Origin of the sequence: Streptomyces sp. NPDC007875 (assembly GCF_042868035.1) — a bacterium.
Lineage (GTDB): Bacteria > Actinomycetota > Actinomycetes > Streptomycetales > Streptomycetaceae > Streptomyces > Streptomyces antimycoticus.
Window position 1 is genome coordinate 1 of record NZ_JBIADZ010000038.1, and the last position, 57,671, is coordinate 57,671.

5 protein-coding genes and 1 pseudogene (1 of these 6 running past the window's edge) are annotated in these 57,671 nt (G+C 73.9%); all 6 read left to right on the plus strand.

The window, feature by feature from the left end; translation table 11 throughout:
- Window positions 1-25: 25 nt before the first annotated feature.
- A pseudogene (locus ACFYOY_RS43520) lies at window positions 26-3,259 on the plus strand (type I polyketide synthase); the annotation flags it as partial.
- Between the two features lie 156 nt (window positions 3,260-3,415).
- Complete coding sequence (locus ACFYOY_RS43525) at window positions 3,416-14,665, plus strand: type I polyketide synthase (RefSeq protein WP_388593364.1); 11,250 nt, start codon at window positions 3,416-3,418, stop codon at window positions 14,663-14,665.
- A 47-nt stretch (window positions 14,666-14,712) separates the two neighbouring features.
- A complete protein-coding gene (locus tag ACFYOY_RS43530) occupies window positions 14,713-24,975 on the plus strand; it encodes a type I polyketide synthase (RefSeq protein ID WP_388593354.1) in 10,263 nt (3,420 codons plus the stop codon).
- 25 nt (window positions 24,976-25,000) lie between these two features.
- Window positions 25,001-50,437 (plus strand): type I polyketide synthase, encoded by a 25,437-nt coding sequence (locus ACFYOY_RS43535; RefSeq protein ID WP_388593356.1) that lies wholly within the window; start codon window positions 25,001-25,003, stop codon window positions 50,435-50,437.
- A 65-nt stretch (window positions 50,438-50,502) separates the two neighbouring features.
- Window positions 50,503-55,479 (plus strand): type I polyketide synthase, encoded by a 4,977-nt coding sequence (locus tag ACFYOY_RS43540; protein ID WP_388593358.1) that lies wholly within the window; start codon window positions 50,503-50,505, stop codon window positions 55,477-55,479.
- Between the two features lie 297 nt (window positions 55,480-55,776).
- A protein-coding gene (locus tag ACFYOY_RS43545; RefSeq protein ID WP_388593367.1) for a type I polyketide synthase crosses the window boundary here: on the plus strand, window positions 55,777-57,671 show its beginning. Its footprint extends 13,669 nt past the window's final position; 1,895 of the gene's 15,564 nt are visible here — the first part of the coding sequence; its start codon is at window positions 55,777-55,779; the stop codon falls past the right edge of the window.

Here is a 57,671-nt window from a genome sequence, read left to right on the forward strand (position 1 = left end):
GATTTCGCCGCGTGAGGCGCTGGCGATGGATCCGCAGCAGCGGTTGCTGCTGGAGACCTCCTGGGAGGCGTTCGAGCGCGCGGGCATCGACCCGGGTGCGCTGCGTGGCCAGCAGATCGGTGTCTTCGCCGGGACCAACGGCCAGGACTATCTGTCGCTGCTGATGCAGGCGCCCGATGGCCTGGAGGGCCATCTGGGCACCGGCAACGCGGCGAGCGTGGTGTCGGGGCGGGTGGCGTACACCTTCGGTCTGGAGGGCCCGGCCGTCACGGTCGACACGGCCTGCTCGTCGTCGCTGGTGGCGCTGCATCTGGCGGTGCAGGCGCTGCGGCAGGGCGAGTGCACGATGGCGCTCGCGGGCGGCGTCACGGTGATGTCCACCCCCGAGAACTTCATCGACTTCAGCCGTCAGCGTGGCCTGGCCGCCGATGGCCGGATCAAGGCGTTCGCGGCCGGGGCCGATGGCACCGGCTGGGGCGAGGGCGCGGGCATGCTGCTCGTGGAGCGGCTGTCGGACGCGCGGCGCCACGGGCACCCGGTGCTGGCGGTGGTCCGGGGCTCGGCCATCAACCAGGACGGTGCGTCGAACGGTCTGACGGCACCCAACGGCCCGTCGCAGCAGCGTGTCATCCGGCAGGCGCTGACCAGCGCCGGGCTGACGACCGGCGATGTGGACGTCGTCGAGGCGCACGGCACGGGTACGACCCTGGGTGACCCGATCGAGGCGCAGGCGCTGCTCGCCACGTACGGCCAGGAGCGGGATGGGGAGCGGCCGTTGTGGCTCGGCTCCATCAAGTCCAACATCGGTCACACGCAGGCGGCGGCGGGTGTCGCGGGCATCATCAAGATGGTGCTGGCGATGCGGCACGGTGTGCTGCCGCAGACGCTGCACGTGGACGCGCCGTCGCCGCATGTGGACTGGTCGGCGGGGGCCGTCTCGCTGCTGACCGAGCAGGTGGAATGGCCGGAGACCGGCCGTCCGCGCCGCGCGGGTATCTCCTCGTTCGGCATCAGTGGCACCAACGCGCACACCATCATCGAGCAGGCCCCGGCTCTTCCGGCCGCCCCGGCCGAGACGCCCGAGCGGAACGGCCTCGACGGCCTCCTGCCGTTCGTCCTGTCGGCCAAGAACGCCGAAGCCCTGCGGGAGCAGGCCGCGCGGCTGCACGCCCACCTCGCGTCGCGGCCGGAGTCTGCGCCGCTCGACGTCGCCCACGCCCTGGCCGTCGGCCGCGCCGCCCTGGAGCGGCGTGCGGTGCTGACCGTCGGCGACCGGGACGAACTGCTGCGGTCGCTCGACGCGGTGGCCCGGGGCGAGTCCGCCCCGTCCGTGGTCGAGGGGACGGTCGCTGAGGGCAAGGTGGCGTTCCTGTTCACGGGGCAGGGGAGTCAGCGGCTGGGGATGGGGCGTGAGCTGTATGACGCCTATCCGGTGTTCGCGGATGCGTTGGATGCGGTGTGTGCGCATCTGGATCTGTATCTGGAGCGGCCGCTGCGGGATGTGCTGTTCGGGGATGACGCCGAGGCGTTGGACCGGACCGGATTCACCCAGCCGGCGTTGTTCGCGGTCGAGGTGGCGTTGTTCCGGCTGGTGGAGGCGTGGGGTCTGGAGGCGGACTTCCTCTCCGGGCATTCGATCGGTGAGTTGGCTGCCGCGCATGTGGCGGGTGTGTTCTCGCTGGCGGACGCGGCGAAGCTGGTGGCGGCGCGTGGTCGTTTGATGCAGGAGCTTCCGGCCGGTGGCGCGATGTTCGCGGTGCAGGCGTCGGAGGACGAGGTGCTCCCGCTGCTGACCGAGCGCGTCAGCATTGCCGCGCTCAACGGGCCCACCTCTGTGGTCATCGCGGGTGACGAGGACGCGGCGCTGGAGATCGCCGCGGCCTTCGAGGCGCGGGGCCGCAAGACCAAGCGGCTCACGGTCAGCCACGCGTTCCACTCGCCGCGCATGGACGGGATGCTGGAGGCGTTCCGTGAGGTCGCGGAGGGGCTGACCTACGAGGCGCCGCGGATCCCGATCGTCTCCAACCTCACCGGGACCGTCGTCTCCGCCGAGGAGATCACGACGGCCGACTTCTGGGTGCGCCATGTCCGCGAGGCGGTCCGCTTCCTCGACGGCATCCGCACCTTGGAAGCGGAGGGTGTGACGACCTTCGTCGAGCTCGGCCCCGACGGCGTTCTCTCCGCGATGGCGCAGGAGTGCGTGACCGGCGACGACGTCGCGTTCGCCGCCGCGCTGCGCAAGGACCGCCCGGAGGCCGAGGCGCTGCTGTCGGCTGTCGCGCGGGCGCATGTCCGTGGTGTGACGCCGGACTGGGCGGCCGTCTTCGCCGGTGCGGGCGCGGTCTCCATGGACCCGGCCGAGCTGCCCACCTACGCCTTCCAGCGCCGGCGCTACTGGCCCAGCGCCGCCGCCCTCGCGGCGGGCGACCCCGAGTCGATCGGGCTGGGCGACATCGACCATCCGCTCCTCGGCGCCGCCGTCGCGCTCGCCGACGCCGATGGGCTCCTGCTCACGGGTGTGCTCTCCACCCGGACCCACCCCTGGCTGGCCGACCACGCGGTCATGGACACCGTGCTGCTGCCCGGTACGGCCTTCGTCGAGCTGGCCGGCGCCGCAGGCGCCCAGGTCGGCTGCGAGAGGCTGGACGAACTGACCCTGGAAGCCCCGCTCGTGCTGCCCGAGCACACCGGGGTGCGGGTGCAGCTCGTCGTGGACGGGCCGGACGAGTCCGGCCGCCGTTCCTTCAGCCTGCATTCGCGTCGGCAGGACGCGCTCGGGACCGAGCCGTGGACGCGCCACGCCACCGGTGTGCTCGCACCCGGCGCCCGGATCTCCGAGTCCGGCGAGCCCGATGAGCTCGCCGTATGGCCGCCGCAGGGCGCGACGCCCATCGCGGTCGAGGGGCTGTACGAGGAACTGGCCGGGGCGGGCCTCGGCTACGGGCCGGTGTTCCAGGGGCTCAAGGGCGCCTGGCGGCTCGGCGAGAATCTCTACGCCGAGGTGGGCTTCCCCGAGGACGCGCCGCTGACGTCGGGCGCCGAGGCCGAGCGGTTCGGGCTGCACCCGGCCCTGCTGGATGCCGCGCTGCACGTCATCGGCCTCGACGGCGCCGACCGCGAGGCGGCGCTGGCCGAGGGCGCGCTGCTGCCGTTCGCGTGGAACGGCGTGCAGCTGCACGCGGCCGGGGCCGGTGCGCTCCGGGTGCGGCTGTCCGAGCGGTCCTCGAACGCGGTCTCGCTGCTGGTCGCCGACGGTACGGGGCGTCCGGTGGCCACGGTCGAGTCCGTGGCGCTGCGGGCCGCCTCCGCCGACCAGGTCCGCGCGGCGCGCGGCGGGCTGCATGAGTCGCTGTTCCGGCTGGACTGGACGGCGGTTCCGGCGCCCGCGAGCGGCGCGGCAACGGGCGACTGGGCGGTGCTCGGCGCGGACGCCGGTCAACTGGCCGCACTGGAGGGTGCGTTCGGGTCCGGGGTCCGGCTCGCCGCGTATCGCGATCTGTCGGTGCTGCGGACGGCCGTGGAGGCCGGGGCGCCCGCGCCCGACACCGTCCTGCTGGCGGGTGCCGGTGCCGGTGTCGCCCTCGGTGACGGCGCGGCGGCCGTGTACGAGGCCACGCAGACCACCCTCGCCCTGCTCCAGGAGTGGCTGGCCGATGAGCGGTTCGCCGCCTCGCGGCTGGTCCTGCTGACCCGGGGCGCGGTGGAGACCGAGCCGGGAGCGGGCGTGGCGGACCTGCCGTACGCCGCCGTGCGCGGTCTGTTCCGCTCCGCCCAGTCGGAGAACCCAGGCCGTCTGGTGCTGCTGGACGTGGACGGCGAGGAGGGCTCGTACCGTACGGTGCCCAGCGCGCTCGGCGTGGACGAGGCGGAACTGGCGCTGCGCGCGGGCGTGGCGCTCGCGCCCCGGCTGGCCCGGGTGCCGGTTGGCGAGAGCACCGACGGCGACGCTCACGAGGCATCCGGCGCCCCGTCGTACGACCCCAACGGCACCGCACTGATCACCGGTGCCACCGGAACCCTCGGCGGCCTCTTCGCCCGCCACCTCGTCTCCGCCCACGGCGTACGGCGGCTTCTGCTGGTCAGCCGCCGTGGCGCCGACGCCGACGGCGCCGAGGAGCTGGCCGCCGATCTCACGGCGGCCGGTGCCACCGTGACCTGGGCGGCCTGCGATGTGGCCGACCGCGACGCGCTCGCCGCGACCCTGGCCGCCATTCCGGCCGAGCATCCGCTGACCGCCGTGGTGCACACGGCGGGTGTCCTGGACGACGGCATCCTCGGCTCGCTGACGCCCGAGCGGGTGGCGCGGGTGCTGCGTCCCAAGGTGGACGCGGCGCTCAACCTGCACGAGCTGACCCGCGGCCACGAGCTGTCCGCGTTCGTGCTGTTCTCCGGTGCCGCCGCCGTGTTCGGCGCGCCCGGACAGGCGAGCTACGCCGCCGCCAACTCCTTCCTGGAGGCGCTCGCCCAGCACCGCCTCGCCCAGGGGCTCCCGGCCACCGCGCTGGCCTGGGGCCTGTGGGGCGGTGCGGGCATGGGCAGCGGTCTCGACGAGGTCGACCTGCGGCGCATCGCGCGCGGCGGGGTCGCCCCGATCGCCGCCGACGAGGGGCTCGCGCTCTTCGACGCGGCCCGTGCCGACGGCGCCGCCGTGCTGTTCCCGATGCGGCTCGACTACGCCGGGCTGCGCACCGAGGCCACGGCGACCGGCACCGTCCCGGCGCTGTTCCGCGGCCTGGTGCGGACCCCGGTCCGGCGGGCCGCCGCCGCGGCCGTCACCGCCGACGGCTCCTCGCTCGCCCAGCGGCTGGCCGGGCTCGCCCGGCCCGAACAGGACCGTGAGCTGCTGGAGTTGGTGTGCGGCCGGGTCGCCGCGGTGCTCGGTTACGCGGGCCCGGAAGCGGTCGAGGCCGGGCGGGCGTTCAAGGAGCTGGGCTTCGACTCGCTCACCGCCGTCGAACTCCGCAACGACCTCAAGACCGTCACCGGGCTGCGGCTCCCGGCCACGCTCGTCTTCGACTACCCGACCCCCACCGCCCTGGCCGGTCATCTGCGCGAGGAGTTGGTGGGCGCCGAGGAGACCACGGCGCCGCTCGTCCCCGTACGGACGGGCGCGGCCCCGGCGGTCGACGACGACCCGATCGTCATCGTCGGCATGAGCTGCCGCTACCCCGGCGGGGTGCGCACCCCGGAGGAGCTGTGGGAGCTCGTCGCCACCGGCGGCGACGGCATCTCCGGCTTCCCCGTGGACCGTGGCTGGGACCTCGACGGTCTGTACCACCCGGACCCCGATCACGCGGGCACCTCGTACACCCGCGAGGGCGGCTTCCTGCACGATGCCGCCGACTTCGACCCGGACTTCTTCGGCATCTCGCCGCGCGAGGCCCTCGCGATGGACCCGCAGCAGCGGTTGCTGCTGGAGACGTCGTGGGAGGCGTTCGAGCGCGCGGGCATCGACCCGGTCACGCTGCGCGGCAGCAAGACCGGCGTGTTCGCGGGCGTCATGTACCACGACTACGTGACCGGGCTCGACGGTATCCCCGACGGTGTCGAGGGCTACATCGGCACCGGCAACGCGGGCTCCATCGCATCCGGCCGGGTGGCCTACACCTTCGGCCTGGAGGGCCCGGCGGTCACCGTCGACACGGCGTGCTCGTCGTCGCTGGTGGCGCTGCACTGGGCGATCCAGGCGCTGCGCGCGGGCGAGTGCACCATGGCGCTGGCCGGTGGTGTGGCGGTCATGGCCACCCCCGAGACGTTCATCGACTTCAGCCGTCAGCGCGGCCTGGCCACGGACGGCCGGTGCAAGTCGTTCGCGGCGTCGGCGGACGGCACCGGCTGGGCCGAGGGCGCGGGCATGCTGCTCGTGGAGCGGCTCTCGGACGCCCGGCGCAACGGGCACCCGGTGCTGGCGGTCGTGCGCGGCAGCGCGATCAACCAGGACGGTGCGTCGAACGGTCTGACGGCACCCAACGGCCCGTCCCAGCAGCGCGTCATCCGGCAGGCGCTGGCCGCCGCCGGGCTGTCGGCGGGCGATGTGGACGTGGTCGAGGCGCACGGCACGGGCACGACGCTGGGCGACCCGATCGAGGCGCAGGCCCTGCTCGCCACCTACGGGCAGCAGCGGGACGCGGAGCGGCCGTTGTGGCTGGGCTCCATCAAGTCCAACATCGGTCACACGCAGGCCGCGGCCGGTGTCGCGGGCATCATCAAGATGGTGCTGGCGATGCGCCACGGTGTGCTGCCGCAGACACTGCACGTGGACGCGCCCTCGACCAACGTCGACTGGGAGGACGGCGCGGTCTCGCTGCTCACCGAGCGGATGGAGTGGCCGGAGACCGGCCGTCCGCGCCGTGCCGGTGTGTCGTCGTTCGGCATCAGCGGCACCAACGCGCACACCATCATCGAGCAGCCGCCGGCCGCCGAGGACCACGAGGACGGGGCGGCGCGGCCCACCGCCGTACCGCCGGTGCTGCCGTGGCCGCTGTCGGCCGTGAGCCGGGACGCGCTGCGCGACCAGGCCCGCCACCTGCGCGACCGGCTGCGCGCCGACTCCGCTGACGAGGACGTGGACCTGGCCGCCATCGGCTACACCCTGGCCGCCGGGCGCACCACCTTCGAGGACCGTGCGGTGCTGGTCGCTGACGGTCGCGAGGGCTTCCTGCGCGCCCTGGAGGCGCTGGCCTCCGGCGAACCGGCCACGGGTCTGGTGCAGGGCTCGCCGGTGGCCGGGAAGCTGGCCTTCCTGTTCACGGGGCAGGGCAGCCAGCGGCTCGGTATGGGCCGCGAGTTGTACGACGCCTCTCCGGTGTTCGCCGAGGCGCTGGACGAGGTGTGTGCTCACCTGGACGCGCATCTGGAGCGGCCGCTGCGGGATGTGCTGTTCGGGGACGACGCCACGACTCTGGACCGGACCGGATTCACCCAGCCCACGCTGTTCGCGGTCGAGGTGGCGCTGTTCCGGCTGGTCGAGGCATGGGGACTGCGGCCCGACTTCCTCTCCGGGCACTCGATTGGCGAGCTGGCCGCCGCGCATGTGGCGGGTGTGCTCTCGCTGGCGGACGCGGCGAAGCTGGTGGCCGCGCGTGGCCGTCTGATGCAGGAGCTTCCGTCCGGTGGCGCGATGATCGCCGTCCAGGCGTCCGAGGACGAGGTCACACCGCTGCTGACCGAGCGCGTCTCGATCGCCGCGCTCAACGGGCCCACCTCCGTGGTCATCGCGGGTGACGAGGACGCGGCGCTGGAGATCGCCGCGTCGTTCGAGGCCCAGGGCCGCAAGACCAAGCGCCTCACCGTCAGCCACGCCTTCCACTCGCCGCGTATGGACGGGATGTTGGACGCGTTCCGCGAGGTCGCGGAGGGGCTGACCTACGAAGCTCCGCGCATCCCGATCGTCTCGAACCTCACCGGTTCCGTCGTCTCCACCGAGGAGATCACCAGCGCCGACTTCTGGGTGCGCCATGTCCGCGAAGCCGTCCGCTTCCTCGACGGCATCCGCACCCTCGAAGCCCAGGGCGTCACCACGTACCTCGAACTCGGCCCCGACGGTGTGCTGTCCGCGATGGGCCAGGACTGCCTCGCCGAGGGTGACGCGGCGGCGGCCTTCGTCGCCGCCCTGCGCGGCGGCCGCCCCGAGGCAGAGACCGTCACCTCCGCCCTCGCCGCGCTGCAGGTCCGGGGCGTGGTCCCGGACTGGGAGGCGTTCTACGCCGGAACCGGGGCGCGGCGCGTCGAGTTGCCGACGTACGCCTTCCAGCGGCGGCGCTACTGGCTGGACGTGCGGACCGCCACCGCCACCCCCGACGCCACGGCTCAGGACGCGGTCGACGCCCGCTTCTGGGAGGCCGTCGAGCGCGCGGACCTGGCCTCGCTCGCCGAGACCCTGAACCTCGGCACCGAGGACAACGGGGCGCTGGAGGCCCTGCTGCCCTCTCTGTCGTCGTGGCGGCGGCAGCAGTCGGAGCGTTCGACGGTGGACGGCTGGCGCTACCGGGTGTCGTGGAAGCCGGTCACCGACCGTTCCACCGCGTCCCTGAGCGGCCGTTGGCTCGTGGTGGTACCGGCCGAGGCGGCCGAGGACGCCTGGGTCGCGGGTGCCGTACGGATGCTGAACGACCGCGGGGCCGACGTACACCGCGTCGAGCTGACCGCCGACGACGACCGTGCCACGATGGCCGAGCGGCTGGCCGGGGCCGTCGGCGACGAGGCCGTGACCGGTGGCGTGCTGTCCCTGCTGGGCCTCGCGGGCGGTCTGGCCCCCGCGAACGGTCCGGCACACGCAGACGGTCTGCCTTCCGCGGACGGCGACGCGCTGCTGCGGACGGCCGAGCTGACGCAGGCCCTGGGCGACACGGGCATCGGCGCGCCGCTGTGGGTGGCCACGCGGGGCGCGGTGGCCGTGGGCCGTTCGGACGGTGCGGTCAGCCCGGAGAGGGCGCGGCTGTGGGGTCTGGGCCGGGTGGCGGCGCTGGAGCTGCCCGAGCGCTGGGGCGGTCTGGTCGACCTCCCGGAGACGGCCGATGAGCGTGCGCTGGGGCGGCTGGCGGAGGTGCTGGCCGGTGCCGGTGGCGAGGATCAGGTCGCGGTGCGGGCGTCGGGCGTGTTCGGACGTCGGCTCGTACGGGCCACCGCGTCCTCCGGCGACACATGGACGCCCGGCGCCGGTACGACGCTGGTCACCGGCGGTACGGGCGCGCTGGGCGCGCAGGTGGCCCGCTGGCTGGTCGCGGGCGGCGCCGAGCATGTGGTGCTCACCAGCCGCCGTGGCATCGACGCCCCCGGCGCCGTCGAGCTGCGCGGCGAACTCGCCGCCGCCGGTGCCCGGGTGACCGTCGCCGCATGCGACGTGTCCGACCGGGACGCGCTCGCGCGGCTCCTCGCCGATCTTCCCGCCGAGCTGCCGCTGACCGCCGTGGTGCACACCGCGGGCGTCCTGGACGACGGCGTACTGGACTCGCTCACCCCCGAGCGCTTCACATCCGTACTGCGCGCCAAGGCCGCCGCCGCGGCCCATCTCGACGAGCTGACGCGCGACCGGAAGCTGTCGGCCTTCGTGCTGTTCTCCTCGATCAGCGGCACGTTCGGCGCCGCGGGGCAGGGCAACTACGCCGCCGCCAACGCCTATCTGGACGCGCTGGCCGAGCGGCGGCGCGCCCAGGGCTTGCCCGCCACCTCGATCGCCTGGGGCCCGTGGGCCGAGGGCGGCATGGCCACGGACGGTGCGCTGGAGCAGCGTCTTCGCCGGAGCGGACTGCCGCCGATGGACGCCGAGTTGGCGATCGGCGCGCTCCAGCGGGCGCTCGACCTCGATGACACCGTGGTCACCGTCGCGGACATCGACTGGGACCGGTTCGCACCGGACTTCACCGCCGCACGGCCCAGCCGTCTGCTCGCGGAGCTCCCGGAGATCCGCGCGGCGGCGGAGGACACTGCCACCGAGACCGCGGCCGACGGCTCCTCGCTCGCCGCCCGGCTGGCCGGGCTGGGCGAGGCGGAACGTGACCGGCTGCTGCTGGACCTGGTCCGTACGCAGGTGGCCGCGGTGCTCGGACACGACGGCTCGGAGTCCATCGCCGCCGACCGGGCCTTCGGTGAGCTGGGCTTCGACTCGCTGACCGCCGTCGAGCTGCGCAACCGGCTCGGCGCCGCCAGCGGTGTCCAACTGCCCGCGACCCTGGTCTTCGACTATCCGACGGCTTCTGCCCTCGCGGGCTATCTGCGCGGCGAGCTCATCGGGGCGGACACCACCGCCGCGGCTTTGCAGCCTGCGGTCGTGACGGCGGCGGCCGATGACGACCCGATCGCGATCGTCGCGATGAGCTGCCGCTTCCCGGGCGGGGTGCGGACGCCCGAGGAGCTGTGGCAGCTGCTCACCGCGGGCGGGGACGCGATCGCCGAGTTCCCGGCCGACCGCGGCTGGGACCTGGACGCGCTGTACGACCCGGATCCCGACCGGCGGGGCACGTTCTACGCACGCGAGGGCGGTTTCCTCTACGACGCGGGCCACTTCGACGCCCCGTTCTTCGGGATCTCGCCCCGTGAGGCGCTCGCCATGGACCCGCAGCAGCGGCTGCTGCTGGAGACCTCCTGGGAGGCGTTCGAGCGCGCGGGCATCGACCCGGCGACGCTGCGCGGCACCTCCGCCGGTGTCTTCGTCGGCTCCAACGGACAGGACTACGACGCCTCGCTGCACACCGTCCCCGAGGAGGTCGAGGGCTACCTGGGCACGGGCAACGCGGCCAGCGTGGTCTCCGGCCGGCTCGCGTACACCTTCGGCCTGGAGGGTCCGGCGGTCACCGTCGACACGGCGTGTTCGTCGTCGCTGGTGGCGCTGCACTGGGCGATCCAGGCGCTGCGCCAGGGCGAGTGCTCGCTCGCGCTCGCGGGCGGTGTGACGGTCATGTCCAGCCCCGGCGCGTACATCGAGTTCAGCCGCCAGCGCGGGCTGGCTCCGGACGGCCGCTGCAAGGCGTTCGCGGCAGGTGCGGACGGCACCGGCTGGGGCGAGGGCGTCGGCATGCTGCTCGTGGAGCGGCTGTCGGACGCCCGGCGCAACGGGCACCCGGTGCTGGCGATCGTCCGTGGCTCGGCCATCAACCAGGACGGCGCCTCCAACGGTCTGACCGCGCCCAACGGCCCCGCCCAGCAGCGCGTCATCCGCCAGGCGCTGGCCGGTGCGGGCCTGTCGGCCGCCGAGGTGGACGCGGTCGAGGCCCATGGCACCGGCACCCGGCTCGGCGACCCGATCGAGGCCCAGGCGCTGCTGGCCACCTACGGCCAGGAGCGGGACGCGGACCGGCCGCTGTGGCTGGGCGCCATCAAGTCCAACATCGGCCACACCCAGGCGGCGGCCGGTGTCGCGGGCATCATCAAGATGGTGCTGGCCATGCGCCACGGTGTGCTGCCGCGCACCCTGCACGTGGACGATCCGTCGCCGCATGTGGACTGGTCGGCGGGCGCGGTGTCGCTGCTCACCGAGCAGGTGGAGTGGCCGGAGACCGGCCGTCCGCGCCGCGCGGGCGTCTCCTCGTTCGGCTTCAGCGGCACCAATGCCCATACGGTTCTGGAGCAGGCCCCGGTCCACGACGAGCCGGTCGAGAGCACACCGCGGCGCCCCCTCGTACGGCCCGATGTGGTGGCCTGGCCGCTGTCGGCCAAGGGCGAGGACGCGCTGCGGTCCCAGGCCGAGCGGCTGCGCGCCCACCTCGAGGCCGACACCGGGCTCGGCGCGGTGGACGTGGCGTACTCCCTGGCCACCACCAGGTCCGCCCTGGAGCACCGCGCGGTGGTCCTCGGCCCGGACCGGGACCGGCTGCTCACGGGCCTCACCGCCCTCGCGCGCGGCGAGTCCGCCGCGCAGCTGATCCGGGGCGTGCCCGCCGAGGGCCGCACCGCCGTGCTCTTCACCGGGCAGGGCAGCCAGCGGCTCGGCATGGGCCGTGAGCTGTACGAGGCCAGCCCGGTCTTCGCGGAGGCGCTGGACGCGGTCTGCGCCGAGCTGGACCGGCACCTCGAACAACCGCTGTACGACGTGCTGTTCGGGGACGACAAGGAGGCGCTGGACCGGACCGGTTTCACCCAGCCCGCGCTGTTCGCGGTCGAGGTGGCGCTGTTCCGGCTGGCCGAGGCCGCCGGGCTGCGGCCGGACGTCCTGGCCGGGCACTCCATCGGCGAGCTGGCCGCGGCGCAGGTGGCCGGGGTGCTGTCGCTGGAGGACGCCGCCACGCTGGTGGCCGCCCGCGGCCGGCTGATGCAGCAACTGCCCGCCCGTGGCGCGATGATCGCCGTCCAGGCGTCGGAGGACGAGGTCGAGCCACTGCTGACCGAGCGCGTCGGCATCGCCGCGCTCAACGGACCGGCCTCGGTGGTCATCGCGGGCGACGAGGACGCGGCGCTGGAGATCGCGGCGTCGTTCGAGGCGCGGGGCCGCAAGACCAAGCGGCTCACCGTGAGCCACGCCTTCCACTCCCCGCTGATGGACGGCATGCTCGCCGACTTCCGCAAGGTCGCCGAGAGGCTGACGTACCGCGCGCCGCGCATCCCGATCGTCTCCACGGTCACCGGGCAGCCGGTCGCCGACGAGCTGGGCATGGCCGCCGACTACTGGGTGCGCCACGTCCGCCACGCCGTCCGCTTCCTCGACGGTGTACGCGCCCTGGAGGCGCAGGGCGTCACCACCTACGTCGAACTCGGCCCGGACGGGGTGCTGTCCGCCATGGCGCAGGACTGCGTCACCGCCGGAGGCGAAGGCGCCGAAGAGGTGGCCTTCGTGCCCGTGCTGCGCGCCGGGCGCCCCGAGACGGAGACGCTGACCGGCGCCCTCGCCACGCTGCACGTCCGGGGCGCGGCCGTGGACTGGGAGGCGCTGTTCGCCGGGACCGGCGCCCACCGCGTCGAGCTGCCCACCTACGCCTTCCAGCGGCGGCGCTACTGGCTCGACGGCACCCCCCGCCACACGTCCGGCGAGGCGGCCACGGCCGTCGACACGGCCGGCGCCCGGTTCTGGGAGGCCGTCGAGAGCGACGACCTCGCCTCGCTGTCGGACGCCGTGGGCATCGACGTGGACCAGCCGCTCAGCGCGCTGCTCCCGGCGCTGTCCGCGTGGCGGCGCCGCGAACGCGAGCAGTCCGCGCTCGACGGCTGGCGCTACCGCGTCACCTGGAAGCCGCTGGAGGAGCCGCAGCTCGCCGCCGCCCCCGGCGTCTGGCTGGTCGCCGAACCGGTCGCAGCCGCGGGCCAGGCCGACACCGTGCGGCGCGTGGTGGCCGCGCTGGCCGACCGGGGCGCCGACATCCGGCGCGTCAGCATCGCCCCGTCCGCAGACGGCGGGGATCTCGACCGGGACGCCCTGGCCGACCGGATCCGCCGGGCCGCGGCGGAGGAGCCCGTACACGGTGTGCTGTCGCTGCTCGCGCTGGACGAGCGCCCGCACCCCGACCACCCCGCCGTGCCCACCGGGCTGCTGCGCACCGGAGTGCTGGTGCAGGCGCTCGGGGACGCGGGCCTGGACGCTCCGCTGTGGTGCGCCACCACCGGCGCCGTCTCCACCGCCGCCTCGGAACCGGTCGGCAGCGCCGCACAGGCGCAGCTCTGGGGCCTGGGCCGGGTGGTCGCGCTGGAGCATCCGGAGCGCTGGGGCGGTCTGATCGACCTGCCCGCGACGCTCGACGAACGGGCCGCCGACCGCCTGGCCGGTGTGCTCGGCGGACACGGCGACGACCACGAGGACCAGCTGGCGATCCGTACGGCCGGAATCCTGGCCCGCCGCCTCGCCCGCGCCGAGTCCACCCCGGCCACCGGCGCGCCCTGGCGGCCGCGTGGCACGGTCCTGGTCACCGGCGGCACCGGCGCGCTGGGCGCCCATGTGGCCCGCTGGCTGGCGGAGAACGGTGCCGAGCATCTGGTGCTCACCAGCCGCCGGGGCCCCGACGCCCCCGGCGCCGACGTACTCGCGGCCGAACTGATCGCGAAGGGCGTCGAGGTGACCGTCGCCGCCTGCGACGTCACCGACCGGGACGCGGTCGCCGGGCTGCTGGCCCGGATCCGCGACGAACGCCCGGGACACCCGCTCACCGCCGTCGTGCACACGGCGGGCGCCGGGCAGTTCGCACCGCTCGCGGAGACCACCCCGGCCGAGGTCGCCGATGTGGTCGCCGCCAAGGTCGCGGGCGCGGCCCATCTGGACGCGCTGCTCGACGACGCCGAGCTGGACGCCTTCGTGCTCTTCTCCTCGATCGCCGCGGTGTGGGGCAGTGGCGGCCAGGGCGCCTACGCGGCCGCAAACGCCTTCCTCGACGCGCTGGCCGAACAGCGCCGGGCCCGCGGTCTCACCGCCACCTCCGTGGCCTGGGGCCCGTGGGCGGACGGCGGACTCGTCGCCGACGACGAGGCGGCCGAGCAACTGCGCCGCCGCGGCCTGCCGGTGATGGCCCCGCACTCCGCCATCGCCGCCCTCCAGCAGGCGCTGGACCGGAACGAGACCGTGGTGACCGTGGCCGACGTCGACTGGGGCCGCTTCGCCCCCACCTTCACGGCGGCCCGCCCCCGCCCGCTCATCGCCGATCTGCCCGAGGTCCGCGCCGCCCTGGCACCGGACCCGGCGGAGGGCGCGGACGGCGGCACGGCCGAGGCATCGGCGGAGTCCCTGCGGCAGCGGCTCGCCGGGCTCACCGGGTCCGAGGCCGACAAGGTCCTGCTCGACCTGGTCCGTACGGAGGTCGCCGCCGTCCTCGGACACGACGACACCACGGCCGTCCAGGCGGGCCGGGCCTTCAAGGAGCTGGGCTTCGACTCCCTCACCGCCGTCGAACTCCGCAACCGGCTGAACGCGGCCACCGGGCTCCAGCTCACCGCCACCCTGGTCTTCGACCACCCGACGCCCGGCGCGCTCGCCGATGTGCTGCGCGCCGACCTGCTCGGCGAGGACACCACACCCGAACTCCCGGCCCTCGCCGAAATCGACAAGCTGGAATTCACCCTTTCCCACGTCTCCGACGACGCGACGGAACGCGAACGGGTCACGGCCCGACTCGAAGCGCTGCTGCGGACATGGCACGAGACCGAGAGCGCGGCGGGCGCCGACGGCGTCGAAGACGATGAACTCGCCCTCGACGCCGCCTCCGCCGAAGACATCTTCGACATCATCAACAATGAATTCGGAAGGTCCTGACGTGATGACCGCCCACAATTCAACTGACCTCAGGAGGTGACGTTTCCGTGGCTAGCGCGAACGAAGAGAAGCTTCTCGACAATCTGAAGTGGATGACCACTGAGCTGCGCCGGGCCCGTCGCCGCCTGACCGAGGTGGAGGCGGACGCGCAGGAACCGATCGCGATCACCGCGATGAGCTGCCGTTTCCCCGGTGGCGTCGGTTCGCCCGAGGACCTGTGGCACTTGGTCGCGGAGGGCGGTGACGCCATTTCCGGATTCCCCGCCGACCGCGGCTGGGACATCGAGGGCCTGGCCGATCCGGACCCCGACCGCAAGGGCACCTTCTACAACAGCGGCGGCGGATTCCTCGACGGCGCCGCCGAATTCGACCCCGCGTTCTTCGGTATTTCGCCGCGCGAGGCCCTCGCCATGGACCCGCAGCAGCGGCTGCTGCTGGAAACCTCCTGGGAGGTTTTCGAGCGCGCGGGAATCGACCCGACCTCCGTCAAGGGCAGCCGCACCGGCGTTTATGTGGGCGCCTCGGCCATGGGTTACGGCTCGGATGTTTCGGGCGCGCCGGAGGAGCTGGAGGGCCTGCTGCTCACCGGCGGCGCCACCAGCGTGCTGTCCGGCCGTATCGCCTACACCTTCGGCCTGGAAGGCCCGGCCGCCACGATCGACACGGCGTGCTCGTCGTCGCTGGTCGCCCTGCACTGGGCGGCCCAGGCGCTGCGGCAGCGCGAATGCTCGCTCGCCCTCGTCGGCGGCGTCACCGTGATGCCCAACCCGGACGTCTTCGTGGAGTTCAGCCGCCAGCGCGGCCTCGCCCCCGACGGCCGCTGCAAGTCCTTCGCCGCTTCGGCGGACGGCACCGGCTGGTCCGAGGGCGTCGGCGTGCTGCTGGTCGAGCGGCTGTCGGACGCCCGCAAGAACGGCCACCCGGTGCTGGCCGTGGTGCGCGGCAGCGCGGTGAACCAGGACGGCGCGTCCAACGGTCTGACCGCGCCGAACGGCCCCTCGCAGCGGCGCGTCATCCGCCAGGCCCTGGAGAACGCCCGGCTGTCCGCCGCCGAGATCGACGTCGTCGAGGCGCATGGCACGGGGACCACACTGGGCGACCCCATCGAGGCGCAGGCGCTGCTGGCCACCTACGGCCAGGAGCGGCCCGAGGGCCGGCCGCTGTGGCTGGGCTCGCTCAAGTCCAACCTGGGCCACGCCCAGGCGGCGGCGGGTGTCGCGGGCGTCATCAAGATGGTCATGGCGATACGCCACGGCATCCTGCCCAAGACCCTCCATGTCGACCAGCCGTCCCCGACCGTCGACTGGTCGGCGGGCGAGGTGTCCCTGCTGACCGAGGCCCGTCCCTGGGACGAGACCGGCAGGCCGCGCCGGGCCGGTGTCTCGGCCTTCGGCGTGAGCGGCACCAACGCCCACACCATCCTGGAGCAGGCCCCCGAGCCGGAGGCGGAGGAGCCGTCGGCCACGGACGGGGACGCCACCCCGGCGGCGGTCGTCACCACCGCCGTGCTGCCGTGGCCCCTGTCCGCCGGGAACGCGGCGGCGCTGCGCGACAACGCCCGCCGCCTCGCCTCCCACCTCGAGCGCGAACCCGCCCTCGGCACCGCCGATGTGGCCTACTCGCTGGCCACCGGCCGGGCGGCGCTGGAGCGCCGCGCGGTGGTCGTGGGCGAGGACCGCGCCGGGCTGGCGGCGGGCCTGGAGGCGTTGGCGCGGGGGGAGTCCGCGCCGGGGCTGGTCGAGGGTGTGGTCGCCGAGGGTGAGCTGGCGTTCTTGTTCACGGGGCAGGGGAGTCAGCGGCTGGGGATGGGGCGTGAGCTCTACCAGGCGTATCCGGTGTTCGCGGAGGCGCTGGACGCGGTCTGCGCGGAGCTGGACCGGCATCTTGCGCGGCCTTTGCAGGACGTGCTGTTCGGGGACGATGCCGAGGCGCTGGACCAGACCGGTTTCACCCAGCCCGCGTTGTTCGCGGTCGAGGTGGCGCTGTTCCGGCTGGTGGAGGCGTGGGGTCTGAAGCCCGACTATCTGTCGGGGCATTCGATCGGTGAGCTGGCGGCCGCCCATGTGGCGGGTGTGTTGTCGCTCGCCGATGCGGCGAAGCTGGTGGCCGCGCGTGGTCGTTTGATGCAGGAGCTTCCGGCCGGTGGCGCGATGATCGCGGTGCAGGCGTCGGAGGACGAGGTCACGCCGCTGCTCACCGAGCGCGTCTCGATCGCCGCCCTCAACGGGCCCACTTCCATCGTCATCGCAGGCGATGAGGGCGCGACTCTGGAAATTGCGGCCGGTTTCGAGGCACAGGGTCGGAAGACCAAGCGCCTCACGGTCAGCCACGCGTTCCACTCGCCGCGCATGGACGGCATGTTGGACGCGTTCCGGCAGGTGGCGCAGGGGCTGTCGTACGAGGCTCCGAAGATCCCGGTCGTGTCGTATCTGACCGGTGGCGTGGTGTCCGCCGAGGAGATCACGACTCCCGACTTCTGGGTGCGCCACGTCCGCGAGGCCGTCCGCTTCCTCGACGGCGTCCGCACCCTTGAAGCCAAGGGTGTCACCACGTTCGTCGAGCTGGGCCCGGACGGTGTGCTCACCGCGATGGCGCAGGAGTGTGTGACCGACTCCGCGTCGGACGCCGCGTTCATCTCCGCGCTGCGCAAGGACCGTCCCGAGGCCGAGGCGCTGACCACCGCCGTCGCACGCGCGCATGTGCGCGGTGTGACGGTGGACTGGGCCGGGTTCTTCGCCGGTAGGGGCGCGGAGCAGGTGGACCTGCCGACGTATGCCTTCCAGCATGAGCGGTTCTGGCTGGAGCCGGGTGCCGGGTCCGTCGGTGATGTGGCCTCTGTGGGGCTGGAGTTGGCCGGACACCCGCTGCTGGGTGCGGCGGTGCCGCTGGCGGAGACCGATGGGCTGGTCTTCACCGGACGGCTGGGTGTGGATACCCATCCGTGGCTGGCCGACCATGTGGTGCGGGACACGGTGGTGCTGCCCGGCACGGCGTTCGTGGAGCTTGCCGTGCGCGCCGGTGACCAGGTCGGCTGCGACCTGCTCGATGAGCTGACCCTGCACGCGCCGCTGGTGCTGCCCGCACGTGGTGGCGTCCGGCTGCAGCTCACGGTGGGCGCGCCCGACGGCGCCGGACGGCGGTCCCTGACCGTGCTGTCCCGCGCGGAGGACGCCCCGGCCGAGGAGCCGTGGACGCGGCACGCCGACGGTGTGCTCGCCTCGGGCGCGCCCCGGCCGTCGTTCGCGCTGACCGCGTGGCCGCCGCAGGACGCCGAGGCAGCCCGTACCGAGGAGCTGTACGCGGCCCTCGCGGACGGCGGTCTGCGGTACGGCCCGGTGTTCCGGGGGCTCACGGCCGCCTGGCGGCGCGGGGACGAACTCTTCGCGGAGGTACGGCTGGACGAGTCCGCCGCCTCCGACGCGCAGGCGTACGGACTGCATCCGGCGCTGCTCGACTCGGCGCTGCACGCACTCGGCATGGACGGCCTGGGCGACGGCGAGAGCCAGGGCGGGCGGCTGCCGTTCGCCTGGAGCGGTGTGTCGCTGTACGCGAGCGGCGCCTCGGCGCTGCGGGTGCGGCTGGCGCTGCGGGGCGCGGACGGGGTCCGGCTGGAGATCGCGGACTCGGCCGGTGCGCCGGTGGCCGCCGTGGACTCGCTGGTCCTGCGCGCCGTGTCGGCGGAGCAGGTGCGGGCCGCACGGGCGGCGTACCACGAGTCGCTGTTCCGCGTGGAGTGGAGCGAACTCCCGGCCGGAGCGGGCGCCGGCGCGCCCGGCGGCAGCCGGTGGGCGGTGCTCGGCGCTGACGCCCTCGGGCTCGCGTCCGCCGGTGCCGGTACGTACGCGGACCTCACCGGGCTGGGCGAGGCCGTGGCGTCCGGGGCGGCCGTACCGGAGTACGTGTTCGTCACCCCGTCCACCGAGGGTGGCGACGAGGTGCCCGGCACGGTGCGTCAGGCCACGGCCGAGGCGCTGGGCCTGGCCCAGGCGTGGCTGGCCGATGAGCGGTTCGCCACCTCGCGGCTGGTGTTCCTGACCCTCGGCGAGGGCGAGCCGGTGCGCGATCCGGCGCAGTCCGCGGTGTGGGGTCTGCTGCGCACGGCGCAGGCCGAGAACCCGGACCGCTTCGTCCTGCTGGACATCGACGGGCAGGACGCGTCGCTCGCGGCGCTTCCGGCCGCGCTGGCGGCGGGCGAGGAGCAGCTCACCCTCCGTACGGGCGTTGTCCGTATCCCGCGGCTGGCCAGGGTGCCGGTCGCGGACGAGACGGTGGCCGCCGAGGGCACCTTCGACTCCCAGGGCACGGTGCTGGTGACCGGCGCCTCCGGTTCGCTGGGCGGTCTGGTGGCCCGGCATCTGGTGGCCGAGCATGGCGTACGGCAGCTCCTGCTGGTGAGCCGCCGTGGGCAGCAGGCGCCGGGCGCGGCCGAACTCGCCGCAGAAATAGCCGGGTTGGGCGCCCATGTGGCGTGGGCGGCGTGTGATGTGGCGGACCGGGACGCGCTGGCCGCGACCCTCGCCACCGTCCCCGCCGAGCATCCGCTGACCGCCATCGTGCACACGGCCGGTGTGCTGGACGACGGTGTGATCGGCTCGCTGACGCCCGAGCGCGTCGACCACGTCATGCGCCCGAAGGTGGACGCGGCGTGGAACCTCCACGAGCTCACTCGCGACCTGGACCTGACGGCCTTCGTACTGTTCTCCTCCGCCTCGGGCGTCTTCGGCACTCCGGGCCAGGGCAACTACGCGGCCGCCAACGCCTTCCTGGACGCCCTGGCCGCACACCGCCGGGCCGAGAGCCTTCCGGCCGTCTCGCTGGCCTGGGGCCCCTGGGCGGGTGCCGGGATGGCCGGTGGCCTGGACGAGGCCGACATCAGCCGGATGCGGCGCGCCGGACTGCCGCCGCTGTCCCCGGCCGAGGGCCTGGCGCTCCTGGACGCCGCGCTCACCACGGACGAGGCGGTACCGGTCCCGATGCGCGTGGACGCCGTGGCGCTGCGCGCCCAGGCCGCGGCGGGCGCGCTCGCGCCGCTGCTGCGCGGGCTGGTGCGGGTCCCGGTGCGCCGCGCGGTGGACACGGCCGCGGGCGGCGGTTCCGCGCTGGCGGAGCGGCTGACCGGGCTGAGCGCGGCCGAGCAGGACCGGCTGCTGCTGGACCTGGTCCGTACGCAGGTGGCGGCCGTCCTCGGCTATGCGGGCCCGCAGGCCGTCGAGGAGGGCCGGGCCTTCAAGGACCTGGGCTTCGACTCCCTGACCGCCGTCGAACTGCGCAATCTGCTGCGCGAGGCGACCGGGCTGCGGCTGCCGCCCACGCTCGTCTTCGACTACCCCACCTCGACCAGCCTGGCGGGCCATCTGCGCGAGGAGATCGTCGGGGACACGGCCGACGAAAACGTCCCCGACCGGGTGATCAGCGCGGTGGACCGCGACGACCCGATCGCGATCGTCGCGATGAGCTGCCGTTTCCCCGGCGGGGTGCGGTCGCCCGAGGAGCTGTGGCAGCTGCTGGTCGCCGGTGACGACGCCATCACCCCGTTCCCCGCCGACCGCGGCTGGGACCTCGCCACCCTCTACAGCGACGACCCCGACCTCGAGGGCACCAGCTACACCCGCGAGGGCGGCTTCCTGCACGACGTGGCCGACTTCGACGCCTCGTTCTTCGGCATCTCGCCGCGCGAGGCCCTCGCCATGGACCCGCAGCAGCGGCTGCTGCTGGAGACCACCTGGGAGGCGTTCGAGCGGGCCGGGGTCGACCCCGCGTCCCTGCGCGGCAGCCGGACCGGTGTCTACATCGGCTCCAACGACCAGGACTATCTGACGCTGTGGCTGAACGAGCCGCAGGGCCTCGAAGGACACCTCGGCACCGGCAACTCCTCCAGCGTGGCCTCCGGCCGGCTCTCCTACGCCTTCGGGCTCGAAGGCCCGGCGGTCACCATCGACACGGCCTGCTCGTCGTCGGTGGTGGCACTGCACCTGGCCGCGCAGGCGCTGCGCAACGGCGAATGCTCGCTCGCGCTGGCCGGAGCCGTCACGGTCATGTCGACCCCGGGCGCCTTCCTGGAGTTCAGCCGGCAGCGCGGACTGGCCGCCGACGGCCGGATCAAGGCGTTCTCCGGTGACGCGGACGGCACCAACTGGGCCGAGGGCGTGGGCCTCTTCCTGGTGGAGCGGCTCTCCGACGCCCGCAAGAACGGCCATCCGGTGCTCGCCGTCCTGCGCTCCACCGCCATCAACCAGGACGGTGCGTCGAACGGTCTGACCGCGCCCAACGGGCCGTCCCAGCAGCGCGTCATCCGCCAGGCCCTCGCCAACGCCGGGCTTTCGGCCACCGACATCGACGTCGTGGAGGCCCACGGCACCGGTACGACGCTGGGCGACCCGATCGAGGCGCAGGCGCTGCTCGCCACCTACGGCCAGGACCGGCCGGAGGAGCGGCCGCTGTGGCTGGGCTCGGTGAAGTCCAACATCGGCCACACCCAGGCCGTGGCGGGCGCCGCCGGCATCATGAAGATGGTCATGGCGATGCGGCACGGTGTGCTGCCGCGGACCCTGCACGTCAGCGAGCCGACCCCGCACGTCGACTGGTCGGCGGGCGACATCGAGCTGCTGACCGAGGCCCGGCCCTGGCCGGAGACCGGCCGTCCGCGCCGCGCGGGCGTGTCCTCGTTCGGCTTCAGCGGCACCAACTCGCACGCGATCATCGAGCAGGCCCCGGCCGTGGACACGGTTGCCGCGCCCGCTCCGGAGCGGCTCCTGCCCGTCCTCGCCTGGCCGGTCTCCGGCCGTACCGAGGACGCGCTACGGGCCCAGGCCGCACGGCTGCGGCCCGCCGTGGACGCCTCCGTGGACACCGGCGCCGACGGGCCGCGCCCGCTCGACCTCGCCTACTCCCTGGCCACCTCCCGCGCCGCCCTGGAACACCGGGCCGTGGCGCTCGGCCGGGACGGCGGCCTCCTCGGCGAGCAGCTCGCGGCACTGGCCGACGGGCGCGGGGCCACAGGGCTCGTCGAGGGCTCGGTGACAGGTGGCAAGCTGGCCTTCCTCTTCACCGGGCAGGGCAGCCAGCGGCTGGGGATGGGGCGTGAGCTGTACGACGCCTACCCGGCGTTCGCCGAAGCGCTGGACGCGGTCTGCGCGGAGCTGGACGCCCATCTGGAACGGCCTTTGAAGGACGTCCTGTTCGGGGACGACGCCGAGGCGCTGGACCGGACCGGTTTCACCCAGCCCGCGCTGTTCGCGGTCGAGGTGGCGCTGTTCCGGCTGGTGGAGGCGTGGGGTCTGAAGGCGGACTTCCTCTCCGGGCATTCGATCGGTGAGCTGGCCGCCGCGCATGTGGCGGGTGTGCTGTCGCTGGCGGACGCGGCGAAGCTGGTGGCGGCGCGTGGCCGTTTGATGCAGGAGCTGCCTGCCGGTGGCGCGATGATCGCCGTCGAGGCGTCGGAGGACGAGGTCACACCGCTGCTGACCGAGCGGGTCAGCATTGCCGCGCTCAACGGGCCCACCTCCGTGGTCATCGCGGGTGATGAGGAGGAGGCGCTGCAGATCGCGGCGGACTTCGAGGCGCGGGGTCGGAAGACCAAGCGGCTCACGGTCAGCCACGCGTTCCATTCCCCGCGTATGGATGGCATGGTGGAGGCGTTCCGCGAGGTCGCGGAGGGCCTGTCGTATGAGGCGCCGCGGATCCCGATCGTCTCCAACCTCACCGGTGCCGTCGTCTCCGCCGAGGAGATCACCAGCCCCGGCTTCTGGGTGCGCCACGTCCGCGAGGCGGTCCGCTTCCTCGACGGCGTACGGGCGTTGGTAGCCCACGGCGTGACCACCTTCGTGGAGCTGGGCCCCGACGGCGTCCTGACCGCCATGGCCCAGGAGTGCGTCACCGACGCCGAGGTGGCGGGCTTCGCCGCCGCGCTGCGCAAGGACCGCCCCGAGGCCGAGACCGCCACCACCGCGCTCGCCCAGGCGTATGTCCGGGGCGCCGAGGTGGACTGGGCCGGGTACTTCGCCGGGACCGGCGCACACCGCGTCGACCTGCCGACGTACGCGTTCCAGCGCCGCCGCTACTGGCCGGAGTTCGCCTTGGAGGCCCGGACCCCGGCCGAGGGCGCGGTGGACGCGGTGGACGCGCGGTTCTGGGAGGCCGTGGAGCGCGAGGACTGGGAGTCGCTCGCCACCGAGCTGCGGGTCGAGGGCGACCAGCCGCTCAGCGTGGTGCTGCCCGCCCTTTCGACGTGGCGCCGCGCCCAGCGCGAGCGGTCCGCCGCCGACGGCCACCTCTACAACGTGGTGTGGAAGCCGCGTCCGCAGGGCCCGTCGGGCTCCCCGGCCCCGGCCGGCACCTGGCTGACCGTCGTCCCCGCGCACCACGCCGACGACCAGCGGATCACCGCCGTGGCCGACGACCTGACGCGGCGCGGGGTGCGGGTCGTCCGTGTCGAACTGGACGCCGCGGACACCGACCCCGCGGCCGTGGCCGACCGCCTCGCCCAGGCGTCGGCCGACGGCCCGGTGGCCGGAGTGCTGTCCCTGCTGGCGCTGGACGAGCGGCCGCACCCGGCGCACCCGGCGGTGCCGGTCGGCCTCGCGCTGACCGGTGCGCTGGCCGAGGCGCTGGCGCTGCGAGGCGACGAGACCCCGGCGCGGCTGTGGTGCGCCACCCGGGGCGCGGTCGCGACTGGCGGCGCCGACCGGCTGGAGAGCGCCACCCAGGCCCAGGTCTGGGGCTACGGCCGGGTCGTCGCCCTCGAGCAGCCCGAGCGCTGGGGCGGTCTGATCGACCTGCCGGAGACCGTGGACGAGCGGGCGCTGGACCGGCTCGCGGCGGTGCTCGCCGGGGCCGACGACGAGGACCAGGTGGCGATCCGCGCCACCGGGGTCTTCGTACGCCGCCTCGTCCCGGCCCCCCGCGACGCGGCCACCGCCGCCGCCGAGCCCTGGACGCCGCGCGGCACCGTGCTGGTGACCGGCGGCACCGGCGCGCTGGGGCGGCATGTCGCCCGCTGGCTGGCCCGCAACGGCGCGGAGCGGCTGGTGCTGCTCAGCCGCCGTGGCCCCGACGCGCCGGGCGCGGCCGAGATCGTGGCCGAACTCTCCGGGACCGACACCGCCGTGACCGTCGAGGCATGCGATGTGGCCGACCGCGCCGCGCTCGCCGCGCTCGTGGAGAAGCTGGCGGCCAACGGCACCCCGGTACGTGCCGTGGTGCACTCGGCCGGGATCTCCCAGGAGCCCGGCACCGGCACCGAACTCCCCGAGTTCGCCCGGATCGTGGCGGCCAAGACGACCGGGGCGGTCCACCTCGACGCTCTCTTCGGCGAGGACGCCGAGCTGGACGCCTTTGTGCTCTTCTCCTCGATCGCCGGGGTGTGGGGCAGCGGTGGCCAGGGGGCGTACGCGGCCGGTAACGCCTTCCTCGACGCGCTGGCCGAACAGCGCCGGGCCCGCGGTCTCGCCGCCACCTCCGTGGCCTGGGGCCCGTGGGCGGAGGGCGGTATGGCCGCCGAGGGTGACGCGGAGGAGCAGCTGCGCCGTCGCGGGCTGCCGCCGATGGCACCGGAGCTGAACATGGTCGCCTTCCAGCGGGTGCTCTCCCGCCAGGAGACCGCCGTGACGGTGGCCGATGTCGACTGGGAGCGTTTCGCCCCGGCCTTCACCGCCGCCCGCCCCCGCCCGCTGATCGACGATCTGCCGCAGGTGGCCAAGGCCCTGCGGGACGGCGGCGAGGGCGAATCGGCGGACGCGGCGGCGGCCGACGGCGCCTCCGCGCTGCGCGAGCGGCTCGCCCAACTGGCCGTGGCCGACCGCAAGGACGCGGTGCTGGAGGTGGTCCGCACCCATGTGGCCAGCGCCCTCGGCCATGCCTCCGCCGACGAGGTCGAGGCCGGACGCGCCTTCAGCGAGCTGGGCTTCGACTCGCTCACCGCGGTCGAACTGCGTACCCGGCTCGGCGCGACCACCGGCCTCAAGCTGCCCGCGAGCCTGGTCTACGACTACCCGACACCGGCCGCGCTCGCCGAGCATCTGCTGACCGAGCTGATCCCGGACGGACCGGGCCACGGCCCCGGCCTTGCCCAGGCCCATGTGGACACCGATCCGCAGGACGCCGAGCTGCGCCGCACCCTGGCCACCATCCCGATGGGCCGGATCCGGGAGGCGGGGCTGCTGGACACGCTGCTCCGGCTGGCCGATCCACAAGCAGCCACTTCCGATCCCAGCCGCGTCGAGGACGAGGCGGAGTCCATCGACGAGATGGACGTCCAGCACCTCATCGACATGGCGCTCGACCTCGACAGCCTCGACGGCAACGATTCCTGACGCGGGCCCAAGCACGGAGTACACGATGACAACCCCCAACGAAAAGCTCGTTGACGCGCTGCGGGCCTCGCTGAAGGAAACCGAGCGGCTGCGGAAGCAGAACCAGCAGCTCACCGACGCGTCCCGGGAACCGATCGCGATCGTCGGCATGAGCTGCCGGTTCCCCGGCGGCGTCGGCAGCCCCGAGGAGCTGTGGCGGCTCGTCGTGGACGGCCAGGACGCCATCTCCGGCTTCCCCACCGACCGCGGCTGGGACATCGAGTCGCTGTACGACCCGGACCCGGAGCGCGAGGGCACGTTCTACGCCCGCGGGGGCGGCTTCCTGTACGACGCGAGCCGGTTCGACCCGGGCTTCTTCGGCATCTCGCCGCGTGAGGCGCTCGCCATGGACCCGCAGCAGCGGCTGCTGCTGGAGACCTCCTGGGAGGCGTTCGAGCGGGCCGGGATCGACCCCGACACGATGCGGGGCTCGCGCACCGGCGTGTTCGTCGGCGCGTCCACGCAGGCATACGGGGCGGGGGAGTACGACCTCCCGGAGGGTGTCGAGGGCCATCTGCTCACCGGCACCGCCTCCAGCGTCGCCTCCGGTCGGCTCTCCTACGCCTTCGGCCTCGAGGGCCCGGCGGCCACCATCGACACCGCCTGCTCGTCCTCCTCGGTCGCGCTGCACCTGGCGGTCCAGGCGCTGCGGCAGAGCGAGTGCTCGCTCGCGCTGGCGGCGGGCGCGACCGTGCTGTCCTCCCCGGATGTGTTCGTGGAGTTCAGCCGTCAGCGCGGACTCTCCGCCGACGGCCGCTGCAAGTCCTTCGCGGCCTCGGCGGACGGCACCGGCTGGTCCGAGGGCGTCGCGGTGCTGCTGGTCGAGCGGCTGTCGGACGCGCGGCGCAACGGTCACCCGGTGCTCGCGGTGGTGCGCGGCAGCGCGGTGAACCAGGACGGTGCGTCCAACGGTCTGACCGCGCCGAACGGCCCCTCGCAGCGGCGCGTCATCCGGCAGGCCCTGGAGAACGCCCGTCTCACCCCCGCCGACGTGGACGCGGTGGAGGCCCATGGCACGGGCACCACGCTGGGCGACCCCATCGAGGCACAGGCCCTCCTCTCCACCTACGGCAAGGAGCGGCCGGACGGGCGGCCGCTGTGGCTCGGCTCGCTGAAGTCGAACATCGGCCACACCCAGAACGTCGCCGGTATCGGCGGCGTCATCAAGATGGTCATGGCGATGCGGCACGGGGTCCTGCCGCGGACGCTGCACGTGGATGAGCCCACCCCGCATGTCGACTGGTCGGCGGGAGAGGTGTCCCTGCTGACCGAGGCGCGGCCGTGGCCCGAGACCGGCCGGCCGCGCCGGGCGGGCGTCTCGTCCTTCGGCGTGAGCGGGACCAACGTCCACACCATCATCGAGCAGGCGCCGGAAGCCGAAGCGGCGGAGGCTGCTTCGGCTCCTGTGGTGGCCCCGTCTGTGGTGCCGTGGGTGCTCTCGGGGCGGGGCGCGGCCGCGCTGCGGGACCAGGCCGAGCGGCTGGTGGCGCATGTGGAGGCGCGTGGCGAGCTGCGTCCGGTGGATGTGGGGTTCTCGCTGGCGACCGGGCGGTCCGCCTTTGAACACCGTGCGGTGGTGGTGGCCGAGGACCGGGATGGGCTGCTCGCTGGCCTGGGTGCGCTGGTTGAGGGTCGTGGTGCGCCGGGTGTGGTTGAGGGCTCGGTGGCCGGTGGCAAGGTGGCGTTCCTGTTCACGGGGCAGGGCAGCCAGCGGCTGGGGATGGGGCGTGAGCTCTACCAGGCGAATCCGGTGTTCGCTGAGGCGCTGGACGCGGTGTGTGCGGAGCTGGACGCGCATCTGGAGCGTCCGCTGCGGGATGTGTTGTTCGGGGATGACGCGGAGGCGCTGGATCGGACGGGGTTCACCCAGCCCGCGTTGTTCGCGGTCGAGGTGGCGCTGTTCCGGCTGGTTGCGGCGTGGGGTCTGAAGCCGGACTTCCTGTCGGGGCATTCGATCGGTGAACTGGCTGCCGCGCATGTGGCGGGTGTGTTGTCGCTGGCGGACGCGTGCCGGTTGGTGGCCGCGCGTGGCCGTTTGATGCAGGAGCTGCCCGCTGGTGGTGCGATGATCGCCGTCCAGGCGTCTGAGGGCGAGGTGGCGCCGCTGCTCAACGAGCGGGTGTCGATCGCCGCGCTCAACGGCCCGGCGTCGGTCGTCATCGCGGGTGATGAGGACGCGGCGCTGGAGATCGCGGCCTCGTTCGAGGCGCAGGGTCGGAAGACCAAGCGGCTCACGGTCAGCCACGCGTTCCATTCCCCGCGTATGGACGGCATGGTGGAGGCGTTCCGCGAGGTCGCGGAGGGACTGTCGTACGAGACCCCGCGGATCCCGATCGTCTCCAACCTCACCGGTGCCGTCGTCTCCGCCGAGGAGATCACCAGCCCCGGCTTCTGGGTGCGCCACGTCCGCGAGGCCGTCCGCTTCCTCGATGGCATACGGACGCTCGAGGCGCAGAACGTCTCCACCTTCGTCGAGCTGGGCCCCGACGGTGTCCTCACCGCCATGGCCCAGGACTGCGCGACCGGCGACGACGCCGCGTTCATCTCCGCGCTGCGCAAGGACCGCCCCGAGACCGAGACGCTGACCACGGCCATCGCGCGGGCCCACGTCCGTGGCGTGGCGCCGGACTGGGCCGCGTACTTCGCCGGGAGTGGCGCGGTTCGCGTCGACCTGCCGACGTACGCCTTCCAGCACGAGCGGTTCTGGCTGGAGCCGGGTGCGGCATCCGTGGGTGATGTGGCCTCCGTGGGGCTGGAGTTGGCCGGACACCCGCTGCTGGGTGCGGCGGTGCCGCTGGCGGAGACCGATGGGCTGGTCTTCACGGGACGACTTGGCCTTGACACCCATCCGTGGCTGGCCGATCACACGGTCCGGGATGCGGTGGTGGTCCCGGGCTCGGCGTTCGTGGAGCTTGCCGTCCGGGCCGGTGACCAGGTCGGTTGCGACCTGCTCGACGAGCTGACCCTGCACGCCCCGCTGGTGCTGCCGGCCCGCGGTGGCGTCCGGCTGCAGGTCACGGTCGGTGCGCCGGACGACGCCGGGCGTCGTTCGTTCACCGTCTCCTCCCGCCCCCAGGACGCCGCCGCCGACACGGCGTGGGTGCGGAATGCGAGCGGTGTGCTCGCCTCCGGCGCCCCCAGCCCGTCGTTCGACCTGGCCAAGTGGCCGCCGACCGCCGCCGAGGCGATCGAGCCCGACGCGCTCTACGCCCGGCTGGCCGAGGCCGGACTGCGGCACGGCCCGGGGTTCCAGGGGCTCACTGCCGCCTGGCGGCGCGGGGACGAACTCTTCGCCGAGGTCCGGCTGGACGACGACGTCAAGCCCGGCGCCGAAGAGTTCGCCGTGCACCCGGCGCTGCTGGACGCCGCCCTGCACGCCCTCCACGGCCGCGAGGGCGCCCAGCTGACCGATGTCTGGCAGGGCGTCCGGCTGTACGCGGAGGGCGCGTCCGCGCTGCGCGTACGGATCGCGCCCGCCGGAGCCGACACGGTGACCCTGGCGCTCGCCGACGCCACGGGCGAGCCGGTCGCCGCCGTTGACGCTCTGCGCTGCCGTCCGCTCCCCGATGACCTCACCGGTGACGCGGACGTGGCGCGGCAGAGCCTGTTCCGGCTCGACTGGGTGGCCCCGCAGACCACCTCCGCCGGTCCGGATGCCGCCAGCCGTCGTATCGTCCTGGGCGAGGACCCGTTCGGGCTGGTCCCGGCCGGAGTGGCCGCCGCCTCCGCCCCCGACCTGGCCGCGCTGGGCGCGTCCGTCGAGGTGGGCGACACCGCCGCCCCGGAACTGGTCCTCGCGTCCTTCGCGCCCGCACCCAGCGGCCCGGACGAGGACGTGGCCGAGGCCGCGCACCGGGAGGCACGGCGCGCGCTGGCCCTGGTGCAGGGCTGGCTGGCCGATGAGCGGTTCGCCGACGCGCGCCTGGTCGTCGTCACCCGGGGCGCGATGGCCACCGACGCCGAGGAGGGCGTCACCGACCTGGTGCACGCGCCCCTGTGGGGCCTGGTGCGGTCCGCCGAGACCGAGAACCCCGGCCGCTTCGTCCTCGTGGACTTGCAGGAGACCGCCGAGACCTCCGCCGACGCGCTCTTTGACGCCCTGGCCACCGGGGAGCCGGAGCTCGCCCTGCGCGCGGGCCGATCCCTCGCACCCCGGCTGGCCCGTGCCTCGGCGCCGGAGAACGACACCCAGGCCGCCCCGGCGTTCGACGCCGACGGCACCGTGCTCATCACCGGCGGCACCGGTGCCCTGGGCCGGCTGCTCGCCCGCCACCTGGTCGCCGAGCACGGCGTACGCCACCTCCTGCTGACCAGCCGCCGTGGCGCGGACGCCGACGGCGCCACCGAGCTGGCCGCCGAACTCCGTGAGCGCGGCGCCGAGGTCGCCCTCGCCGCCTGCGACGCCGCGGACCGCGACGCCCTCGCCGCGACCCTGGCCGCCATCCCGGCCGAGCATCCGCTGACGGCCGTCGTGCACACCGCCGGTGTGCTGGACGACGGCACGGCCGCCGCCCTGACGCCCGAGCAGCTGGAGCGGGTGCTGCGTCCGAAGGTGGACGCGGCGTGGAATCTGCACGAGCTGACCCGCGACCTCGACCTGTCCGCGTTCGTGCTGTTCTCCGCCATCGCGGGCACGCTGGGCGGTGCGGGCCAGGCCAACTACGCCGCGGCCAACGTCTTCCTCGACGCACTCGCCGCCCACCGCCACGCGGCGGGCCTGCCCGCCACCTCGCTGGTCTGGGGCCTGTGGGCCCAGTCCGGCGGTATCACCGGCGATCTGACCGAGACCGACCTGCTGCGGCTGGCCCGCAGCGGGATGGGCGCCCTCACCGACGACGAGGGCATGGCGCTCTTCGACGCCGCCCGCCACACCGGCCGGACCCTGCTGATCCCGGCCCGGCTCGACCTCGTGGCGCTGCGCTCCGCCGCCGGATCCGGCCCGGTCCCGGCGCTGCTGCGCGGGCTGATCCGCACGACCGGCCGGCGCACCGCCGCGGGCGCGCTCGCCGCCGGTTCGTCCCTGGCCCAGCGGCTGCGCGCGCTCTCCCCGAACGAGCGCCGCCGGACGCTGCTCGACCTCGTCCGCGGCCATGTGGCCACGGCCCTCGGCCACGCCTCCGCCGACGCCATCGAGGCCCGCCGCGCCTTCAAGGAGCTGGGCTTCGACTCGCTCACCGCCGTCGAACTGCGCAACCGGCTCTCCGCCGCCACCGGGCTCAAGCTGCCCTCCACGATCGTCTTCGACCACCCGAACCCCACCGTCCTCGCCGACCATCTGCGCGCCGAACTCCTCGGCCCGGACGACGACGAGCCCGAGGCCGAGCGGGCGGACCCGGCACTCCCCGCCACCGCCGCCTCCCTCGCCGACGACCCGATCGCCATCGTGGCGATGGGCTGCCGCTACCCCGGCGACGTCCGCTCGCCCGAGGACCTGTGGCAGCTCGTGGCCACCGGCTCGGACGCCATCACCGGCTTCCCCGTCAACCGCAACTGGGAGAGCCAGTGGGCGGCGGACGGCGACGAGGCCGACGCGGCCCCGTCCGACTACGCCCGCGCCGGTGGCTTCCTGCACGACGCGGACCTCTTCGACGCGGCCTTCTTCGGCATCTCGCCGCGTGAGGCCCTCGCGATGGACCCGCAGCAGCGGCTGCTGCTGGAAACGTCCTGGGAGGTGTTCGAGCGCGCCGGGATCGACCCGGACTCGCTGCGTGGGCGCTCCGTCGGCGTGTTCGTGGGCGCGGCCTACAGCGGCTACGACGCGGGCCTGGAGCAGGCCGGCGCGGAGGTCGCGGGCCATGTGATGACGGGCAACGCGGGCAGCGTCATGTCCGGCCGTATCGCCTACGCCCTCGGTCTGGAGGGCCCGGCGGTCACCGTCGACACGGCGTGTTCGTCGTCGCTGGTGGCGCTGCACTGGGCGATCCAGGCGCTGCGCCAGGGCGAGTGCACGATGGCGCTCGCGGGCGGTGTCACCGTCATGACGACGCCCGGCCACTTCACCGAGTTCGGCCGCCAGGGCGGCCTGGCCGCCGACGGCCGCTGCAAGGCGTTCGCGGCCGGTGCGGACGGCACCGGCTGGGGCGAGGGCGTCGGCATGCTGCTCGTGGAGCGGCTGTCCGACGCGCGGCGCCACGGCCACCAGGTGCTGGCCGTCGTGCGCGGCTCGGCCGTCAACCAGGATGGTGCGTCGAATGGTCTGACGGCGCCGAACGGCCCGTCCCAGCAGCGCGTCATCCGCAAGGCGCTGACCAGCGCCGGGCTGACCAGCGGCGATGTGGACGTCGTCGAGGCGCACGGCACCGGTACGACGCTGGGCGACCCGATCGAGGCGCAGGCGCTGCTGGCCACCTACGGCCAGGAGCGGGACGCGGAGCGGCCGCTGTGGCTCGGCTCCATCAAGTCCAACATCGGCCACTCCCAGGCGGCGGCCGGTGTCGCGGGCATCATCAAGATGGTGATGGCGATGCGGCACGGTGTGCTGCCGCAGACGCTGCACGTGGACGAGCCGTCGCCGCACGTTGACTGGACGGCCGGGGACATCGCGCTGCTGACGCAGGCGCAGGAGTGGCCCGAGACCGGCCGCGCGCGCCGCGCCGCCGTGTCCTCGTTCGGCATCAGCGGCACCAACGCCCACACCATCATCGAGCAGGCCCCGGCCGACACGGCCGAACCGGTGGAGGAGGAGACCGGGCGGGGCGGCTCCGATGTGCTGCCGTACGCGCTCTCGGCCAAGGGCACCGACGCCCTGCGGGCCCAGGCCGAGCGGCTCTACGCCCATCTGACCGCGCACTCCGACCTCGAACCGGCCGACGTCGCCCACACCCTGGTCACCGGCCGCGCCGCGCTCGACCACCGCGCGGTGCTGGTCGCGGACGGCCGGGAGGACCTGCTGCGCGGCCTCGACGCGCTGGCGCGGGGGGAGTCCGCGCCGGGGCTGGTCGAGGGTGTGGTCGCCGAGGGTGAGCTGGCGTTCTTGTTCACGGGGCAGGGGAGTCAGCGGCTGGGGATGGGGCGTGAGCTCTACCAGGCGTATCCGGTGTTCGCGGAGGCGCTGGACGCGGTCGCCGCGGAGCTGGACGCGCATCTCGAACGGCCGTTGCAGACGGTGCTTTTCGGCGAGGACGCCGAGGCGCTGGATCAGACCGGCTTCACTCAGCCCGCGTTGTTCGCGGTCGAGGTGGCGCTGTTCCGGCTGGTGGAGGCGTGGGGTCTGAAGCCCGACTATCTGTCGGGGCATTCGATCGGTGAGCTGGCGGCCGCGCATGTGGCGGGTGTGTTGTCGCTGGCGGACGCGGCGAAGTTGGTGGCGGCGCGTGGCCGTCTGATGCAGGAGCTGCCCGCTGGTGGCGCGATGATCGCGGTGCAGGCGTCTGAGGGCGAGGTCACGCCGCTGCTGACCGAGCGGGTGTCGATCGCCGCGCTCAACGGGCCCGCCTCCGTCGTCATCGCGGGTGACGAGGACGAAGCTGTCGCGATTGCCGCTGGTTTCGAGGCGCAGGGCCGTAAGACCAAGCGGCTCACGGTCAGCCACGCGTTCCATTCCCCGCGTATGGATGGCATGGTGGACGCGTTCCGCGAGGTCGCGGAGGGGCTGACGTACGAGGCGCCGCGGATCCCGATCGTCTCCAACCTCACCGGGAACGTCGCCTCTGCCGAGGAGATCTCGACGCCCGACTTCTGGGTGCGCCACGTGCGCGAGGCCGTGCGCTTCCTCGACGGCGTCCGGACGTTGGAAGCCCAGGGCGTCACCACCTTCGTCGAGCTGGGCCCCGATGGCGTCCTCACCGCGATGGCGCAGGAGTGTGTGACCGCTGGCAACGCCGCGTTCGTCTCCGTGCTGCGCAAGGACCGTCCCGAGGCCGAGGCGCTGACCACGGCCATCGCGCGGGCCCACGTCCGTGGCGTGGCGCCGGACTGGGCCGCGTACTTCGCCGGGACCGGCGCCCACCGTGTCGACCTGCCGACCTACGCCTTCCAGCACCGCCGCTACTGGCCCGAGGAGCCGGTGGCGAGCCTGGCCGCCGCTGGTGTCGACGGCTGGCGGTACCAGGTGGCGTGGAAGCCGCTGTCGCTGGGCTCCGCGGCCCGGCTGTCCGGGGTGTGGCTGGTCGTCGCCCCCGCCGAGGACACCGCCGCCGACGCGTGGACAGACGGTGTCGTCCGTACGCTGACCGAGCGGGGCGCCGAGGTGCGGCGGCTCGACCTGGCCGGCGAGGACCGCGCGGGCATCGCCGAGCGGCTGCGCGCGGCGGCCGATGGCGACGCGGTGTCCGGTGTGCTCTCGCTGCTGGCCACCGGGGGCGCCGACGCCCTGTTGCCCACGGCCGCCCTCGTGCAGGCCATGGGCGACGCCGCGATCGACGCGCCGCTGTGGTGTGCCACCCGGGGCGCGGTCTCGACGGGGCGTCAGGGCGAGCTGGTGGACCCGGCCCGCGCCCAGGTGTGGGGTCTTGGCCGGGTGGCGGCCCTGGAGCTGCCCGACCGCTGGGGCGGTCTCATCGACCTCCCCGAGACCATGACCGACCGGGTGCTGTCGCGGCTCGCGGTGGTGCTCGCCGGGGTCGGGGGCGAGGACCAGATCGCCGTTCGCGCCTCCGGGGTGTTCGGCCGCCGGCTGGCGCGGGCGACCGCACGGCAGGTGGCGGAGTCCGAGGGCTGGAACGCCCGCGGCACGGTGCTGGTGACGGGCGGTACGGGCGCGCTGGGCGGCCAGGTGGCCCGTTGGCTGATCGACAAGGGCGCCGAGCACGTGGTGCTCACCAGCCGCCGTGGCCTCGACGCCCCGGGCGCGGCCGAGCTGCGCGATGAACTCGCCGCCACCGGCGCCCGGATCACCGTCGCCGCCTGCGATGCGGCCGACCGGGAGGCCCTGGCCGGGCTGCTGGCCGACCTCCCCGCCGAACTGCCGCTGACGGCCGTGGTGCACGCGGCCGGGGTACTGGACGACGGCATCCTGGAATCGCTGACCCCCGAGCGCTTCGCCTCCGTCCTGCGTGCGAAGGCCGACGCCGCGCTCGCCCTGGACGAGGTGACGCGCGAGCTGGACCTGTCCGCGTTCGTGCTGTTCTCCTCGACCAGCGGCACCGTGGGCGCCGCCGGCCAGGCCAACTACGCCGCCGCGAACGCCTTCCTGGACGGGCTCGCCCAGCGGCGGCGCGCCGAGGGCCTGCCCGCCACCTCGATCGCCTGGGGCCCGTGGGCCGCGGGCGGCATGGCCGCCGACGAGGTGCTGGAGCAGCGCATGCGCCGCGCCGGGATGCCGCCCATGGACGCCGATCTCGCGATCGACGCCCTGCAGCGCGCCCTCGACCTGGGCGACGCGGCTGTGACCGTGGCGGATGTCGACTGGGACCGGTTCGCCCCCGGCTTCACCGCGGGCCGCCCCAGCCCCCTGCTGACCGACCTGCCCGAGGTGCGCCAGGCCGCCACGCGCGGCGCCGCCACCGCGACCGGCGAGGCCGCGCCCGTCGAGACGGCCTCCGCGCTCGCGCGGCGGCTCCTCGGCCTGCCCGAGGCGGAGCGCCATCGGGCGCTGCTGGATCTCGTACGAACCCATGTCGCGGAGGTCCTCGGCCACGCCGATGTGTCCGACATCAGCGCCGAACGGGCCTTCCGCGAGATCGGCTTCGACTCCCTCACCGCCGTCGAACTGCGCAACGGCCTGGGCGCCGCCACCGACCTGCGGCTCCCCGCGACCCTCATCTACGACTACCCGACGCCGCTCGCCCTCGCCGACCACCTCTTCGCCGAACTGCTCGGCGGGCAGGTGGCGGTCACGGGCGGCGCGTCGCCGGTGGCGGGCGCCGCGGCCGACGCTGATCCGATCGCGATCGTCGCGATGAGCTGCCGCTTCCCGGGCGGTGTCCGCACCCCCGAGGAGCTGTGGCAACTGCTGGTGTCCGGCACGGACGCCATCGTGGACATGCCCGCCGACCGCGGCTGGGACCTCCGGACGCTCTACAACCCGGACCCGGACGTCGAGGGCACCTCGTACGCCCGCGAGGGCGGATTCCTGCACGACGCCGCCGAGTTCGACCCGGCGTTCTTCGGTATCTCGCCGCGTGAGGCCCTCGCCATGGACCCGCAGCAGCGGCTGCTGCTGGAGACGTCGTGGGAGGCGTTCGAGCGGGCCGGGATCGACCCGGCGACGCTGCGCGGCTCCACCGCCGGTGTCTTCGTCGGCACCAACGGCCAGGACTATCTGTCCCTGCTGCTGGGCGACTCGCAGGGCCTCGAAGGCCATATGGGCACGGGCAACGCGGCCAGCGTGATCTCGGGCCGGCTCGCCTACACCTTCGGTCTCGAAGGCCCGGCGGTCACCATCGACACCGCCTGCTCCTCCTCGCTGGTCGCCCTCCACTCGGCGATCCAGGCGCTGCGCGGCGGTGAGTGCTCGATCGCGCTCGCGGGCGGTGTGACCGTGATGTCGACGCCCGGTGTGTTCGTGGACTTCAGCCGTCAGCGCGGGCTCGCGGAGGACGGTCGGATCAAGGCGTTCGCGGCCGAGGCGGACGGCACCGGCTGGGGCGAGGGCGTCGGCATGCTGCTCGTCGAGCGGCTGTCGGACGCGCGGAAGAACGGCCACCCGGTGCTCGCGCTCGTACGCGGCACGGCCGTCAACCAGGACGGTGCGTCCAATGGTCTGACGGCGCCGAACGGGCCGTCGCAGCAGCGCGTCATCCGCCAGGCGCTCGCCGGTGCCGGTCTGGCTCCGTCCGAGGTGGACGCGGTCGAGGCCCACGGCACCGGCACCCGGCTGGGCGACCCGATCGAGGCGCAGGCGCTGCTCGCCACGTACGGCCAGGACCGGGCGGAGGGGCAGCCGCTGCTGCTCGGCTCCATCAAGTCCAACATCGGGCATACGCAGGCCGCGGCCGGTGTCGCCGGTGTGATGAAGATGGTCCTCGCCATGCGGCACGGAGTGCTGCCGCGGACGCTGCACGTGGACGAGCCCACCCCGCATGTCGACTGGTCGGCGGGCGACATCAGCCTGCTGACGGAGCAGGTGGAATGGCCGGAGACCGGCCATCCGCGGCGCGCGGGCATCTCCTCCTTCGGCTTCAGCGGCACCAACGCCCACGCCGTCGTGGAAGAGGCCCCGGCGGCTCCCGCCCTTGAGACCGTTGAGTCCGCTGATGAGGGCGGGGCGGCCCTGCCGGTGCTGCTCTCGGCCCGGACGGCGGACGGGCTGCGCGAGCAGGCCGAGCAACTGCACGGCCACCTGACCGAGCGGACCGAGCTGCGGACGGCCGACCTCGGCTACGCGCTCGCCGTGGGCCGTTCGGCGTTCGAGGAGCGCGCGGCGCTGATCGCCGAGGACCGGGACGGGCTGCTGTCCGGCCTGGAGGCGCTCGCCGAGGGGCGTACGGCGGCCGGGCTCGTTCAGGGTTCGGTGGCCGGCGGCCGGGTGGCGTTCCTGTTCACGGGGCAGGGCAGTCAGCGACTCGGGATGGGCCGTGAGCTGTACTACGCGTACCCGGCCTTCGCGGAGGCGCTGGACGCGGTCTGCGATGAGTTGGACGCGCATCTGGAACGGCCGTTGAAGACGGTGCTGTTCGGGGAGGACGCTGAGGCGCTGGATCAGACGGGGTTCACTCAGCCCGCTTTGTTCGCGGTTGAGGTGGCGTTGTTCCGTCTGGTGCAGGCGTGGGGGCTGCGTGCGGACTTCCTGTCGGGCCACTCGATTGGTGAGTTGGCCGCGGCGCATGTGGCGGGTGTGTTGTCGCTGGCGGACGCGGCGACGTTGGTTGCTGCGCGTGGGCGGTTGATGCAGGAGCTTCCGGCGGGTGGCGCGATGATCGCCGTCCAGGCGTCGGAGGACGAGGTGGCGCCGCTGCTCGGCGAGCAGGTCAGCATTGCCGCGCTCAACGGGCCGACGTCGGTCGTGATCGCGGGTGATGAGGACGCGGCTCTGGAGATTGCCGCGTCGTTCGAGGCGCGGGGTCGTAAGACGAAGCGGCTCACGGTCAGCCACGCGTTCCACTCGCCGCGCATGGACGGGATGCTGGAGGCGTTCCGGGAGGTCGCGGAGGGCCTGTCGTACGAGGCCCCGCGCATCCCCATCGTGTCCAACCTGACCGGCGAGCTGGTCTCCGCCGAGGAGATCACGACGGCCGACTTCTGGGTGCGCCACGTCCGGGAGGCCGTCCGCTTCCTCGACGGTGTGCGGACATTGGAAGCGCGCAACGTCACCACCTTCATCGAACTGGGCCCCGACGGGGTCCTGACCGCGATGGCGCAGGAGTGTGTGGCCGACTCCGCGTCGGACGCCGCGTTCGTCTCCGTGCTGCGCAAGGATCGTCCCGAGGCCGAGGCGCTGACCACGGCCGTGGCGCGGGCCCATGTGCGCGGTGTGGCGGTGGACTGGGCGGCCTTCTATGCCGGGACCGGCGCCACCCGACTGGCGCCGGACGAGCTGGCCGAGCTGCCCACGTATGCCTTCCAGCGGCAGCGCTACTGGCCGAAGGTCTCCTCGCTGTTCCTGGGCGATGTGGCCGCGGTCGGGCTGGGCGAGGCCGAGCATCCGCTGCTCGGCGCCAGCGCCGAACTGCCCGGCGCGGACGGGATGTTGTTCACCGGGCGGCTGGCGCTGTCCACGCACCCGTGGCTCGCCGATCACACGATCATGGACACCGTGCTGCTGCCGGGCACGGCGTTCGTGGAGCTGGCGGTCCGGGCGGGTGACCAGGTCGGCTGCGAGGTGCTGGAGGAGCTGACCCTCGAAGCGCCGCTGGTCCTGACCGAGGACGGGGGCGTCCAGCTACGGCTGTGGGTCGGCGCGGCCGATGACACCGGCCGCCGCCCGCTGGAGCTGCACTCCCGCGCCGAGCACCTGTCGGCCGAGGAGCCGTGGACCCGGCATGCGTCCGGTGTCCTGGCGTCCGATGGTGCGCCGGAGGCGTCGTTCGAGCTGACCGCGTGGCCTCCGGCGGACGCCGCCGAGGTGGAGGTCGGCGACCGTTACGCCGAGCTGCGGGACGTCGGTTTCGCGTACGGCCCCGCGTTCCAGGGGCTGCGCAAGGCATGGCGGCGCGGGGCCGAGGTGTTCGCCGAGGTGGTGCTGGACGAGGGCACGGCCGAGGAGGCCGCCGCGTTCGGGCTGCACCCGGCGCTGCTGGACGCCGCGCTGCACGCGCTCGGCCTGGCCGGGCTCGGCGGCACCGAGACCGAGGGGCGGCTGCCGTTCGCCTGGACCGGTGTGTCGCTGTACGCGAGTGGCGCGGCCACGCTGCGGGTGCGGATGGCCGCCGTGGGCGGCGACGGCGTCCGGCTGGAGATCGCGGACGCCACGGGCGCGCCGGTCGCGGCCGTGGACTCGCTGGTGCTGCGCCCGGTCTCGGCCGAGCAACTGCAGAGTGCGCGGACGGTGTACCACGAGTCGCTGTACCGCGTGGAATGGACGACGGCCGGGCTGGTGGATGCCGCCGGGGCGGACACCGCGGTCGACGGCCGCTGGGCGGCGCTGGGCACGGACACCCTGGGCCTCGCCACCTACCCGGACCTGGCCGCGCTGAGCGAGGCCGTCGATTCCGGAACGGCGCTGCCGGAATACGTCGTGGTGGACCTGGCAGCTCAAGCCCGTGTAGACGCAGCACTTGAAGGCCCAGGTGCGGCAAATCAAGCCCGTCCGGCGATTGAGGACCGGGGTCGTGGGGCGGAGCCCCACGTGTCGGGAAGGGGCGGGGTGGGGGAAAGCCCCTCGCCCGCCACCACGGCGCATCAGGCCACCACCCAGGTGCTGGGCCTGCTGCAGCAGTGGCTGTCCGACGACCGCTTCATGGACTCACGTCTGGTCCTGCTGACCTCGGGGACCGTGGCCACCGAGGCCGGTGAGCCGGTGACGGATCCGGCGGGCGCCGCCGTCCGCGGTCTGGTGCGTTCGGCACAGTCCGAGAACCCGGACCGCTTCGTCCTGATCGACCTCGACGGCCCTGACGACTCGCAGGCCGCGCTGCCCGCGCTGTCCGCAGTGCTCGCGAGCGGCGAGGCCGAGGTCGCGGTGCGGCAGGGTGTCCTCAAGACGCCCCGGCTGGCCCGCGCCGCGTCGGCGGCCGACAGCGAGGTCCCGGAGTGGAACCCGGACGGCACGGTGCTGGTCACCGGCGCGTCCGGTTCGCTGGGCGGCCTGTTCGCCCGCCACCTGGTGGCGGAGCGTGGCGTACGGCAGTTGCTGCTGGTGAGCCGCCGTGGCGAGCAGGCCCCGGGCGCGGCCGAACTCGGCGCCGAGCTGGCCGGGTTGGGTGCGAGCGTGCGCTGGGCGGCGTGTGATGTGGCGGACCAGGACGCGCTGGCCGCGACCCTCGCCGCCATCCCCGCCGAGCATCCGCTGACCGCGGTCGTCCACACGGCCGGTGTGCTGGACGACGGTGTGATCGGCTCGCTGACGCCCGAGCGCGTCGACCACGTCATGCGCCCGAAGGTGGACGCGGCCTGGAACCTGCACGAGCTGACCCGCGACCAGGACCTCTCGGCGTTCGTCCTGTTCTCCTCGGCCGCCGGTGTGTTCGGCGGCCCGGGTCAGGGCAACTACGCCGCGTCCAACGTCTTCCTGGACGCCCTCGCCCAGCACCGCGCCGCCCAGGGCCTGCCCGCCACCGCGCTGGCGTGGGGCCTGTGGGCCGGTGGCGGCATGGGCGACACCCTCGACGAGGCCGACATCACCCGGATGCGGCGGGCCGGAGTGCCCCCGCTGCCGGTGGCGGAGGGGCTGCGGCTCTTCGACGCCGCGCTGACCGTCGACGAGGCGTCGCTGGTGCCGATGCGCCTGGACCTCGCGGCGCTGCGTAACCAGCCCGCGATCTCGCCGCTGCTGCGCGGCCTGGTGCGGGTTCCGGCGCGGCGTGCGGTGGACGCGGTCGCGGCGGGCGGCGACACCGGTCTTGCCGGGCGGCTCGCCGGGCTGAGCACGGCGGAGCAGGAGCGGCTGCTGCTGGACCTGGTCCGGGCGCAGGTGGCGACCGTGCTCGGCTACGCGGGCGCGGAGACCATCGGCTCCGGGCCGGCGTTCAAGGATCTGGGATTCGACTCGCTGACCGCTGTCGAGCTGCGCAACCAGCTCAACGCGGTCACCGGGCTGCGGCTGCCCGCGACGCTCATCTTCGACTATCCGGACCCGCAGGTCCTGGCCCGCCACCTGCGGACCGAGCTGGTGGGCGAGGAGTCGGCGGAGGTGCACACCCCGGTCCCGGTGACGGCCGTCACCGAGGACGAGCCGATCGCCATCGTCGGGATGAGCTGCCGCTACCCGGGTGGGGTCACCACCCCCGAGGAGCTGTGGCAGCTCGTCATCGGTGCCACCGACGCCATCTCCGACTTCCCCGTCGACCGTGGCTGGGACCTCGACGCGCTCTACAGCGACGACCCCGACCAGGTGGGCACGAGCTACACCCGCGAGGGCGGCTTCCTGCACGACGCCGCCGACTTCGACCCGGACTTCTTCGGGATCAACCCGCGCGAGGCCATGGCGATGGATCCGCAGCAGCGGCTGCTGCTGGAGACGTCGTGGGAGGCGTTCGAGCGCGCGGGCATCGACCCGGCGGCCGTGCGCGGCAGCAGGACCGGTGTCTTCGCGGGCGTCATGTACCACGACTATCTGACCCGGCTGACCGCCGTCCCCGAGGGGCTCGAGGGCTATCTCGGCACGGGCGGCGCGGGCTCCATCGCCTCGGGCCGGGTGGCGTACACCTTCGGTCTCGAAGGCCCGGCGGTCACCATCGACACGGCGTGCTCGTCGTCGCTGGTGGCACTGCACCTGGCCGCGCAGGCACTGCGCAACGGCGAGTGCTCGCTGGCGCTGGCCGGTGGTGTGACCGTCATGGCCACCCCGGACACATTCATCGACTTCAGCCGCCAGCAGGGCCTGTCCACCGACGGCCGCTGCAAGTCCTTCGCGGCGTCGGCGGACGGCACCGGCTGGGCCGAGGGTGCGGGCATGCTGCTCGTCGAGCGGCTGTCGGACGCGCGGCGCAACGGCCACCGCGTCCTGGCGATCGTGCGGGGCTCGGCCATCAATCAGGACGGCGCGTCCAACGGTCTGACGGCGCCCAACGGCCCGTCCCAGCAGCGCGTCATCCGTGACGCGCTGACCAGCGCCCGGCTCACCACCGCCGATGTCGATGTGGTGGAGGCGCATGGCACGGGGACGACGCTGGGCGACCCGATCGAGGCCCAGGCGCTGCTCGCCACCTACGGCCGCAGCCGGCCGGAGGGGCAGCCGCTGTGGCTCGGTTCGCTGAAGTCCAACATCGGCCACACCCAGGCCGCAGCGGGTGTCGCGGGCATCATCAAGATGATCATGGCGATGCGGCACGGAGTGCTTCCGCAGACGCTGCACATCGACGAGCCCACCCCGCATGTGGACTGGGCGGCGGGCGACCTCGAGCTGCTGACCGAGGCCCGGCCGTGGCCGGAGTTCGGCCGGCCGCGCCGGGCGGCCATCTCGTCGTTCGGCGTGAGCGGCACGAACGCGCACACGATCATCGAGCAGCCCCCGGCCCCCGAGGAAATCTCCGCGACCGGTCCGGTGGCGGAGCTGCCGACGGTGCCCTGGGTGCTCTCGGGCAAGTCCGAGGCCGCCCTGCGCGGCCAGGCCGAACGGCTCCTCTCCCACCTCGGCACCCACCCCGACCTGGACACCACGGACGTCGGCTACGCGCTGGCGACGGGCCGGGCGGCGCTGGAGCGGCGCGCGGTCGTCTTCGGCGAGGGCCGGGACGGGCTGCTGTCCGGCCTGGAGGCGCTGGCGCGCGGCGAGTCGGCCGCGGGGCTGGTCCAGGGGACGGTGGCCGAGGGCGGCAAGGTGGCGTTCCTGTTCACCGGGCAGGGCAGTCAGCGGCTCGGTATGGGGCGTGAGCTGTACGACGCCTATCCGGTGTTCGCGGAGGCGCTGGACGCGGTGTGCGCGGAGCTGGACCCGCATCTGGAACGGCCTTTGCAGGACGTCCTGTTCGGGGACGATGCCGAGGCGCTGGATCAGACGGGGTTCACCCAGCCCGCGCTGTTCGCCGTTGAGGTGGCGTTGTTCCGGCTGGTGGAGGCGTGGGGGCTGCGGCCCGACTTCCTCTCCGGGCATTCGATCGGTGAGCTGGCGGCCGCGCATGTGGCGGGTGTGTTGTCGCTGGCGGACGCGTCGACGTTGGTGGCGGCGCGTGGCCGTTTGATGCAGGAGCTTCCGGCGGGTGGCGCGATGATCGCCGTCCAGGCGTCGGAGGACGAGGTGGCGCCGCTGCTCGGCGAGCGCGTCTCGATCGCCGCGCTCAACGGGCCCACGTCGGTGGTCATCGCGGGTGATGAGGACTCGGCGCTGGAGATCGCCGCGTCATTCGAGGCGCGGGGTCGGAAGACCAAGCGGCTCACGGTCAGCCACGCGTTCCACTCCCCGCGTATGGACGGGATGCTGGACGCGTTCCGTGAGGTGGCCGAGGGTCTGTCGTACGAGGCCCCGCGGATCCCGATCGTGTCCAACCTGACGGGCACTGTGGTGGCCGCCGAGGAGATCACGACCGCTGACTTCTGGGTGCGCCACGTCCGCGAGGCGGTCCGTTTCCTCGACGGCGTCCGGACGATGGAAGCCCAGGGCGTCAGCACCTACGTCGAGTTGGGCCCCGACGGTGTCCTCACCGCCATGGCCCAGGAGTGCGTCTCCGGCGATGCCGCCGCCTTCGTCTCGGCGCTTCGCAAGGGACGTACCGAGCCGGTGGCGGTGACGGCGGCCCTCGCCGCGCTGCACACCCGGGGGCTCGCCCCGGACTGGTCGGCGTTCTTCGCCGGTACGGGAGCCCGCGCCATCGAGCTGCCGACCTACGCCTTCCAGCGGCAGCGGTTCTGGGTGGAGAACCCGGAGGAGGTCCGCGAGGCGGTCGCGGCCATGGATTCCGTGGACGCGCGGTTCTGGGAGGCCGTCGAGCGCGAGGACTTGGCGGCCCTGGCCGGGACACTCCAGTCCGAGGACGCCGACGCGCTCTCCTCGCTGGGTGCCGTTCTGCCGATGCTCTCCTCGTGGCGGCGCCGCCAGGGCGAGCGGTCCACCGTGGACGCCTGGCGCTACCAGGTGACCTGGAAGCCGGTGGCCGCCCGCGCCGAGGGGGCATTGACCGGCCGCTGGCTGGTCGTCACCACCACTGAAGAGGCGGATGGCGCACTGGCCGAGGGTGTCCTACGGACGCTGTCCGCACGCGGCACCGAGGTCCAGCGGGTCGAGCTGGCCGCCACGGACCGTACGGGCACGGCCGAGCGGCTGGCCGAGGCGGTCGCCGACGCCCCGGTGGCCGGGGTGTTCGCGCTGCCGTCCCTGGCCGAGGGTGCCGACGGGCTGGTCCGCACGGCCGCCCTGGCGCAGGCGCTGGGCGATCTGGGCGTGGACGCGCCGCTGTGGGTCGCCACGCGCGGCGCGGTCTCGACCGGCCGCGCGGACGGGCCGGTGGACCCGTGGCAGGCGCGGGTCTGGGGCCTGGGCCGGGTCGCGGCCCTGGAACTGGCCGAGCGGTGGGGCGGTCTCGTCGATCTGCCGGAGACGGTGGACGACCGGGCGCTGTCGCGGCTGGCGGGCGTGCTGGCCGGTGGCCAGGGCGAGGACCAGGTGGCGGTGCGCGCCTCCGGTGTCTTCGGCCGCCGGCTGACCCGGTCCGCCGACACCGGGCGTGGCCGCGACTGGCGGCCGGGTGCCGGATCGGTCCTGGTGACCGGCGGCACGGGCGCGCTGGGCGCGCATGTGGCCCGCTGGCTGATCGACAAGGGCGCCGAGCACGTGGTGCTCACCAGCCGCCGTGGCCTCGACGCCCCCGGCGCGGCCGAGCTGCGGGACGAACTCGCCGCCTCGGGCGCCCGGGTCACCGTCGCGGCCTGCGACGCCGCCGACCGCGAGGCGCTGGCCGCGCTGGTGGCGGGGCTCCCGGCCGAACTGCCGCTGACGGCGGTGGTGCACGCGGCCGGGGTGCTGGACGACGGCGTTCTGGAGTCGCTGACCCCCGAGCGCTTCGCCTCCGTTCTGCGCGCCAAGGCCGATGCCGCGGCCAATCTGCACGAGCTGACGCGGGACCTGGACCTGACGGCCTTCGTCCTGTTCTCCTCGTTCGCGGGCTCGATCGGCGCCGCCGGTCAGGCCAACTACGCGGCCGCGAACGCCTTCCTGGACGCGCTCGCCGAGCGCCGCCGGGCCGAGGGCCTGCCCGCCACCTCGGTGGCCTGGGGCCCGTGGGCCGAGGGCGGGATGGCCGCGGACGACGCGCTGGAACAGCGCATGCGCCGCGCCGGTGTGCCGCCGATGGCGGCGGACCTGGCCATCGCCGCGCTGCAGCGCGCGCTGGACCTGGACGAGACCGCGGTGACGGTCGCGGACATCGACTGGGAGCGGCTGGCCCCCGGCTTCACCGCCTCCCGGCCGAGCCCGCTGCTGCTGGAGCTGCCCGAGGTGCGTACGGCGCTGGCGGCCGAGGGCAGGCGGACGGCCCGTACGGCCGGTGGCGGTGCGGACGAGTCCTCGCTGGCCCAGCGGCTCGCGGGGGTCCCGGCGGCCGAGCGCGAGCGGATGCTGCTGGACCTGGTGCGCTCGGCCGTGGCCGATGTGCTGGGCCACTCGGACGCGGAGGCGGTGGAGGCGGACCGGGCGTTCCGGGATCTGGGCTTCGACTCGCTGACGGCCGTCGAGCTGCGCAACCGCATGAACACCGTGACCGGGCTGCGACTGCCGCCCACGCTGGTGTACGACTACCCGTCGTCCTCGGCGCTCGCCGCCCACCTCCGTACGGAGATCCTGGGCGAGGAGAGCGCGGCCGAGACGGTCGCCGGTGCGTCGTCCACGACGGTGGCCGTCGCCGACGATCCGATCGCGATCGTCGGGATGAGCTGCCGCTTCCCGGGCGGCGTGCGGTCGCCGGAGGAGCTGTGGCGGCTCCTGGTCTCCGGGCAGGACGCGGTGACGGGCTTCCCGGCCGACCGTGGCTGGGACCTGGAGACGCTGTACGACCCGGAGGGCACGGGCGAGCACACCAGCTATGTCCGTGAGGGCGGATTCCTGGCGGACGCCGGGGACTTCGACGCGGCGTTCTTCGGTATCTCGCCGCGTGAGGCGCTCGCCATGGACCCGCAGCAGCGGTTGCTGCTGGAGACCTCGTGGGAGGCGTTCGAGCGGGCCGGGATCGACCCGACGACGCTGCGCGGTCAGCAGGTCGGCGTGTTCGCGGGCACCAACGGCCAGGACTACATGTCGCTCGTCCTCCACTCGCCGGACGGCGGTGATGGCTTCATGGGGACGGGTAACGCGGCCAGTGTGATGTCGGGTCGGGTGTCGTATGCGCTGGGGCTTGAGGGTCCTGCGGTGACGGTGGATACGGCGTGTTCGTCGTCGTTGGTGGCGTTGCACTGGGCGATTCAGGCGTTGCGGGCGGGTGAGTGCTCGTTGGCGCTGGCCGGTGGTGTGACGGTGATGTCGACGCCGGGTTCGTTTGTGGACTTCAGCCGTCAGCGTGGGCTGGCGGAGGACGGCCGGATCAAGGCGTTCGCGGCGGGTGCGGATGGCACCGGCTGGGGTGAGGGTGTGGGCATGCTGCTCGTGGAGCGGCTGTCGGACGCCCAGCGCCATGGCCATGAGGTGCTGGCGGTCGTGCGTGGCTCCGCGATCAACCAGGACGGAGCCAGTAACGGTCTGACGGCGCCGAACGGTCCCTCGCAGCAGCGGGTGATCCGGCAGGCGCTGGCCGGTGCGGGTCTGTCGGCGTCCGAGGTGGACGCGGTCGAGGCCCACGGCACCGGTACGACGCTGGGCGACCCGATCGAGGCGCAGGCGCTGCTGGCCACTTACGGCCAGGAGCGGGACGCGGAGCGGCCGCTGTGGCTCGGCTCCATCAAGTCCAACATCGGGCACACGCAGGCCGCGGCCGGTGTCGCCGGGGTGATGAAGATGGTGCTGGCGCTGCGGCACGGTGTGCTGCCGCCAACCCTGCACGTGGACGAGCCGACCCCGCATGTCGACTGGTCCGCCGGTGAGCTGGAGCTGCTGACCGAGGCGCGGGAGTGGCCGGAGACCGGCCGTCCGCGCCGGGCCGCGGTCTCCGCGTTCGGCATCAGCGGCACCAACGCGCACACCCTGCTGGAGCAGGCCCCGGAGCCGGAGGAGAACCCCGCCGTCGCTCCGGCGGTGGAGCTGCCGACGGTGCCGTGGGTGCTGTCGGCCAAGTCCCCGGCCGCCGTACGCGGCCAGGCCGAACGGCTCCTGGCCCACCTCGGCGGCGAGACCGCGCCGGCCGCCACCGATGTGGCCTACTCGCTCGCCACGACTCGCGCCGCCCTGGACCACCGGGCCGTGCTCACCGCGGACAGCGGGGACGGGCTGCTGGCCGGTCTCGCGGCGCTGGCGCGGGGCGAGTCCGAGGTACCGGGCCTGGTCGAGGGCTCGGTGACCGGTGGCAAGGTGGCGTTCCTCTTCACCGGACAGGGCAGCCAGCGGCTCGGCATGGGCCGCGAGCTGTACGACACCTTCCCGGTGTTCGCGGACGCGCTGGACGAGGTGTGCGCCCACCTGGACGCGCATCTGGAGCGGCCGCTGCGGGAGGTGCTGTTCGGCGACGACGCCACCGCACTGGACCAGACCGGTTTCACCCAGCCTGCGTTGTTCGCGGTCGAGGTGGCGCTGTTCCGGCTGGTGGAGGCGTGGGGCCTGAAGGCGGACTTCCTCTCCGGGCATTCGATCGGTGAGCTGGCGGCCGCCCATGTGGCGGGTGTGTTCTCGCTCGCGGACGCGGCGAAGCTGGTGGCGGCGCGGGGCCGTCTGATGCAGGAGCTGCCTGCCGGTGGCGCGATGATCGCCGTCCAGGCGTCGGAGGACGAGGTGGCGCCGCTGCTGACCGAGCGGGTGTCGATCGCCGCGCTCAACGGGCCGACGTCGATCGTCATCGCGGGTGATGAGGACGAGGCGCTGCAGATCGCCGCGGCCTTCGAGGCGCGGGGGCGTAAGACGAAGCGCCTCACCGTCAGCCACGCGTTCCACTCGCCGCGCATGGACGGCATGGTGGAGGCGTTCCGCGACATCGCGGAGGGGCTGACCTACGAGGCCCCGCACATCCCCATCGTGTCCAACCTGACGGGCGAGCTGGTCTCCGCCGAAGAGATCACCAACCCCGGCTTCTGGGTGCGCCACGTCCGGGAGGCCGTGCGCTTCCTCGACGGTGTCCGCACCCTCGAAACCCGGGGCGTGACCGCCTTCGTGGAGCTGGGCCCCGATGGTGTCCTCACCGCCATGGCGCAGGACTGCCTGGCCGAGCCCGACGCGGCCGAGCTGCTGCCCGCGCTGCGCAAGGGCCGGCCGGAGGCCGAGGCGCTGACCGGCGCGCTGGCCCGGCTGTACGTCCGTGGTCTGGCCCCGGACTGGGAGGCGTTCTTCGCCGGTACGGGTGCGCGGAAGGTCACGCTGCCGACGTACGCCTTCCAGCGCAGCCGCTACTGGGTCGACGCCCAGCTGAGCCTGGACGAGGTCGCCTCGGCGGGGCTCGGCTCGGCCGATCACCCGCTGCTGGGCGCGGCGGTGGAGTTGCCCGACGCGGACGCCTATGTGTTCTCCGGGCGGCTGTCGCTCGCCTCGCACACGTGGCTGGCGGACCACACGGTCGCGGACACGGCCGTGCTGCCCGGCTCCGCGTTCGTGGAGCTGGCGGTGCGCGCCGGGGACCATGTGGGCTGTGGGCTGCTGGAAGAGCTGACCCTGGACGAGCCGCTGATCCTGCCGGAGCGCGGCGGGGTGCGGCTGCGGGTGTCGGTCGGTGAGCCGGACGCCGACGGGCGTCGCCCGCTGGGCGTGTACGCGCGGGACGAGCGGGCGGATGCGGACCGGCCGTGGACCCGGCACGCCGCCGGTGTGCTCGCCTCGGGCCAGGCGATGGCGGGCGAGGCCCCGGCGGGTGGCGGTGCCGAGTCGCTGTCCGTGTGGCCGCCCGCCGACGCGGAAGCGGTCGACACCGATGAGCTGTACGCGGGCATGGCGCGCTCCGGACTGCTGCACGGTCCCGCGTTCCAGGGCCTGCGCCGCGTCTGGCGGCGTGGCGAGGAGCTGTTCGCGGAGGTCCGCGTCGCGGCGGAGCGGCAGCCCGAGGCCGCCCGCTTCGCCCTGCACCCGGCCCTGCTGGACGGTGCGCTGCAGCCGCTCGCGCTGGGCGCGGGCGGTGCCGCGGTGGCGCGCTCCTGGCATGGGGTGAGCCTGTACGCGGTCGGCGCCGAGGCACTGCGCGTACGGCTGGCGCTGACCGAGGACGGCGCCGTGTCGATGGTGGCGGCCGATGAGACGGGTGCGCTCGTCGCGTCGGTGGACGCGCTGGAGACCGGGGCGCTGGAGGTGGACCGGATCGCCGGTGCGACCGCTTCCGACCGCCATGAGTCGCTGTTCCGCATCGACTGGGCGCCGGTGGCGGCACCCGCAAAGGCGTCCTCTCAGGCGTCCTCTCAGGCGGCTTCGCAGACGCCTTCGCAGGCCACGTCGGCGGGCTTCGCCGTCATCGGCGGCGATGAGCTCAAGCTGAGCGTGGCCCTGGAGACGGCCGGGTTCCGCGCCACGGTCCACGACGACCTCGTCTCGCTGAACGCGGCGGTCGAGGCGGGCGAGGCCGCGCCGGACACCGTGCTGGTGCCGTTCCCGCCGGAGCCGGGCGCCGAGGACGGCCTCGCCGCCGGTGCGCACACGGCCACCCACCGCGTCCTGGGCCTGCTCCAGGAGTGGCTGAACGGCGGCCGGCCCGGTTCGGCCCGGCTGGTCGTGGTCACCCGTGGCGCGGTCGCCGCGGCCGCCGACCCGGCGGTGGCGGACCTGGCGCACGCGCCGGTGTGGGGTCTGCTGCGCTCCGCGCAGACGGAGAACCCAGGCCAGTTCGTCCTGCTGGACGTGGACGGCGAGGTGTCCTACCCGGCGCTCGCGGCGGCGCTGGACTCGGGCGAGCCCGAGCTGGCGCTGCGCGCCGGGGCGGCGTACGCGCCGCGCCTGGCCAGGGTCGAGGCGGCCCCGGCGGCCGAGACGTCGGAGAGGAAGGCCACCGAGCCCACCGGTAAGGCCATCGACCCGGACGGCACGGTGCTGATCACCGGCGCCACCGGCGGTCTGGGCAGGCTGTTCGCCCGCCATCTGGCCACCGCGCACGGCGCCCGCCATCTGCTGCTCACCAGCCGCAGCGGCCCCGCCGCCGACGGCATGGCCGAACTGGTGGCGGAACTCGCCGAGGTGGGCGCACAGGCCACCGTCGCCGCATGCGACGCGGCCGACCGGGAGGCGCTGGCCGGGCTGCTGGCCGCGATTCCGGCCGACCGTCCGCTGACGGCCGTGGTGCACACCGCGGGCGTCCTCGACGACGGTGTCATCGACATGCTGACGCCCGAGCGGGTGGACACGGCGCTGCGGCCCAAGGTCGACGCGGCGGTCAACCTCCACGAGCTGACCCGCGAGCTGGATCTGTCCGCCTTCGTGCTCTTCTCGGCCGCTGCCGGCACGCTGGGCGGCGCGGGCCAGGGCGGCTACGCGGCGGCGAACGTCTTCCTCGACGCCCTCGCCGGCCACCGCCGCGCCACCGGCCGTACCGCGCTGTCCCTGGTGTGGGGCATGTGGGCCGAGGCGCGGGGCATGGGCGGCCGGCTCGGCGAGGCCGACCAGCAGCGGGCGGCGCGCGGCGGGGTGCTGCCGCTGTCCGCCGCGGAGGGGCTCGCCCTGTTCGACGCGGCCCACGCCGTGGCCGACGAGGCGGTGCTGGTGCCCGTACGGCTGGAGATGGCGACGCTGCGCGCCGCCGCCGCCACCGGGGAACTGCTGCCGCTCTACCGCGGCCTGGTGCGCACGCCCGTGCGCCGCGCCGCGACCGGCGGCCCCGCCGCTCCGGAGGCGGTGGCGGACACCGGGGACGGCACGCTGGCCCAGCGGCTGGCCGGGCAGTCGGAGGCCCAGCAGCAGCTGACCGCCCTGGACCTGGTCCGCCGTCAGGTGGCCGCCGTGCTGGGCTACGCCTCGAAGGACCAGGTGGGCGCCGAGCAGGCGTTCAAGGATCTGGGCTTCGACTCGCTGACGGCCGTGGAACTGCGGAACCGCCTGAACGCGGCCACGGGGCTGCGGCTGACGGCGACGCTGGTCTACGACTACCCGACACCGGTGGCGCTCGCGCACCATCTGCGTCAGGAAGTGGCGCCGGAGGCCGACGGCCCCGGAGTGTCCGTACTGGAGGAGCTGGAGCGGCTGGAGAACAGCCTGTCCTCGCTGACGCCGGAGGATCTGGCATCGGTGACGGAGGACGAGGCCGCGCATGCGAACATCGCGGTGCGCCTCCAGACGCTGCTCGCGAAGTGGAACGACGTGCGTCGCACCGCGGACGACGCCGGGCCGGACGCCGAGGCGGACGCGTTCGAAGAGGTCAGTGACGACGACCTCTTCGACTTCATCGACAAGAGGTTCGGCAACGGCTGAAGCGCGGCAGCACACCCACCCGAACCCCCCCGACGAACCAGAGCATTGCGAATAGGTGAACGTCCATGGCGACTGCGAACGAAGCCAAGCTCCGCGAATATCTGAAGAAGGTCACCACCGACCTCACCGCCGCCCACCGGCGGCTGCAGGAGGTCGACGACCAGGCCCATGAGCCGATCGCCATCGTGGGCATGAGCTGCCGCTTCCCCGGGGGTGTGCGCACCCCCGAGGAGCTGTGGCAGCTCATGGCCTCCGGTGGCGAGGCGCAGACGGAGTTCCCGGCCGACCGGGGCTGGGACCTGGGGAACCTGTTCGACCCGGACCCGGACACCCCGGACACCACCTACACCCGCGAGGGCGGGTTCCTGAGCGATGCCACCCGGTTCGACGCGGCGTTCTTCGGGATCTCGCCGCGTGAGGCCATGGCGATGGACCCGCAGCAGCGGCTGCTGCTGGAGACGTCCTGGGAGGCGTTCGAGCGGGCCGGGATCGACCCCGCGTCCCTGCGCGGCAGCCGGACCGGTGTCTTCGCGGGCATGAACGCCTCCGACTATCTGTCGGTGGCGCTCGACGCCGAGGACGACTTCGGCGGCCACCTCGGCACGGGCAACGCCAGCAGCGTCGTCTCCGGCCGGCTCTCCTACGTCTTCGGCCTCGAGGGCCCGGCCGTCACGGTGGACACGGCCTGCTCCGCGTCGCTGGTGGCGCTGCACCTGGCCGTCCAGTCGCTGCGGCTGGGCGAATGCTCGCTCGCCCTGGCGGGCGGCGTCCATGTGATGTCCACCCCGGGTCTGTTCATCGAGTTCAGCCGCCAGCGCGGGCTGTCGCAGGACGGCCGCTGCAAGGCGTTCTCGGCGGACGCCGACGGCTTCGGCCCGGCCGAGGGCGTGGGCGTCCTGCTGCTGGAGCGGCTCTCGGAGGCCCGTCGCCGGGGCCACAAGGTGCTGGCCGTGGTGCGCGGCTCCGCCGTCAACCAGGACGGCGCGTCCAACGGCCTGACCGCGCCCAACGGCCCCTCCCAGCAGCGCGTCATCCAGCAGGCGCTCGCCAACGCCCGGCTGTCCGGCAGCGATGTGGACGTCATCGAGGCCCACGGCACGGGCACCTCGCTGGGCGACCCGATCGAGGCGCAGGCGCTGCTGGCCACCTACGGCCAGGACCGGCCCGAGGAACTGCCCCTGCTGCTTGGGTCGGTGAAGTCCAACATCGGCCACACCCAGGGCGCCGCGGGCATCGCCGGGGTGATGAAGATGGTGCTGGCGATGGAGCACGGGGTGGTGCCCGAGTCGCTGCACATCGCCGAGCCGTCCCCGCACATCGACTGGGCGGCGGGGAAGGTCGCGCTGGTCAGGTCGGCCACGCCGTGGCCCGAGACCGGGCGCCCGCGCCGTGCGGGCATCTCCTCCTTCGGCTTCAGCGGCACCAACGCGCACACCATCATCGAGCAGGCCCCCGCCGAGGAGCCGGGCCCGGTCGAGCTGGTGTCCAAGCAGCCGGGTGTGCTGCCGTGGGTGCTCTCCGGCAAGAGCGAGGCGGCGCTGCGCGCCCAGGCGCGGCGGCTGCTGGACCGGCTCCACGACGAACCGGCGCTGCGCCCGGTGGACGTCGGCCTGTCGCTGGCCACCACCCGCTCCGCCCTGGACCACCGCGGCGTGGTCCAGGGCCGGGACCGCGAGGAACTGATGGCCGGGCTGAACGCCCTCGCCGACGGCGGCATGGCGGCCGGTGTGGAGCGGGGCACCGTGGTCGCCGGGCAGACGGCGTTCATCTTCCCCGGACAGGGGTCCCAGTGGGTGCGGATGGGCGTGGGGCTGATGGACGCCTCGCCCGTCTTCGCGGCCCACATCGAGGAGTGTGCCGCGGCGCTGGCGGAGTTCACCGACTGGTCGCTGGTGGACGTGCTGCGCGGCGCCGAGGGCGCGCCGTCGCTGGACCGGGTGGATGTGGTCCAGCCGGTGCTGTTCGCGGTGATGGTGTCCCTCGCCGAGCTGTGGCGTTCGCTGGGTGTCGTCCCGTCCGCGGTGATCGGCCACTCGCAGGGCGAGATCGCCGCCGCGTATGTCGCGGGGATTCTGTCCCTGAAGGACGCGGCGCGTGTGGTGGCGCTGCGCAGTCAGGCGATCGGCCGGGTGCTGGCGGGCAAGGGCGGCATGGTGTCGGTGGCGCTGCCGGTGGCGGACGTGCGTGAGCGCATCGCGCCCTGGGGCGAGGAGCGGATCTCCATCGCGGCCGTCAACGGACCGTCCTCGGTGGTCGTCTCCGGTGAGCCGACCGCGCTGGACGAGCTGCTGGCGTCGTGTGAGGCCGATGAGGTGCGGGCGCGCCGGGTGCCGGTGGACTACGCCTCGCATTCGGCGCAGGTCGAGCTGCTCCGCGAGGAGCTGCTGGAGCTGCTGGCCCCCGTACAGCCGAAGAGCGCCCAGGTGCCGTTCCTGTCGACGGTGACGGGGGAGTGGGCCGAGGGGTCCGAGCTGGACGCCGAGTACTGGTTCACCAACCTGCGTCGCACGGTGGAGCTGGAGGGTGCGGTCCGGCGGCTGCTGGACGAGGGCTTCGGTGTGTTCATCGAGTCCAGCGCCCATCCGGTGCTGACGATGGGTGTGCAGGAGACGGCCGAGGACGCCGGCGTGGACGCGGCCGCGATCGGTTCGCTGCGCCGTGACGAGGGCGGGCAGGACCGGTTCTGGGCCTCCGTCGGCGAGGCGTGGTCGCGCGGGGTGAGCGTCGACTGGGAGGCCGTGTTCGACGGCACCGGCGCCCGCCGCATCGAGCTGCCCACCTACGCCTTCCAGCAGGAGCGCTACTGGCCCGAGGCCGCGCCCGCGCGGGCGGCGGCGGAGACCGGGCACGACCCCGTGGAGGCGAAGTTCTGGGCCGCCGTGGAGGCCGAGGACTGGCAGACCCTCGCCGCCGAGCTGACGGTCGACGGCGATCAGCCCATGAGCGCCGTCCTGCCCGCCCTGGCCACCTGGCGCAAGCAGGCCCGTGAGCAGTCCACGGTGGACGGCTGGCGCTACCGCGTCACGTGGAAGCCGCTCGCCGAGGAGCGGTCCGTGCGGCTGTCCGGCGCCTGGCTCGTCGTCGCCCCGGCCGCCGAGGACATCTGGACCGACGCCGTGGCCGGTGTGCTCGCCGAACGCGGCGCCGACGTACGGCGGATCGCCGTGGACACCGGCACCGACGGCCGGGACGAACTGGCCGAGCGGCTGCGCACCGCGCTCGCCGAAGCCGACGGCGGCTCGTTCGCCGGGGTCGTCTCGCTGCTGGCCCCGGCCGAGGGCGCGCACCCCGGACACGCCTCGCTGCCCGCCGGAACGGCCGCCCAGCTCGCGCTGATCCAGGCCCTCGGCGACGCCGGAATCGGCGCCCCGCTGTGGTGCCTGACCCGCGGCGCCGTCTCCGTCGGCGGCTCGGACCGGCCGGCCGCCCCCGAGCAGGCGCTCGTCTGGGGTCTGGGCCGGGTGGCCGCGCTGGAGCACCTGGAGCGCTGGGGCGGTCTGATCGACCTGCCCGCGACGCCCGACGAGCGCGCCCTGACCCGGCTGGTGGGCCTCCTCGCCTCCGACGGTGACGACGACCAGGCCGCGATCCGTGCCACGGGCGTCTTCGGGCCCCGCCTGGTGCGCGCCCCGCTGGCCGACACCTCCGCCGTACGGTCCTGGAAGCCGACCGGCACCACGCTGGTCACCGGCGGTACGGGACGGCTCGGCGGGCAGGTCGCCCGGTGGCTGGCCCGCAACGGCGCCGACCACCTGGTGCTGGCGAGCCTCAGGGGCCCGGACGCCCCCGGGGCCGTCGAGCTGGAGGCCGAGCTGACCGAACTCGGCACCAAGGTCACCCTCGCCGCCTGCGATGTGACCGACCGCGCCGCGCTCGCCGAGACCCTCGCGGCCATCCCGGCCGACCAGCCGCTGACGGCCGTCGTGCACACCGCCGCGGTCATCGAGGACGGGGTGATCGAGGGGCTGACCGCGGATCAGGTCGAGCGGGTGCTGCGGCTCAAGGTGGACGCCACGCGCCATCTGCACGAGCTCACCCGCGACCTGGACCTGACCGCGTTCGTGCTGTGCTCGCACTTCTCCGCCACCTTCGGCGCACCCGGCCAGGGCAACCAGGCGCCCGGCAACGCCTTCCTGCACTCCTTCGCCGAACAGCGCCGCGCGGACGGGCTGCCCGCCACCACGCTGACCTTCGGCCCGTGGGGCGACGGCGCCACGGTGGACGGCGCCGTCGGCGACCGGATGCGCCGCCACGGCATCAACGAGATGGCGCCGGAACCGGCCACCACCACCCTCCAGCACGCGCTGGACCGGGACGAGACCGCGCTGACCGTCATCGACATGGACTGGCGGCGCTTCACCCTCGCCTTCACCGCCGACCGGTCGCGTCCGCTGCTGCACGACCTGCCCGAGGCCCGCGAGGTCGTCGAGGAGATGGCCACCGCCGAGGCCGACGGCGGCGGCGCGGCCGCCGGGGCGGCCCTGGCCGGACAGCTCGCGGCGCTGCCGGAGACCGAGCGGGAGCGGGTGCTGCTGGATCTGGTGCGCAGTGCGGTGGCCGCCGTCCTGGGCCACTCCGGCGCCCAGGCGATCGAGGCGGGCCGGGCCTTCAAGGAGCTGGGCTTCGACTCGCTGACCGCCGTCGAACTCCGCAACCGCCTCGGCGCCGCGAGCGGGCTGAAGCTGCCCCCGAGCCTGATCTTCGACCACCCGACCCCGGCCGCCGTGGCCGCCTATCTGCGGGCCGGGATCGCGCCCGACGAGGCGGCCGACGGCACCGCGGTGCTCGAGGAACTCGACAAGCTGGAGACCGCGCTCACCGGCACCGCGCCCGACAACATCACCCGGGCCCGGATCACCATGCGTCTGCAGTCGCTGGTGGCGAAGTGGAACGAGTCGGACGGCACGGCGGTCACCGCCGAGCCCGCCACCACGGCGGCGCCGGAGCGTCCGGCGAAGGACACGGTCGACGCCGAGCAACTCCAGTCGGCCAGCGACGAAGAGCTCTTCGCATTCATCAACAAGGGTCTCGGAAGGGCATGACGGGAATTCTGCTATTGACGTCGTATCCGATGTCGGCCAGGATTTTCCATACCCTTCAATAGAGTTGCTGAATACCGGTTGCCCCCTATCGCTCCTTGGGTCTCCAGGGGGTCATAGGGGGCATCTAGGGGTTGTTGTGAGGGTTAGTTCGCACATAGCCTCTCAGCGAGAAGTCGACTGATTTGGTTGTTGGTTACCGGCTCCCCTGTTGAGGATCTGTGGAGCATTTCCGATGCCGTCTGCCGTAATTGGATTGCGTAAATGGCGAATGAAGAGACGCTGCGGGACTACCTCAAGCTGGTAACGGCGGATCTGCACCAGACTCGCCTCCGCCTGCAGGAGGCCGAGGCGAAGAACCACGACCCCATCGCGATCGTGGGGATCGGCTGCCGTTATCCCGGAGGCGTCTCGTCGCCCGAGGACCTGTGGCGCATCGTCAGCGAGGGCGTCGACGCGGTCAGCGAGTTTCCGCTGGACCGCGGGTGGAATGTCGACACGATGTACCACCCGGACCCGGACCACCCCGGCACCAGCTATGTGCACGAGGGCGGATTCGTCGACGGCATAGCCGATTTCGACCCGTCGCTGTTCGGCATCAGCCCGCGCGAAGCGCTCGGCATGGACCCGCAGCAGCGGATGCTGCTGGAGACGTCCTGGGAGGCCTTCGAGCGGGCCGGAATCGACCCGGTCGCGGTGCGCGGCCGGCAGATCGGCGTCTTCGTCGGCACCAGCAATCACGATTACCTGGGCGCGATCCTCAGTTCCAACGAGAACTTCGAGGGCTATTTCGGCACCGGCAACGCCGCGAGCGTCGCCTCCGGCCGCCTTTCCTACACCTTCGGTTTCGAGGGCCCGGCCGTCACCGTCGACACCGCCTGCTCCTCCTCGCTGGTGGCGCTCCACCTCGCCGTCCAGGCGCTGCGCAACGGCGAATGCTCGCTCGCGCTCGCCGGCGGCGCCACCCTCATGTGCGCGCCCGGCGTCTTCGTCGACTACAGCAAGATGCGCGGACTGGCCCTCGACGGCCGCTCCAAGCCCTTCGCCCCGGAGGCCGACGGCTTCTGCCTGGGCGAGGGCGTCGGCATGCTGCTCGTCGAGCGGCTGTCGGACGCCCAGCGCAAGGGCCATCCGGTCCTCGCCGTGGTCCGCGGCTCCGCCGTCAACCAGGACGGCGCCAGCAACGGCCTCACCTCGCCCAACGGCCCCTCGCAGCAGCGCGTCATCCTCCAGGCGCTGGCCAACGCCCGCCTCAGCCCCGACCAGGTCGACGCCGTCGAGGCCCACGGCACCGGCACCGCCCTCGGCGACCCGATCGAGGCGCAGGCGCTGCTGGCCACCTACGGCCAGGACCGGCCCGAGGGCAAACCGCTGCTCATCGGCTCCATCAAGTCCAACATCGGCCACGCCCAGGCGGGCGCCGGTGTCGGCGGCGTCATCAAGATGGTCATGGCGATGCGGCACGGTGTGCTGCCCAAGACCCTCCACCTCACCGAGCCCACCCCGCACGTCGACTGGACGGCCGGGGACGTCGAACTGCTCACCGCCACCACCGAGTGGCCCCAGGACCCCGAGGGCGCGACCCCGCGCCGCGCGGGCGTCTCGTCGTTCGGCATGAGCGGCACCAATGTGCACACCATCCTCGAGGAGCCCCCGGCCCTCGCCGCCCCCGCCGAGAGCGGCGAACCGGAGCCGGAGCGGACCGAACCGCCCCTGGTCCCGGTGGTGCTCTCCGGCAAGGACGAGCAGGCGCTGCGGGCCCAGGCCCTCCGGCTGCGCACCCATCTGGCCGCCCGCCCCGGCCACCGCCTCGCCGACCTCGGCTACTCCCAGGCCGTCACCCGTGCCGCCCTCGACCGCCGTGCCGTGGTCCTCGCGGCCGATCACGACGAACTCCTCGCGGGCCTCGACGCGCTCGCCGAAGGCCGCCACCACCCCGAGCTGGCCGAGGGGCTGGCCGCCGAGGGCAAGGTCGCGTTCCTCTTCACCGGCCAGGGCAGCCAGCGGCTCGGCATGGGCCGTGAACTGTACGAGACCTACCCGGTGTTCGCCGAGGCGCTGGACGCGGTCTGCGCCCAGCTCGACCGGTTCCTCGACCGGCCGCTGAAGGACGTGCTGTTCGGCGACGACGCCGCCACGCTCGACCGGACCGGCTTCACCCAGCCCGCGCTGTTCGCCGTCGAGGTGGCCCTCTT

Coding starts and splice junctions, on each gene's coding strand:
- ACFYOY_RS43540 (WP_388593358.1), top strand. CDS start 50,503: ATGGCGACTGCGAACGAAGCCAAGCTCCGCGAATATCTGAAGAAGGTC.
- ACFYOY_RS43535 (WP_388593356.1), top strand. CDS start 25,001: ATGACAACCCCCAACGAAAAGCTCGTTGACGCGCTGCGGGCCTCGCTG.